Origin of the sequence: Streptomyces sp. NPDC093065, from assembly GCF_044754585.1 — a bacterium.
Taxonomy (GTDB): domain Bacteria; phylum Actinomycetota; class Actinomycetes; order Streptomycetales; family Streptomycetaceae; genus Streptomyces.
Map to the genome: position 1 here is coordinate 1 of NZ_JBIVPJ010000027.1, position 56,526 is coordinate 56,526.

Annotated in this window: 51 protein-coding genes; 29 read left to right on the plus strand and 22 right to left on the minus strand. The window is 71.5% G+C overall.

From position 1 onward, the window contains the following. From ACIQFU_RS33300 to glgB, 4 genes are all read left to right on the plus strand, one after another. On the plus strand, positions 1-431 hold a 431-nt coding region (locus ACIQFU_RS33300; RefSeq protein ID WP_402556611.1), incomplete at its 5' end, for a DUF3459 domain-containing protein. Further along, the gene (gene treS / locus ACIQFU_RS33305; protein WP_402556612.1) at positions 428-2,128 is read left to right on the plus strand and encodes a maltose alpha-D-glucosyltransferase; all 1,701 of its coding nucleotides are present in this window, start codon (positions 428-430) and stop codon (positions 2,126-2,128) included. The genes ACIQFU_RS33300 and treS, both read left to right, overlap by 4 nt. Positions 2,129-2,224: 96 nt before the next feature. Next, positions 2,225-3,619, plus strand: a complete 1,395-nt coding sequence (locus ACIQFU_RS33310; protein ID WP_402556614.1) for a phosphotransferase — start codon at positions 2,225-2,227, stop codon at positions 3,617-3,619. Between the two features lie 40 nt (positions 3,620-3,659). Continuing rightward, complete coding sequence (gene glgB / locus ACIQFU_RS33315; protein ID WP_402556616.1) at positions 3,660-6,086, plus strand: 1,4-alpha-glucan branching enzyme; 2,427 nt, start codon at positions 3,660-3,662, stop codon at positions 6,084-6,086. A gap of 3 nt (positions 6,087-6,089) precedes the next feature. On the opposite strand, the gene ACIQFU_RS33320 is transcribed toward glgB, so the two are convergent. From ACIQFU_RS33320 to ACIQFU_RS33335, 4 genes are all read right to left on the minus strand, one after another. Beyond that, entirely contained in the window at positions 6,090-8,357 is a 2,268-nt protein-coding gene (locus ACIQFU_RS33320) for a HelD family protein (protein WP_402556617.1), read from the minus strand. Between the two features lie 120 nt (positions 8,358-8,477). Continuing rightward, positions 8,478-8,792 (minus strand): thioredoxin, encoded by a 315-nt coding sequence (locus ACIQFU_RS33325; RefSeq protein ID WP_402556750.1) that lies wholly within the window; start codon positions 8,790-8,792, stop codon positions 8,478-8,480. 11 nt (positions 8,793-8,803) lie between these two features. Continuing rightward, positions 8,804-9,202 (minus strand): MerR family transcriptional regulator, encoded by a 399-nt coding sequence (locus tag ACIQFU_RS33330; RefSeq protein ID WP_402556618.1) that lies wholly within the window; start codon positions 9,200-9,202, stop codon positions 8,804-8,806. Positions 9,203-9,349: 147 nt separating this feature from the next. Beyond that, on the minus strand, positions 9,350-10,744 hold the full coding sequence (locus ACIQFU_RS33335) for a cation:dicarboxylate symporter family transporter (RefSeq protein ID WP_402556620.1): 1,395 nt from the start codon (positions 10,742-10,744) through the stop codon (positions 9,350-9,352). A gap of 154 nt (positions 10,745-10,898) precedes the next feature. Here ACIQFU_RS33335 and ACIQFU_RS33340 point away from each other — a divergent pair, with 154 nt between their 5' ends. Both ACIQFU_RS33340 and ACIQFU_RS33345 read left to right on the plus strand, forming a co-directional pair. Then, a complete protein-coding gene (locus ACIQFU_RS33340; protein WP_402556622.1) occupies positions 10,899-12,566 on the plus strand; it encodes an ATP-binding protein in 1,668 nt (555 codons plus the stop codon). A 121-nt stretch (positions 12,567-12,687) separates the two neighbouring features. Continuing rightward, positions 12,688-13,380 (plus strand): response regulator, encoded by a 693-nt coding sequence (locus ACIQFU_RS33345; RefSeq protein ID WP_402556624.1) that lies wholly within the window; start codon positions 12,688-12,690, stop codon positions 13,378-13,380. 180 nt (positions 13,381-13,560) lie between these two features. Here ACIQFU_RS33345 and ACIQFU_RS33350 read toward each other — a convergent pair whose 3' ends face one another. Next, positions 13,561-14,100, minus strand: coding sequence for a hypothetical protein (locus ACIQFU_RS33350; protein ID WP_402556625.1), 540 nt, complete (start codon positions 14,098-14,100; stop codon positions 13,561-13,563). A 27-nt stretch (positions 14,101-14,127) separates the two neighbouring features. Between ACIQFU_RS33350 and ACIQFU_RS33355 the strand changes: the two genes are divergently transcribed. The 5 genes from ACIQFU_RS33355 (at position 14,128) to ACIQFU_RS33375 (ending at position 19,076) form a co-directional block, all read left to right on the plus strand. Beyond that, the gene (locus tag ACIQFU_RS33355) at positions 14,128-15,000 is read left to right on the plus strand and encodes a nucleosidase (RefSeq protein WP_402556627.1); all 873 of its coding nucleotides are present in this window, start codon (positions 14,128-14,130) and stop codon (positions 14,998-15,000) included. A gap of 73 nt (positions 15,001-15,073) precedes the next feature. Next, complete coding sequence (locus ACIQFU_RS33360; protein ID WP_402556629.1) at positions 15,074-16,450, plus strand: extracellular solute-binding protein; 1,377 nt, start codon at positions 15,074-15,076, stop codon at positions 16,448-16,450. Continuing rightward, positions 16,447-17,388, plus strand: a complete 942-nt coding sequence (locus ACIQFU_RS33365) for a carbohydrate ABC transporter permease (RefSeq protein WP_402556630.1) — start codon at positions 16,447-16,449, stop codon at positions 17,386-17,388. The genes ACIQFU_RS33360 and ACIQFU_RS33365 overlap by 4 nt, the downstream gene beginning before the upstream one ends. Position 17,389: 1 nt before the next feature. Continuing rightward, positions 17,390-18,229 carry a carbohydrate ABC transporter permease gene (locus ACIQFU_RS33370; protein ID WP_402556632.1) on the plus strand — a complete coding sequence of 280 codons (840 nt, stop codon included), beginning with the start codon at positions 17,390-17,392 and terminating at the stop codon, positions 18,227-18,229. Positions 18,230-18,362: 133 nt separating this feature from the next. Beyond that, a complete protein-coding gene (locus tag ACIQFU_RS33375) occupies positions 18,363-19,076 on the plus strand; it encodes a helix-turn-helix domain-containing protein (RefSeq protein ID WP_402556634.1) in 714 nt (237 codons plus the stop codon). Between the two features lie 16 nt (positions 19,077-19,092). On the opposite strand, the gene ACIQFU_RS33380 is transcribed toward ACIQFU_RS33375, so the two are convergent. Next, positions 19,093-20,118 (minus strand): ATP-dependent 6-phosphofructokinase, encoded by a 1,026-nt coding sequence (locus ACIQFU_RS33380; RefSeq protein ID WP_373902351.1) that lies wholly within the window; start codon positions 20,116-20,118, stop codon positions 19,093-19,095. Between the two features lie 196 nt (positions 20,119-20,314). Between ACIQFU_RS33380 and pta the strand changes: the two genes are divergently transcribed. From pta to pyk, 3 genes are all read left to right on the plus strand, one after another. Beyond that, positions 20,315-22,408, plus strand: a complete 2,094-nt coding sequence (gene pta / locus ACIQFU_RS33385; RefSeq protein ID WP_402556636.1) for a phosphate acetyltransferase — start codon at positions 20,315-20,317, stop codon at positions 22,406-22,408. After that, positions 22,405-23,625, plus strand: a complete 1,221-nt coding sequence (locus tag ACIQFU_RS33390; protein ID WP_402556638.1) for an acetate kinase — start codon at positions 22,405-22,407, stop codon at positions 23,623-23,625. Before pta ends, ACIQFU_RS33390 begins: the two co-directional genes overlap by 4 nt. A 74-nt stretch (positions 23,626-23,699) precedes the next feature. Continuing rightward, positions 23,700-25,130, plus strand: coding sequence for a pyruvate kinase (gene pyk, locus ACIQFU_RS33395; protein WP_402556640.1), 1,431 nt, complete (start codon positions 23,700-23,702; stop codon positions 25,128-25,130). Positions 25,131-25,235: 105 nt separating this feature from the next. Here the strand turns inward: pyk and ACIQFU_RS33400 are convergent, their stop codons facing one another. The 4 genes from ACIQFU_RS33400 to ACIQFU_RS33415 all read right to left on the minus strand — a co-directional run bounded on the left by ACIQFU_RS33400 (position 25,236) and on the right by ACIQFU_RS33415 (position 29,619). Then, positions 25,236-26,624: a hypothetical protein gene (locus tag ACIQFU_RS33400; protein ID WP_402556642.1), complete on the minus strand. Its 1,389-nt coding sequence runs from the start codon at positions 26,622-26,624 to the stop codon at positions 25,236-25,238. Further along, a complete protein-coding gene (locus ACIQFU_RS33405; protein ID WP_402556644.1) occupies positions 26,614-27,261 on the minus strand; it encodes a DUF6114 domain-containing protein in 648 nt (215 codons plus the stop codon). Before ACIQFU_RS33405 ends, ACIQFU_RS33400 begins: the two co-directional genes overlap by 11 nt. A gap of 117 nt (positions 27,262-27,378) precedes the next feature. Then, on the minus strand, positions 27,379-28,011 hold the full coding sequence (locus tag ACIQFU_RS33410; RefSeq protein WP_402556646.1) for a DUF6230 family protein: 633 nt from the start codon (positions 28,009-28,011) through the stop codon (positions 27,379-27,381). A gap of 627 nt (positions 28,012-28,638) precedes the next feature. Beyond that, the gene (locus tag ACIQFU_RS33415) at positions 28,639-29,619 is read right to left on the minus strand and encodes a tetratricopeptide repeat protein (RefSeq protein WP_402556647.1); all 981 of its coding nucleotides are present in this window, start codon (positions 29,617-29,619) and stop codon (positions 28,639-28,641) included. A 266-nt stretch (positions 29,620-29,885) separates the two neighbouring features. On the opposite strand from ACIQFU_RS33415, the gene ACIQFU_RS33420 reads away from it, so the two are divergent. Continuing rightward, positions 29,886-30,521, plus strand: coding sequence for a TetR/AcrR family transcriptional regulator (locus ACIQFU_RS33420; protein ID WP_402556649.1), 636 nt, complete (start codon positions 29,886-29,888; stop codon positions 30,519-30,521). Positions 30,522-30,698: 177 nt separating this feature from the next. Here ACIQFU_RS33420 and ACIQFU_RS33425 read toward each other — a convergent pair whose 3' ends face one another. Continuing rightward, positions 30,699-32,399: a methylmalonyl-CoA mutase gene (locus tag ACIQFU_RS33425; protein ID WP_402556651.1), complete on the minus strand. Its 1,701-nt coding sequence runs from the start codon at positions 32,397-32,399 to the stop codon at positions 30,699-30,701. A gap of 95 nt (positions 32,400-32,494) precedes the next feature. Here ACIQFU_RS33425 and ACIQFU_RS33430 point away from each other — a divergent pair, with 95 nt between their 5' ends. Beyond that, positions 32,495-32,842, plus strand: coding sequence for a DUF3817 domain-containing protein (locus ACIQFU_RS33430; protein WP_402556652.1), 348 nt, complete (start codon positions 32,495-32,497; stop codon positions 32,840-32,842). A 30-nt stretch (positions 32,843-32,872) separates the two neighbouring features. On the opposite strand, the gene ACIQFU_RS33435 is transcribed toward ACIQFU_RS33430, so the two are convergent. The 4 genes from ACIQFU_RS33435 to ACIQFU_RS33450 all read right to left on the minus strand — a co-directional run bounded on the left by ACIQFU_RS33435 (position 32,873) and on the right by ACIQFU_RS33450 (position 34,728). Further along, positions 32,873-33,349 carry a hypothetical protein gene (locus ACIQFU_RS33435; protein WP_402556654.1) on the minus strand — a complete coding sequence of 159 codons (477 nt, stop codon included), beginning with the start codon at positions 33,347-33,349 and terminating at the stop codon, positions 32,873-32,875. A 157-nt stretch (positions 33,350-33,506) separates the two neighbouring features. Next, complete coding sequence (locus ACIQFU_RS33440; protein ID WP_402556656.1) at positions 33,507-34,016, minus strand: MarR family winged helix-turn-helix transcriptional regulator; 510 nt, start codon at positions 34,014-34,016, stop codon at positions 33,507-33,509. Between the two features lie 77 nt (positions 34,017-34,093). Further along, positions 34,094-34,387, minus strand: coding sequence for an MTH1187 family thiamine-binding protein (locus tag ACIQFU_RS33445; protein WP_052840632.1), 294 nt, complete (start codon positions 34,385-34,387; stop codon positions 34,094-34,096). Continuing rightward, the gene (locus tag ACIQFU_RS33450; protein ID WP_402556657.1) at positions 34,384-34,728 is read right to left on the minus strand and encodes a DUF3817 domain-containing protein; all 345 of its coding nucleotides are present in this window, start codon (positions 34,726-34,728) and stop codon (positions 34,384-34,386) included. Before ACIQFU_RS33450 ends, ACIQFU_RS33445 begins: the two co-directional genes overlap by 4 nt. Before the next feature lie 184 nt (positions 34,729-34,912). On the opposite strand from ACIQFU_RS33450, the gene ACIQFU_RS33455 reads away from it, so the two are divergent. The 4 genes from ACIQFU_RS33455 to ACIQFU_RS33470 all read left to right on the plus strand — a co-directional run bounded on the left by ACIQFU_RS33455 (position 34,913) and on the right by ACIQFU_RS33470 (position 37,548). Next, the gene (locus ACIQFU_RS33455) at positions 34,913-35,545 is read left to right on the plus strand and encodes an AIM24 family protein (RefSeq protein ID WP_402556752.1); all 633 of its coding nucleotides are present in this window, start codon (positions 34,913-34,915) and stop codon (positions 35,543-35,545) included. Between the two features lies 1 nt (position 35,546). Continuing rightward, positions 35,547-36,197, plus strand: a complete 651-nt coding sequence (locus ACIQFU_RS33460) for an AIM24 family protein (RefSeq protein ID WP_402556754.1) — start codon at positions 35,547-35,549, stop codon at positions 36,195-36,197. Then, positions 36,194-36,970: an AIM24 family protein gene (locus ACIQFU_RS33465; RefSeq protein WP_402556658.1), complete on the plus strand. Its 777-nt coding sequence runs from the start codon at positions 36,194-36,196 to the stop codon at positions 36,968-36,970. Before ACIQFU_RS33460 ends, ACIQFU_RS33465 begins: the two co-directional genes overlap by 4 nt. Positions 36,971-37,071: 101 nt before the next feature. Next, positions 37,072-37,548: a MarR family winged helix-turn-helix transcriptional regulator gene (locus ACIQFU_RS33470; protein WP_076976372.1), complete on the plus strand. Its 477-nt coding sequence runs from the start codon at positions 37,072-37,074 to the stop codon at positions 37,546-37,548. A 25-nt stretch (positions 37,549-37,573) separates the two neighbouring features. Here ACIQFU_RS33470 and ACIQFU_RS33475 read toward each other — a convergent pair whose 3' ends face one another. Together ACIQFU_RS33475 and ACIQFU_RS33480 are read right to left on the minus strand one after the other, a co-directional pair. Beyond that, positions 37,574-39,001 carry an ATP-binding protein gene (locus ACIQFU_RS33475; RefSeq protein ID WP_402556661.1) on the minus strand — a complete coding sequence of 476 codons (1,428 nt, stop codon included), beginning with the start codon at positions 38,999-39,001 and terminating at the stop codon, positions 37,574-37,576. After that, on the minus strand, positions 38,998-39,717 hold the full coding sequence (locus tag ACIQFU_RS33480; protein ID WP_402556662.1) for a response regulator transcription factor: 720 nt from the start codon (positions 39,715-39,717) through the stop codon (positions 38,998-39,000). The genes ACIQFU_RS33475 and ACIQFU_RS33480 overlap by 4 nt, the downstream gene beginning before the upstream one ends. 124 nt (positions 39,718-39,841) lie before the next feature. On the opposite strand from ACIQFU_RS33480, the gene ACIQFU_RS33485 reads away from it, so the two are divergent. Next, positions 39,842-40,564, plus strand: a complete 723-nt coding sequence (locus ACIQFU_RS33485) for a PepSY domain-containing protein (RefSeq protein ID WP_402556664.1) — start codon at positions 39,842-39,844, stop codon at positions 40,562-40,564. Here ACIQFU_RS33485 and ACIQFU_RS33490 read toward each other — a convergent pair. The 3 genes from ACIQFU_RS33490 to ACIQFU_RS33500 all read right to left on the minus strand — a co-directional run bounded on the left by ACIQFU_RS33490 (position 40,491) and on the right by ACIQFU_RS33500 (position 44,272). Continuing rightward, entirely contained in the window at positions 40,491-41,792 is a 1,302-nt protein-coding gene (locus tag ACIQFU_RS33490; RefSeq protein WP_402556666.1) for an MFS transporter, read from the minus strand. The genes ACIQFU_RS33485 and ACIQFU_RS33490 overlap by 74 nt on opposite strands. Positions 41,793-42,063: 271 nt before the next feature. Then, on the minus strand, positions 42,064-43,020 hold the full coding sequence (meaB, locus tag ACIQFU_RS33495; RefSeq protein WP_402556668.1) for a methylmalonyl Co-A mutase-associated GTPase MeaB: 957 nt from the start codon (positions 43,018-43,020) through the stop codon (positions 42,064-42,066). A gap of 37 nt (positions 43,021-43,057) precedes the next feature. Beyond that, a complete protein-coding gene (locus ACIQFU_RS33500; RefSeq protein ID WP_402556670.1) occupies positions 43,058-44,272 on the minus strand; it encodes an acetyl-CoA C-acetyltransferase in 1,215 nt (404 codons plus the stop codon). A gap of 149 nt (positions 44,273-44,421) precedes the next feature. On the opposite strand from ACIQFU_RS33500, the gene mce reads away from it, so the two are divergent. The 7 genes from mce to ACIQFU_RS33535 all read left to right on the plus strand — a co-directional run bounded on the left by mce (position 44,422) and on the right by ACIQFU_RS33535 (position 54,303). Next, complete coding sequence (gene mce / locus ACIQFU_RS33505; RefSeq protein WP_386631443.1) at positions 44,422-44,862, plus strand: methylmalonyl-CoA epimerase; 441 nt, start codon at positions 44,422-44,424, stop codon at positions 44,860-44,862. A gap of 234 nt (positions 44,863-45,096) precedes the next feature. Continuing rightward, positions 45,097-49,011 (plus strand): polarized growth protein Scy, encoded by a 3,915-nt coding sequence (gene scy, locus ACIQFU_RS33510; RefSeq protein WP_402556672.1) that lies wholly within the window; start codon positions 45,097-45,099, stop codon positions 49,009-49,011. 207 nt (positions 49,012-49,218) lie between these two features. Beyond that, positions 49,219-50,151, plus strand: coding sequence for a cellulose-binding protein (locus tag ACIQFU_RS33515; RefSeq protein ID WP_402556674.1), 933 nt, complete (start codon positions 49,219-49,221; stop codon positions 50,149-50,151). A gap of 96 nt (positions 50,152-50,247) precedes the next feature. Continuing rightward, positions 50,248-51,240 carry an ABC transporter ATP-binding protein gene (locus tag ACIQFU_RS33520; protein WP_402556676.1) on the plus strand — a complete coding sequence of 331 codons (993 nt, stop codon included), beginning with the start codon at positions 50,248-50,250 and terminating at the stop codon, positions 51,238-51,240. 2 nt (positions 51,241-51,242) lie between these two features. Further along, positions 51,243-52,013 (plus strand): ABC transporter permease, encoded by a 771-nt coding sequence (locus tag ACIQFU_RS33525; protein ID WP_402556677.1) that lies wholly within the window; start codon positions 51,243-51,245, stop codon positions 52,011-52,013. Between the two features lie 134 nt (positions 52,014-52,147). Further along, a complete protein-coding gene (locus ACIQFU_RS33530) occupies positions 52,148-53,437 on the plus strand; it encodes an ATP-binding cassette domain-containing protein (RefSeq protein ID WP_402556679.1) in 1,290 nt (429 codons plus the stop codon). Continuing rightward, on the plus strand, positions 53,434-54,303 hold the full coding sequence (locus ACIQFU_RS33535; protein WP_402556680.1) for an ABC transporter permease subunit: 870 nt from the start codon (positions 53,434-53,436) through the stop codon (positions 54,301-54,303). The genes ACIQFU_RS33530 and ACIQFU_RS33535 overlap by 4 nt, the downstream gene beginning before the upstream one ends. Positions 54,304-54,312: 9 nt before the next feature. Here ACIQFU_RS33535 and ACIQFU_RS33540 read toward each other — a convergent pair whose 3' ends face one another. Beyond that, positions 54,313-54,645: an ATP/GTP-binding protein gene (locus tag ACIQFU_RS33540; RefSeq protein WP_402556681.1), complete on the minus strand. Its 333-nt coding sequence runs from the start codon at positions 54,643-54,645 to the stop codon at positions 54,313-54,315. Positions 54,646-54,900: 255 nt separating this feature from the next. Here ACIQFU_RS33540 and ACIQFU_RS33545 point away from each other — a divergent pair, with 255 nt between their 5' ends. Next, entirely contained in the window at positions 54,901-55,929 is a 1,029-nt protein-coding gene (locus ACIQFU_RS33545; protein WP_402556683.1) for an LLM class flavin-dependent oxidoreductase, read from the plus strand. Between the two features lie 83 nt (positions 55,930-56,012). Here ACIQFU_RS33545 and ACIQFU_RS33550 read toward each other — a convergent pair whose 3' ends face one another. Continuing rightward, entirely contained in the window at positions 56,013-56,405 is a 393-nt protein-coding gene (locus ACIQFU_RS33550) for an SCO5389 family protein (protein WP_003973607.1), read from the minus strand. Positions 56,406-56,526 lie beyond the last annotated feature (121 nt).

Here is a 56,526-nt window from a genome sequence, read left to right on the forward strand (position 1 = left end):
AGAAGTACCAGCTCAAAACACGCGACTGGGCCCGCGCCGAACGCGAGGGCACCACCATCGCCCCCCTCGTCACCCGGCTCAACACCATCCGGCGCCAGAGCCCGGCTCTGCGCCAACTGCGCGATCTGCACTTCCACACCACGGACAAGGAGGAGGTGATCGCCTACTCGAAGCGGCAGGGGTCGAACACGGTTCTGGTGGTCGTGAACCTCGACCCCCGCCACACCCAGGAGGCGACGGTCTCGTTGGACATGCCGCAACTCGGCCTGGACTGGCACGAGTCGGTGCCGGTGCGCGACGAGCTGACCGGCGAGACCTACCACTGGGGCAGGGCCAACTATGTGCGCCTGGAGCCGGGCCGTTCGCCCGCGCACGTCTGCACGGTTCTGCGACCGCCCCACCCGCAGATCGGAGGGTCACCCACCACATGATCGTCAACGAGCCCGTGCCGGACACCTTCGAGGACACCCCCGCCAAGGACCGGGACCCGGACTGGTTCAAACGAGCCGTCTTCTACGAGGTCCTCGTCCGCTCCTTCCAGGACAGCAACGGCGACGGCGTCGGCGACCTCAAGGGCCTGACCGCCAAGCTGGACTACCTGCAATGGCTGGGCGTGGACTGCCTGTGGCTGCCGCCCTTCTTCAAGTCACCGCTGCGCGACGGCGGTTACGACGTCTCCGACTACACCGCCGTGCTCCCGGAGTTCGGCGACCTGGCGGACTTCGTGGAGTTCGTGGACGCGGCGCACCAGCGCGGCATGCGCGTGATCATCGACTTCGTCATGAACCACACCAGCGACCAGCACCCGTGGTTCCAGGAGTCGCGGAGAAACCCGGACGGCCCCTACGGCGACTACTACGTCTGGGCGGACGACGACAAGCAGTTCCAGGACGCGCGGATCATCTTCGTCGACACCGAGGCGTCCAACTGGACCTACGACCCGGTGCGGCGGCAGTACTACTGGCACCGCTTCTTCTCCCACCAGCCGGACCTCAACTACGAGAACCCGGCCGTGCAGGAGGAGATGATCTCCGCGCTGAAGTTCTGGCTGGACCTGGGCATCGACGGGTTCCGGCTGGACGCGGTGCCGTACCTCTACCAGGAGGAGGGGACCAACTGCGAGAACCTGCCGCGCACGCACGACTTCCTGAAGCGGGTGCGCAAGGAGATCGACGCCCAGTACCCGGACACGGTGGTGCTGGCGGAGGCCAACCAGTGGCCGGAGGACGTCGTCGACTACTTCGGCGACTACGCGGCGGGCGGCGACGAGTGCCACATGGCCTTCCACTTCCCCGTCATGCCCCGCATCTTCATGGCGGTCAGAAGGGAGTCGCGCTACCCGGTCTCCGAGATCCTCGCCAAGACCCCGGCCATCCCGTCCGGCTGCCAGTGGGGCATCTTCCTGCGCAACCACGACGAGCTGACCCTGGAGATGGTCACCGACGAGGAACGCGACTACATGTACGCGGAGTACGCCAAGGACCCGCGCATGCGCGCCAACATCGGCATCCGCAGGCGCCTGGCCCCGCTCCTCGACAACGACCGCAACCAGATCGAGCTGTTCACGGCCCTGCTGCTGTCCCTGCCCGGCTCGCCGATCCTCTACTACGGCGACGAGATCGGCATGGGCGACAACATCTGGCTCGGCGACCGCGACGCCGTGCGCACCCCCATGCAGTGGACGCCCGACCGCAACGCCGGCTTCTCCTCGTCCGACCCGGGGCGCCTGTTCCTGCCCACGATCATGGACCCGGTCCACGGCTTCCAGGTGACGAACGTCGAGGCGTCGATGGCCTCGCCGTCCTCGCTGCTGCACTGGACCCGCCGCATGATCGAGATCCGCAAGCAGAACGTGGCCTTCGGTCTCGGCACCTACACGGAGCTGCCCTCCTCGAACCCCGCGGTACTGGCCTTCCTGCGCGAGTACGGGGACGACCTGGTCCTGTGCGTGCACAACTTCTCCCGGTTCGCGCAGCCCACGGAACTCGACCTCAGCGCCTTCGGCGGACGCCACCCGGTGGAGCTGTTCGGCGGGGTCCGCTTCCCGGCCGTGGGCGACCTGCCGTACCTGCTGACCCTCGGGGGGCACGGCTTCTACTGGTTCCGGCTCCGCAAGGACGCCGTCTAGACACCGGCCCCGTCCCCGGGCGGGGCGGTTTCCACCGTTCCGCCCGGGGCACGCATCAGTAACCACCCCGACGCTCCGGGGAAAGGACGCGACGCCATGTCGGAAGCCGTCATACGCACCGTCACGAGCCCGCCGGGCCTCCTGGCGTCACTCGACCCACTGCTGCGGGAGTGGCTTCCGCGACAGCGCTGGTTCGCCGGCAAGGGGCGTCCGGTCACCGGCTTCTCGCTGGTCGCCGCGACCGAACTGCTCCCCGCCGACTCCCGCCTCGGCCTCCATCACGTCCTGGTCCGCGCCCACCAGCAGTACGCGCCGGCCGGGGGCGCGGCTCAGGAGCCCGGCGACTGCTACCAGCTCCTGATAGGCACGCGCGAGGCGCTGCCACCCCGGCTCGCGCCCGCGCTGATCGGCCATGTGAGCGAGGGCCCGGCGGCCGGACGCACCGCCTACGACGCCCTGTACGACACCCGTCCCGCCGAGGTGCTGCTGGAGGCGCTGCGCACCCGGGCCCGCATCGGGGCGCTGCGCTTCGAGCGGGCACCGGACGAGGACATCCGCGCCGGGCTGGTGCCGCGGCTGATGACGGCCGAGCAGTCGAACTCGTCCGTCGTGTACGGAGATACGTTCATCCTCAAGTTGCTGCGCCGCATCGTGCCCGGCGTCAACCCCGACCTGGAGCTGCCGCTGGCCCTGGCCCGCGAGGGCTGCCCCCGGGTGCCCGCGCCCGCGGGCTGGATGACGGCGGACCTGGCAGGCCGGTCCTGGGTACTGGGTGTGCTCCAGCCTTATCTGCAGGGCGCGACCGACGGCTGGGAGCTGGCGCTGCGCGAGCTGGCCAAGGGCGAGGACTTCGTCGCCGAGGCCCGGGCGCTCGGGCGGGCCACCGCCGAGGTGCACACCGCGCTGGCCCGCGCGCTGCCGACCGTCACCCTCGGCCAGGCTCAGACGCGGCACCTCGCCGAGGGCATGACCGAGCGGCTGGAGGAGACCGCACGGGCCGTGCCCCTGCTCCGGTCGTACGCGCCCGCGCTGCGGACGGCGTTCACGGCGCTGGCGGACCTGGCCGCCGAGGGCCGCGGCTGGACCGCGCAGCGCGTCCACGGCGACCTGCACCTCGGCCAGTGCCTGCGCTCGCCCGACGGGGCGTGGTCGCTGATCGACTTCGAGGGTGAGCCCGCGAAGTCCCTGACCGAGCGCCGGCTGCCGCAGCCGGCGGTGCGGGACGTCGCGGGCATGCTCCGGTCCTTCGACTACGCGGCGCACTCGGCCGACGTCCGCGTGCCGGGCTGGGCCGAGGCCTGCCGGGCCGCGTACTGCACCGGGTACGCGGAGGCCGGCGGCCACGACCCGCGCACCGACCCGGTGCTGCTGCGCGCCTTCGAGACGGACAAGGCGGTCTACGAGGTCCTGTACGAGGCCCGGCACCGTCCCGACTGGCTCGAGGTGCCCCTGGCGGCGGTGCGCCGCCTGTCCGTGCCCGAACCGGCATGACTCCCCCGCCCGCCCCCCTCTCGCCCAGGAGGCTCCTCCCGTGACCCCCCGCCCCTCGTCCAGCGGTCCCGACCCGAAGAAGACGACCGGGAAGAAGACGGCCAAGGCCGCGAAGAAGGCCGGCCCGAAGAAGAAGGTCACGAAGAAGGCCGGCACGAACAAGCCGGCCGCGAACAGTCCGGCCGTGAAGAAGACGGTCGCGAAGAAGCCGGCCGCGGAGAAGACCGGCACGCGGAAACCCGCCGCCCAGGCCCAGGCCCGGGTCAGGGAGGAGGTCGCCGTATCCCCCGCACTGGACGCCGGTGACCGGGAGCGGCTGCTCGCCGGCACGCACCACGACCCGCACGCGGTGCTCGGCGCCCACCGGGTCCCCGGCGGGGTCGCCTTCCGTGCGTTCCGGCCGTACGCCCTCGCGGTGACCGTGCTCTGCGGAGAGCTGCGGATCGAGCTGCACGACGACGGGGACGGCTTCTTCTCCGGCCTGGTACCGCTGAGCGAGGTCCCGCTCCACCGGCTCCTCGTGGCGTACGAGGGGACGGAACAGGAGGTCGAGGACCCGTACCGCTTCCTGCCCGCCTTGGGCGAGCTGGACCTGCACCTGATCGGCGAGGGCCGGCACGAGCAGCTGTGGCGGGCGCTCGGCGCGCACCCGACGACGCACGACGGGGTGGCGGGCACCCGGTTCGCGGTGTGGGCGCCGAACGCGCGCGGGGTCCGGGTGGCCGGCGGCTTCAACTTCTGGGACGGCACCGGTCACCCGATGCGCTCTCTCGGCTCGACCGGGGTGTGGGAGCTGTTCCTGCCGGGTGTCGGCGCGGGCGAGCTGTACAAGTTCGAGATCACCCGGCCCGACGGTTCGCGCACCTTCCGCGCCGACCCGCTGGCCCGCCGTACGGAGGTCCCGCCGGCCACCTCCTCCGTCGTGCACGCCTCGGACTACACCTGGGGCGACGGGGAGTGGCTGGCGCACCGCGCGGACGCGCCCGCGCACGAGGCGCCGATGTCGGTGTACGAGGTCCACCTGCCGTCCTGGCGCCCCGGACTGAACTACCGCGAGCTGGCGGAGCAGCTCCCGGCCTACGTCGCCGACCTGGGCTTCACGCACGTGGAGCTGATGCCGGTCGCCGAGCACCCCTTCGGCGGCTCCTGGGGCTACCAGGTCACCGGCTTCTACGCGCCCACGGCCCGGCTGGGCGACCCCGACGACTTCAAGTACCTGGTGGACCGGCTGCACCGGGCCGGGATCGGCGTCCTGATGGACTGGGTTCCGGCCCACTTCCCGCGCGACGACTGGGCGCTGGCCGAGTTCGACGGGCGCCCGCTGTACGAACACTCCGATCCGCTGCGGGCCGCGCATCCGGACTGGGGGACGCTGGAGTTCGACTTCGGACGCCGGGAGGTGCGCAACTTCCTGGTCGCCAACGCCGTGTACTGGTGCGAGGAGTTCCACATCGACGGGCTGCGCGTCGACGCGGTCGCCTCGATGCTCTACCTGGACTACTCGCGCGAGCCGGGCCAGTGGACGCCGAACGAGCACGGCGGCCGGGAGAACCTGGACGCCGTGGCGTTCCTCCAGGAGATGAACGCGACGGTCTACCGGCGGGTGCCCGGCGTCGTGACCGTGGCGGAGGAGTCGACGGCCTGGGACGGGGTCACCCGGGCCACGCACCACGGGGGCCCGAGCGGCTTCGGCGGGCTCGGCTTCGGGCTGAAGTGGAACATGGGCTGGATGCACGACTCGCTGGAGTACATGAGCCGCGAGCCGGTGCACCGCGGCCACCACCACGGGGAGCTGACCTTCTCCATGGTGTACGCGTACAGCGAGAACTACGTGCTGCCGATATCCCACGACGAGGTGGTGCACGGCAAGAGGTCCCTGGTGTCGAAGATGCCCGGCGACTGGTGGCAGCAGCGCGCCAACGAGCGGGCGTACCTGGGCTGGATGTGGGCCCATCCCGGCAAGCAACTGCTCTTCATGGGACAGGAGTTCGCGCAGGGCGCCGAGTGGTCGGAGGCGCACGGCCCCGACTGGTGGCTGCTCGACCCGGAGTACGGCGCGGCGGCGGACCACCGGGGCGTGCGCGACCTGGTGCGCGACCTGAACACCGTCTACCGGGCCACGCCGGCACTGTGGCGGCGCGACACCCATCCCGCCGGGTTCGCTTGGGTGGTCGGCGACGCGGCCGAGGACAACGTCCTGGCGTTCCTGCGCCTGGACGCCGACGGCACCCCGCTGCTCGCGGTGTCGAACTTCGCCCCGGTGGTCCGCCCCGACTACCGCCTCGGCGTCCCCGACGACGTCCCGGCCTGGCACGAAGTGCTCAACACCGACGCCGCCCGGTACGGCGGCGGCGACGTACGCAACCCGCACCCGGTCAAGCCGGAGGCACAGGGGTGGCACGGCCGGCCGGCGAGCATCCGCCTGACCCTGCCGCCCCTGGCGACGGTGTGGCTGCGCCCGGCCTGACCGTCAGTCCGCGTCCACCAGTCCCTTCGGCAGCGGCTCGCTGTGCAGGACGCCGAGGTGCTGGGTGGCGCGGGTGAGGGCGACGTACAGGTCGCTGGTGCCGTAGCGGCCGGGCTCGACGACCAGGACGGAGTCGAACTCCAGGCCCTTGGACTGGCGCGGGTCGAGCAGGACGACGCGGTGGGTGAGGTCGGGCTCGGCGCCCGCCGTCACGCCGTCCAGGCGGGCCGCGAGGACCCGGTGCAGTTCGCGCGGGGCGATGACGGCGAGGCGGCCCTCCTCGGGGGTCAGCTCCCGGGCGGCCTCGGCGACGGCGGCCGGGAGGTCGCCGGTGGCACGGATCCAGGGGCGCAGGCCCGTGGAGCGCACCGAACTCGGCGGAGTGAACTCCGGGTCGCCGGCACGGACGACGGCCGCCGCCAGGTCCATGACCTCCGCCGGGGTGCGGTAGTTGACGCCGAGGCGGGTGTGCTCCCAGCGGTCCTCGACGTACGGCGTGAGGATCTCCGACCAGGAGCCGACGCCGGCCGCCTCCGCGGTCTGGGCCGGGTCGCCGACCAGGGTCATCGAGCGGGTGGGGCAGCGGCGCATCAGCAGCCGCCAGGCCATCGGGGACAGTTCCTGCGCCTCGTCCACGATGATGTGCCCGAAGGCCCAGGTGCGGTCGGCCGCGGCGCGTTCGGCGGCGCTGCGGTGGTCCTCCTCCTCCTGGCGTTCGGCGAAGCGCTCGGCGTCGATGACGTCGTGCGCGAGCAGGACCTCCGCGTCCTCGTCGTCCTTGTCCTCGAACTCGTAGGTCCGCGACGCGTACGACACGTCGAGGACGCCCTGCGCATAGGCGATCTGCTCCTCCCGTTCGCGCTCGGCGCGGGAACGGGCCACCCGGTCGTCCACGCCGAGCAGCTCGGCGGCCTCGTCCAGCAGGGGGACGTCGGCGACGGTCCAGCGCCGGGTGACCGGGCGGCGGACGGCGGCGGCGTCCTCGGCGGGGAGGAAGGCCTCGGGGGCGGCGAGAAAGTCGGCGACCAGGCGGTGCGGGGTGAGCCGGGGCCACAGCTGGTCGATCGCGGACCAGACCTCGGGGTTCTCGGCGAGTTCGTCGCGGATCTGGGTGATGTCGCTGGGATCGAGGAGGTTGCCGCCGTCGTAGGGGTCGGTGCCGATGCGTTCGGCGACCATGTCGGTGAGGGTGTTGAGGATGTGGCCCTCGAAGTGCTCGCGGGCGGCGTTGTGCGGCAGCCCGGCGGCGCGGGTGCGCTCGCGGGCGACGCTCACGAGGCCGTCGTCCAGCATGAGGACGTCGCGGTCGTGCTCGATCGCCACGACCGGGTCGGGCAGCGCCTGCCGGTCGCGGACCGCCTCGGCGAGCACGTCGGCCATGCCGGCCCCGCCCTTGACCGCGGCCGCCTCGGGGGTGTCGGTGGCCGTGGCCTTCACGCCGGGGAACAGTTCGCCGACGGTGGCGAGCAGTACGCCGGTCTCGCCGAGCGAGGGCAGCACCTCGCCGATGTAGCCGAGGAAGGCCGGGTTGGGACCGACGATGAGGACGGCGCGCTTGGCGAGCAGTTCGCGGTGCTCGTAGAGCAGGTAGGCGGCGCGGTGCAGGGCGACGGCGGTCTTGCCGGTGCCGGGGCCGCCCTCGACGACCAGCACACCGCGGTGCGGGGCGCGGATGATGCGGTCCTGGTCGGCCTGGATGGTCTGCACGATGTCGCCCATGCGGCCGGTGCGCGCGGAGTTCAGCGCGGCCAGCAGCACGGCGTCGCCGGAGGGGTCCTCGTGGCCGGTCCGGGTCTCGTCGCCGAGGTCGAGGATCTCGTCGTGCAGCGCGGTGACCGTGCGGCCCTCGCTGGTGATGTGCCGGCGGCGGCGCAGCCCCATCGGGGTGTGGCCGGTGGCCAGGTAGAAGGGGCGGGCGACACCGGCCCGCCAGTCGACGAGGACGGGGGTGCGTTCGGCGTCGTCGGCGCGGAGTCCGATGCGGCCGATGTGGTGGCCCTCCCCGGAGGTGAGGTCGATCCGGCCGAAGCACAGGGAGCCGTCCACCGCGTTGAGCGCGGCGAGCAGCCCGGAGCGCTCGGCGACCAGGATGTCCCGCTCCAGACGGGCCTGCTGGGGGGTGTTGCCCTGCGCGAGCGCCTCGGTGACCGAGACCTCGGCGTCGCCGCGCAGGGCGTCCACGCGCGCGTACAGCCCGTCGATGAATTCCTGCTCGTGCCGCAATTCATCGTCCGGAAATTCGGTGTTTGACAATTCCACTCCCGGCCGCATATACTGTGCCTACTGAACTTCTTCGCGACCTCATTTCTGTGAAGTCACGAATCATCGAATATACGCAGCGAAATCCCCCGAGCGCAATTGCTCGGGGGATTTTTTCGTGCGCCGGGCCGGTCAGACGACGTCGGCCAGTTCCTGAAGGAGCCGCCGCTTGGGCCGGGCGCCGACCATCGACTTCACCGGCTCACCGCCGCGGAAGACCATGAACGTCGGCATCGACAGCACCTTGTACGCGTTCGTGGTCGCCGGGTTCCGGTCGACGTTCAGCTGCACCACCCGCAGCCGGTCGCCCTCCTCCTCGGCCAAGGCACTGAGCACGGGTGCCATCTGCCGGCAGGGCGGGCACCAGTCGGCGGTGAACTCCACCAGCACGGGCAGCTCGGAACCGATCACCTCGGCCGCGAAGTCCGTGTCCGTCACCTCGGGCACCCCGTTGGTCCTCATCCGTGTCCTCCCAGTTCGCACTTGGGCTCCGGACCCCCCGGAACCGCCGCCTCGGCCCGCGCCAGTTGCGCGGCGACCTGCCCGCGCACCGACGTGAGCTGCTCGATCAGCGTGTCCAGCTCCGCCAGCTTGCGCCGGTAGACCACCAGGGACGCCGGGCAGGAGTCGCCCTCGGGGTGCCCGGCGCGCAGGCACTCGACGAAGGGGCGGGTCTCCTCCAGGTCGAACCCGAAGTCCTGGAGGGTCCTGATCTGCCGCAGCAGCTTCAGGTCCTCCTCGTCGTAGGTCCGGTATCCGTTGTCGCCCCGCCGCGCGGGCAGCAGGCCCCGCGACTCGTAGTAGCGCAGCGTCCGCGTCGTGGTCCCGGCCCGTGCGGCCAGCTCGCCGATTCGCATGGGGACGAACGTATGCCTTGACGCGGGCGTCAAGGCAAGAAGCCCCGCGCCGGGGGGAGGCGCGGGGCTTCTTCGGGGGACCGGGTGGCTGAGCAACGGGGGGAGCACCTCAGCCGCCCGGCGTGTGCGGGCGTCGCGGCGGGGGTGTCAGGCCCTCGCCAGCTCCTTCTCGCCGCCCTGCTCGGGCAGGTCCGGCGTGTCCTCGCCGTCGGCGGGTCCGTGGGCGTCGTCCAGGAGGGTCTTCTCGTCGAACGGGATCCGGCCGGCGAGCACGTCGTTCACCCGGTCCTTGTCGATCTCCTTGGTCCAGGTGCCGATCAGGACGGTGGCCACCGCGTTGCCGCCGAAGTTGGTCAGGGCACGGGCCTCGCTCATGAAGCGGTCGATGCCGACGATCAGGCCGATGCCGTCCACCAGGGCGGGCTTGTGCGACTGCAGGCCGCCGGCCAGCGTGGCGAGACCGGCACCCGAGACACCGGCGGCGCCCTTGGAGGCCACCAGCAGGAAGAGCAGCAGCGGAATCTGCTCACCGATGGACATCGGCGTACCCATGGCGTCGGAGATGAACAGCGAGGCCATGGTCATGTAGATCATGGTGCCGTCGAGGTTGAACGAGTAGCCGGTCGGGACGGTGATGCCGACCACCGGCTTGCTGACACCCAGGTGCTCCATCTTCGCGATGAGACGCGGCAGCGCCGACTCCGAGGAGGAGGTGGAAAGGATCAGCAGGAATTCGCGGCCCAGGTACTTGAAGAGCGAGAAGACGTTGACCCCGGAGACGAGGCGCAGCACCGTGCCGAGCACCAGGATGAGGAAGAGGACGCAGGTCACGTAGAAGCCGAGCATCAGCACGGCCAGGCTCTTGAGGGCGTCGACGCCGGCCGAGCCGGTGACGGCGGCGATGGCGCCGAAGGCACCGATCGGGGCGGCCCACATGATCATCGCCAGGACGCGGAAGACCAGCCGCTGGATGTGCTCGATGCCGCGCAGGACGGGCTGACCGGCGCTGCCCATGGCCTGCAGGGCGAAGCCGCAGAGCAGGGCGATCAGCAGGGTCTGCAGGACCTCGCCCGCGGTGAACGCCGAGACGATCGTGGTCGGGATGATGCCGAGCAGGAACTCGGTGGTGCCCTTGGCCTCCGCGTCGACCTGCGCCTGGCCGGTCTCCTTGACCGCGTCGGTGACCGCGAGGCCCGTGCCCGGGTCGAGGATGTTGCCGACGATCAGACCGATGGCGAGCGCCACCAGGGACATCACGAAGAAGTAGACCAGGGCGATGCCGCCGACCGCGCCGACCTTGGCGGCCTTGCGGACCGAACCGATGCCCAGCACGATCGTGCAGAAGATGATGGGGGAGATCATCATCTTGATCAGGTTCACGAAGCCCGTGCCGAGCGGCTTCAGCTCGGTGGCGAAGTCCGGCGCGATCAGACCGACGGCGATACCGAGGGCGACCGCGATGATCACGGCGATGTAGAGATAGTGCGTGCGGTCGCGCTTGGCTTTGGGTGCGGCAGGTGCCGTAGCGGCTTTGCTGGTCACGGCGGCCCTCCTTGACGACGTCGTCGGCATCACCGGCGTGCGGCTCACGTCCGGGGGTGTGTATCGGGGACGGGGTGACTATCTCCCGGCGTGTGAGCGCGGTCACCCTTGCGTTCATTTAGTTCACAATCAAGCCACGCGAGAGACTGACTGCATGCACATCCGTGTCCCCCGACCCCGGAGCCTGGCCGGGCAGCTCTTCGCCATGCAGGCCGTACTGATAGCGGTCGTCGTGGTCGGGTACGCGCTGTTCACCTACATCAGCGACCGCGGGCAGGCCCAGGAGGCGGCCGGGCGCCAGGCCAGGGCGGTGTCGCTGGCGATCGCGGACTCGCCGTCCGTGGCGCAGGCGATCCGCACCCCGGACCCGACGGCGCGCCTGCAGCCGTACGCGGTGCGGGTCATGCAGGACACGGACGTGGACTTCGTGACGATCATGGATCCGGAGGGCATCCGCTGGACCCACCCCGAACCGACAGAAATCGGCCACCCCTTCCAGGGCCACATCGAGCGCGCTCAGCGGGGCGGGACCTTCACCGAGACCTACACGGGCACGCTCGGCCCCTCGGTCCGGGCGGTCACACCGATCGTGGACGACGGCCGGATCGTCGGTCTAGTCTCCGCCGGGATCAAGGTCGAGGAGATCAGCAAGCGGGCGCAGGAGCAGCTCACGGCCCTGTCGGGGGTGGCGGCCGGGGCCCTGCTGCTCGGAGCGGTCGGTACGTATGTGATCAACGCGCGGCTGCGCCGGCACACGCACGGCATGAACGCGGACGAGCTGAGCCGGATGCACGACTACCATCAGGCGGCGCTGCACGCGGTGCGGGAGGGGCTGCTGATGCTGGACGGGCAGTACCGTGTCGCGCTGATCAACGACGGCGGTCGGGAGCTGCTCGGCGTGCACGGTGACGTGGTCGGAGCCTCGGTGGCGGACCTCGGGCTGCCGTCGCAGCTGACGGGGGCGCTGCTGGCGTCGGAGCCGCGGATGGACGAGGTGCACCTGGCGGCGGAGCGGGTGCTGGTGGTGAACACCTCGCCGGTCTCCGGCGGCGAGCGGCGGGGCACGGTGGTGACGCTGCGGGACGTGACCGAGTTGCAGTCGCTGACGGGCGAGCTGAACTCGGAGCGCGGTTTCACCCAGGCGCTACGCTCGCAGGCGCACGAGGCGGCGAACCGGCTGCACACGGTCGTCTCGCTGATCGAGCTGGGGCGGGCGGAGGAGGCCGTGGAGTTCGCGACGGCGGAGCTGGAGCTGGCGCAGGCACTCACCGACCAGGTGGTGGCGGCGGTGAGCGAGCCGGTGCTGGCGGCGCTGCTGCTGGGCAAGACGGCGCAGGCCAACGAGCGGGGAGTGGAGCTGGTGGTGTCGCAGGACAGCCGACTGGACGACGGGCTGCTGCCGCCGTCGCTGCCCGCCCGGGACCTGGTGACGATCCTGGGCAACCTGGTGGACAACGCGGTGGACGCGGCGCAGGGCGCGGTGCCGTCGCGGGTGACGGTGGCGGCGTACACGGAGGCTTCCGGGGGCGGTTCCGAGCTGGTGCTCCGGGTGTCGGACACCGGCGCGGGGGTCGATCCCGCCCACGCCGACCTGGTCTTCCAGCGGGGCTACTCGACGAAGCCGGCCGGCGAGGGCGGACGCGGTCTGGGCCTCGCGCTGGTGCAGCAGGCGGTGCGGCGGCACGGCGGCTCCCTGGCCGTGGCGGACGCGGAGGGCGGCGGCGCCCGCTTCGAGGCCCGGCTGCCGCTGGGCCCTGCCGGGGGCGACGGAGCGGCACCGGCCACCGCGGCGGGCAGACCGGGCTCCGGGGGTGCGGTGTGAGACGGCGACAGATCACGGGGGCCGTCCCGGTCGGCGCGGGCCGCCCGATCGCCGCCGACGCGCGCCGTGCGGCTCACGGAAGCCGCCGTGCCGGCGCGGTGGCTCACCCCGGGGGTGCCGTATGAGCACCGCCGACGCGCAGCCCATCCGGGTCCTGGTCGTCGAGGACGACCCGGTCGCCGCCGACGCGCACGTGATGTACGTCGGCCGGGTCCCGGGGTTCGTCGCCGTCGGCAAGGCGCACACGGGTGCGGAGGCCCGCCGCATGCTGGACCGCACGCCGGTCGACCTGCTCCTGCTCGACCTGCACCTGCCGGACGTGCACGGACTCCAGCTGGCCCGCTCGCTGCGCGCGGCGGGGCATCACACCGACGTGATAGCGGTGACGTCGGCACGGGACCTGACGATGGTGCGCGAGGGGGTCTCGCTGGGCGTCGTCCAGTACGTCCTGAAGCCCTTCACCTTCGCCACCCTGCGCGACCGCCTGGTCCGCTACGCGGAGTTCCGGGGCACCGCCGGGGAGGCCAGCGGCCAGGACGAGGTCGACCGCGCCCTGGCCACCCTGCGCGCCCCGAGCCCGGCGGCCCTGCCCAAGGGCCTGAGCGGCCCGACCCTGGAGCGCGTCACGGGCGCGCTGCGCGGCGCGGAGGAGGGCCTCACGGCGGCCGGGGTCGCCGAGGCGGTGGGCATCTCCCGCATCACGGCGCGGCGCTACCTGGAGCACCTGGTGGACGCGGGGCGTGCGGGACGCAGCCCGCAGTACGGGCAGGTGGGGCGTCCGGAGCTGGTGTACCGGTGGGTGCGGGGCCGGTGAGCCGGGCCGCCCGGCGGGCGAGCTCGGCCTTACTGGACGAGCCCGCCCGCTCGAGCCCCACCGCCCGCGCCGGCTCCTCCGCCGCCCGGCGTCCACCGACCCCGCCCGCGCCCTCGGCCAGGGCCGTCAGCAGTGCCGGCGCCATGCGCGCCGCTCCCTCCCGCGGCAGCGGGGCGTCGCTCACGCCGCCTTCGCGTACCACACGACCTGCGAGGCGAGCCCCGCCACGGCCAGTGCCTCCAGCACCGAGAGCGCGACGAGCAGCCGGCCGGCGTCCCCGTTCGACCAGAAAACGATCAGCGCCGCCAGGGGTACCGCGCAGAACGCCGTCAGGTCGATGACTGTCTGGACCGTCTTGCGCGACCGGCGCCGGGAGTCGCTCCGGTGGTACGCCTCCCACCCGAAGGTCGCGAACCCGCTGCTGTGTGCGGCGAGTTCGGCCAGCTTCGGCCCCAGATCGTCCCGGACGTAGAGCCCGATCGCCGAGATCTTCTCGTCGTTGACGAGGTAGGTCCACCCGAGGACGAGACACACCGGCGGCAGCGCGAGCAGCATCGAGGGCCGCTCCGCCTGGGCCGTGGCGGCGACGACGGCGGCCACGACGGCGAGCGTCACGTAGAGCAGGTTGTCCCGGAAGCCGATCCTCGCCCTCTGCTCGCTCTTCACGCTCTCGTACTCGGCGAGCAGCAACTGCCCGACCGTGACGTCCTGTTCCGGCACTCGGATCCCCTCTCCCAGCGATAACTTATGACTATGCCGGACATCCAGCCCACCGTTCTGGTCCTCACCGCGCTCCCGCTCGAATACGCTGCGGTCCGCGCGCACGTCGAGGAGCGGGAGGAGCGGGTGCACCGGGACGGGACCCGGGTCGAGACCGGCCGGCTGCCGGGCACCTCCTGGCACGTCGCCCTCGCCGAACTGGGCATGGGCGCCGAGCGGGCGGGAGTTCTCACCACCCAGCTCATCGACTGGTTGCGTCCCGAGGCCGCGCTGTTCGTCGGCGTCGCGGGCAGCCTGAAGGCCGACGTCGGGATCGGCGACGTCGTCGTGGGCACGCAGGTGTACGGGATCCACGGCGGCAAGCAGACCCCGGAGGGCTTCCTGGTCCGGCCGAAGGCCCTGCCGGGGTCGCACGCGCTGGAGCAGGCGGCCCGTTCCGCCGTGCGGGACATGCCCGGCGTACGGGCGCACTTCATGCCGATCGCCACGGGAGAGGTCGTCCTGGCGGATGCCGGGTCCGGGATCGCGCGGTTCGTCCGCCGGAACTACAACGACGCGGGCGCGATCGAGATGGAGGGCTCGGGAGTGCTCCAGGCGGCCCATCTCAACGGCCGGTTGAACGCGCTGGTGATCCGCGGGATCAGCGACCGCGCCGACGCCGGGAAGCACGCTGCCGACGCCTCGGGTTCGCAGCGGCGCGCCGCCGAGCAGGCCGCGGCGGTCACGGTGGCGGTCCTGCACAGGCACCGGCCCCGGAAGGGTGCCGGCGACTCCGCCGAGGCGCCCCGAGGAGCGGCGTACGGCGGAGACCACATCGACTTCCGGGGCGGCACGTTCCACGGCCCCGTCACCGGCAAGAGCGGCGAGGCTCCCCCGAATCCCCACTCGCACACTCATTGACCTGACTAGACCACTCCTCTTACGTTCGCCACGCAGCCGTCCAGGCCACAGCGTCGTGCGCCCGTAGGAGGTCATGCCCGTGCGCCCCACCGTCCGGTTCACCGCCCTGTTCACCCTCACCGCGCTCGCCTCCACCACCCTCGCCGCCTGCGGAAGCGGCTCCGGCAGCGATCCGGACACGGTGAAGGTCTCCTTCAAGCAGTCGACGGACAACTCCATCAAGGTGATGGACACCTACCTCGGCGACATCAAGAGGCAGTTCGAGAAGGCCAACCCGGGGAAGAAGGTGGAACTCGTCCCCATCAAGGCACCGGACTCGGAGTACTACACCAAGCTCCAGCAGATGCTCCGCTCCCCCAAGACCGCGCCCGACCTGGTCTACGAGGACACCTTCCTCATCAACTCCGACATCACCAGCGGGTATCTGAAGCCGCTCGACGACTACCTCGCCGACTGGAAGGACTGGGGCCGGTTCATCGACACGGCGAAGGCCGCCGCCCAGGGCGAGGACGGCAAGACGTACGGTGTTCCGGACGGGACGGACACCCGGGGGCTGTGGTTCAGCAAGGACGTGTTCGCCAAGGCCGGGCTGCCCGCCGACTGGCAGCCGAAGACCTGGGACGAGGTGCTCGACGCCGCCCGCACCATCAAGGAGAAGGTCCCCGGCGTCACACCGCTCAACGTCTACACCGGCAAGCCCGCCGGTGAGATGGCCACCATGCAGGGCTTCGAGATGCTGCTGTACGGCACGGGGGACGGCGGCGCCGACCCGCTGTACGACAAGGGCGGCAAGAAGTGGATCACCGCGGGGCAGGGGTTCAAGGACTCCCTCGGCTTCGTCGAGACCGTGTACAAGGAGAAGCTCGGCCCGGAGGTCTCCGACGCGCTGGACCCCAACTTCTCCACGAAGATCCGCGGTGAGCTGCTGCCGCAGGGCAAGCTCGGGATCGCGCTCGACGGCTCCTGGCTGCCGCAGGACTGGCTGGAGGGCAGCGGGCACGAGTGGCCCGAGTGGTCGAAGGAGCTGGGTCTCGCCGCCATGCCCACGCAGAACGGACAGGCGCCCGGCAGGGTGAGCATGTCCGGCGGGTGGACCTGGTCCATTCCGGCCAAGGCCGGCAACCCCGACCTGGCCTTCGAGTTCATCAAGACGATGCAGACCAAGGCCAACGCCCAGAAGTGGTACATCGCCAACTCCGGCATCGCGGTCCGCGAGGACGTGGCGAAGGATCCCGGCTACGTCGCGGCCCAGCCCGGCATCAAGTTCTTCACCGACCTCGTCGCCGACACCCACTACCGGCCCGCCTACCCGGCGTACCCGAAGGTGTCCGTCGCCGTCCAGGAGGCCATGGAGGGCGTGACGACCGGTGACAAGTCGGTCGAGGAGGCGGCGCGCGGCTACGACGAGGCGCTCAAGGAGGCGACCGACAACCAGGTGGTCGCCAAGTGACGGCGGCCCCGCCGCGGCAGGCCGGTCCGGAGGTCCGGAAGGCGTCCGCCTCCCCGGCCTCCGACGCTCGGGCCGGCACCGTCCGCCGCTCCCTCTTCCGCGCTCTGCCCGTCTCCCCCGCCCTCGTCCTGCTCCTGCTCTTCCTCGCCGGCCCGATCGTCTACTGCGTGGTCATCGCCTTCACCGACCTCCAGCTCACCGGGCAGGCCGAGGAGTCCTTCGTCGGCTTCGACAACTTCACCCGCGCCTTCAGGGACGAGGCGTTCCTCAACGCCGTATGGCTGACCCTGGTGTTCACCGTGCTGTCGTCGCTGATCGGGCAGAACACCCTGGGGCTCGCGCTGGCCTCCCTGATGCAGCGGGCCTCGAAGCCGGTCCGTACGCTCACCGGTGGCATCGTTGTCACGGCCTGGGTGCTGCCGGAGGTGGTGGCGGGCTTCCTGCTCTACGCCTTCTTCCGGCGCGAGGGCACCCTCAACGCCATCCTGGACTGGCTCCATCTGCCCTCCCAGAACTGGCTGTTCACGCTGCCGATCCTGGCGGTGTCCTTCGCCAACGTGTGGCGTGGCACGGCGTTCTCGATGCTGGTGTACTCGGCCGCGCTGAACGAGATCCCCAAGGAGGTCACCGAGGCCGCGGAGGTGGACGGCGCGAGCGGCTGGCGCCGGATGTGGCACATCACGCTGCCGATGATCCGGCGCTCCATCGGCACCAACCTGATGCTCAACACGCTGCAGACGCTGTCGGTCTTCGGGCTGATCTGGGTGATGACGCGGGGCGGCCCGAGCGGCAAGAGCCAGACGCTGCCGCTGTTCATGTACGAGCAGGCCTTCCAGAACAGCCTGATCGGGTACGGCACGGCGGTGGCGCTGCTGCTGTTGCTGATCGGCTCGCTGTTCTCGGTCGTGTACCTGCGTCTGCTGCGGACGGAGGTCTGACATGGCGAACACGCCCGCCTCACGGCGCAACCGGCGGCGGACGGCCGCCGACGCCGGGCTGCTGGTGGCCGCAGCGGCCTTCGTGCTGCCGCTGGCCTGGGTGGTGCTGTCCGCGCTGGATCCGCACGCGAGTCTGAGGGTGAAGGTCCCCGACGGGGTGACGCTGGAGAACTTCGACGCGATCCTCACCCCGGAGATCACCTTCACCCCGCTGCTCAACAGCCTGATCCTGTGCGGCGGGGCCACCCTGCTGACGGTGGTGTGCGCGGCGCTCGCGGCCTATCCGCTCTCCCGTTTCCGGTCACGGCTGAACCGGCCGTTCCTGCTCACCGTCCTGTTCGCGACCAGTCTGCCGATCACGGCGATCATGGTGCCGGTCTACGCGTTGTTCGTGCGCGTCAACATGATCGACACCATGCAGGGGACCGTCTTCTTCTTCGCCGCCTCGCAGCTGCCCTTCGCGATCTGGCTCATGAAGAACTTCATGGACGGCGTGCCGAAGGAGCTGGAGGAGGCGGCGTGGACGGACGGCGCGTCGTCCTTCCAGTCACTGCTGCGGATCGTGCTGCCGCTGATGGGCCCCGGGGTGGCGGTGGTGACGGTGTTCTCGTTCGTGATGATGTGGGGGAACTTCTTCGTCCCCTTCATGCTGCTGCTCTCCCCGGACCAGATGCCCGCCTCGGTCAGCATCAACGACTTCTTCGGCAACCGGGGCATGGTGGCGTACGGGCAGCTGGCGGCGTTCTCGATCGTCTACTCCACGCCGGTCGTGCTGCTGTACGTGCTGATCTCCCGGCGCCTGGGCGGGGGGTTCGCGCTGGGCGGGGCGGTGAAGGGATAGGGCGCGGGGACCGGGGAGGGGGCGCGTACGGGTCCGCTCGCGCCCGCAGGTTCCTCGTACGTCCCCCGTACGTTCCTACAATCCGTATCGCTGGCCGAACAGCCCGTAGTCAGCGTCGCCCCGGACCCCTACGGTGTGGCGCGTGCGCCGACCCTCACCCCGCCCGAGCCATTCGGGCCCCCCGTTCAACGCCCTCGCCGCCCGCCGGCTGCGTGCCGCCCTCAACATGGGGCCCGAGCACGTCGCCCACGGCATACGGGTCTCGTACGGCCTGCCGTACGTCGGCCCCGACCTCGTGATCGCCTGGGAGCGGGGGACCGCCGCCCCCGAAGGCCCCGAGCTGACCGCGCTCGCGGGGGTGCTGTGGTGCTCGCCCGGCGAGCTGATCGGGCGGCCGCAGTCCCTGCGCGAGCACCGCGTCGCCCGCGGTCTGGCGCCGGAGGACGTGGCCCGCGCGGTCGGGCTCGGGCTCTCGGCCTACCTGCGGATGGAGGAGGCGGACGACTGGCGCGGCACCGACCGGCAGTCGGCCGAGCTCGCCGACGTGCTCGGCCTCACGCTGCCCGACTTCGTGACCGTCACCGGGCGCGAGGAGAAGCTGGCCGACCTGCTGACGAGCGCGGTGACCACCCGCTGGCAGGGGTGTGTGCGCCCGATCGCCAAGCTGGCCCCACTGGACCGGCGCGTCCTGGAGAACGTCCTCCAGGTGCTGCACCAGGACTACCAGGGGCGGATGACCGCCACCCTCACCTGGGGCGGCGGCGCGGCCGACTCCAGCGCCGGGGGCCGGGACTTCCTCGACCGGATCGTGGACCACTTCTGGACGGCGGTCGAGAGGCACCCGTGAGCCGAGTGCCCGGCGCCTAGAAGACCGACTCCGCCTCGTCCATCCGGTCCTTCGGCACCGTCTTCAGCTCGGTGACCGCCTCCGCGAGCGGCACCATCACGACGTCCGTGCCGCGCAGCGCCGTCATCCGGCCGAAGTCGCCCCGGTGCGCGGCCTCCACCGCGTGCCAGCCGAAGCGGGTGGCGAGGACCCGGTCGTACGCGGTCGGTACGCCGCCGCGCTGGACGTGGCCGAGGATGACCGGCTTGGCCTCCTTGCCGAGCCGGCGCTCCAGCTCGAAGGCGAGTGCGGTGCCGATGCCCTGGAAGCGCTCGTGGCCGAACTTGTCGATGGCACCCTTGCCGTAGTCCATGCTGCCCTCGGCGGGGTGGGCGCCCTCGGCGACGCAGACGACGGCGAACTTCTTGCCGCGGGAGAAGCGCTCCTCGACCATCTTGACCAGGTCGGCGGGGTCGAAGGGGCGCTCGGGCAGGCAGATGCCGTGGGCACCGGCGGCCATGCCGGACTCCAGGGCGATCCAGCCGGCGTGCCGGCCCATGACCTCGACGACCATCACGCGCTGGTGGGACTCGGCGGTGGTCTTGAGGCGGTCCATCGCCTCGGTCGCCACGCCGACCGCCGTGTCGAAGCCGAAGGTGCGGTCGGTGGAGGAGATGTCGTTGTCGATGGTCTTCGGCACGCCGACGACCGGGAGGCCCGCGTCGGACAGCATCCGGGCCGCGGTGAGCGTGCCCTCGCCGCCGATCGGGATCAGGGCGTCGATGCCGAAGTTCTGGATCATGTCGCCGGCGTTCTCGCAGGCCTCGCGGAGCCGGTCGCGCTCCAGCCGGGAGGAGCCGAGGATGGTGCCGCCGCGGGCGAGGATGCCGCTGACCGCGTTGAGGTCGAGGGTGCGGTAACGGCCGTCAAGCAGCCCCGCGTAGCCGTCCTCGAAGCCGATGACCTCGTCGCCGTAGTTGTCGACCGCTCGGTGCACGACCGACCGGATCACTGCGTTCAGGCCGGGGCAGTCGCCGCCTGCGGTGAGAACTCCGATACGCATCGTGCTGTGTCTCCTGCTCGCTGTTGACACCGGTGAGCCGATCCAATTGTTCCACGGCCCGGACGGCGGCGGACGACCGGCGGACGGCGGCGGACGGCGGCGGACACTGACGGGCGCCCTAACCGTGGCCGGAGGTACTGTCAAGAGGGTTCCGCACCCCGACGAAACGCTCACCCCGACGAAACGGAGAGCACGCGTGACGCGCAGCGTGTACGTGACCGGTATCGACCGCGGCGACGGCCGCCAGGTCGTCGAGCTGGGGGTGATGGAGCTGCTCACCCGGCAGGTCGACCGGGTCGGCGTGTTCCGCCCCCTGGTGCACGACGGGCCCGACCGGCTCTTCGGGCTGCTGCGCGCCCGCTACCGGCTCTCGCAGGACCCGGCGACGGTCTACGGCATGGACTACCAGGAGGCCTCCCTCCTCCAGGCCGAGCAGGGCGTGGACGAGCTGGTGTCGGCGCTGGTCGACCGGTTCCACCTGGTGGCGCGGGACTACGACGTCGTCCTCGTCCTCGGCACCGACTACGCCGACACCCAGTTCCCGGACGAGCTGTCGCTGAACGCGCGGCTCGCCAACGAGTTCGGCGCCTCGGTGCTTCCCGTCGTCGGGGGCCGCAAGCAGACCGCCGAGTCGGTGCTGGCCGAGACCCACAACGCCTTCCGCGCCTACGACGGTCTCGGCTGCGACGTGCTCGCCATGGTGACCAACCGGGTCGCGCGCGAGGACCGGGACGAGATCGCCGAGCGGCTCGCGCACCGGCTGCCGGTGCCGTGCTGGGTGGTGCCGGACGAGCCCGCCCTGTCCGCGCCGACGGTCTCCCAGATCGCGCACGCCCTGGGCGCCCGGGTGGTGCTCGGGGACGACTCCGGGCTCGCCCGCGACGCGCTGGACTTCGTCTTCGGCGGGGCCATGCTGCCCAACCTGCTGGCTGCGCTGACCCCGGGCTGTCTGGTGATCACGCCGGGCGACCGCGCCGACCTGGTGATCGGCACGCTGGCCGCGCACAGCGCCGGGACCCCGCCGATAGCCGGCGTGCTGCTCACCCTGAACGAGGTGCCCGGCGAGGGCATCCTCACCCTCGCCGACCGGCTGGCCCCGGGCACCCCGGTGCTCTCGGTGACCGGCAACAGCTTCCCCACCGCCGAGCAGCTGTTCTCCCTGGAGGGCAAGCTGGGCGCGGCCACTCCGCGCAAGGCGGAGACCGCCCTCGGCCTCTTCGAGCGCTACGTCGACACCGCCGAGCTGGACAAGCGGGTCTCCGCGCCCAGCAGCGACCGCGTCACGCCGATGATGTTCGAGCACAAGCTCCTCGAACAGGCCCGCTCCGACCTGCGCCGGGTGGTTCTGCCGGAGGGCACCGAGGTGCGGGTGCTGCACGCGGCGGAGGTGCTGCTGCGCCGGGGCGTGTGCGAGCTGACGCTGCTCGGCCCGGCCGAGCAGATCCGCAAGAAGGCCGCCGACCTCGGCATCGACCTGGCCGGCGCCGAGCTGATCGACCCGGCCGCCAGCGAGCTGCGGGACTCCTTCGCCGAGAAGTACGCCGCCCTGCGCGCCCACAAGGGCGTGACCGTGGAGCTGGCGTACGACGTGGTCTCCGACGTGAACTACTTCGGCACGCTGATGGTGCAGGAGGGGTTCGCCGACGGGATGGTGTCGGGGTCGGTGCACTCGACGGCGGCGACCATCCGCCCGGCCTTCGAGATCATCAAGACCAAGCCGGACGCGGCGATCGTCTCCTCGGTCTTCTTCATGTGCCTGGCCGACAAGGTCCTGGTCTACGGCGACTGCGCGGTCAACCCGGACCCGGACGCGGAGCAGCTCGCCGACATCGCCGCGCAGTCGGCGTCGACGGCGGCGCAGTTCGGGGTGGAGCCGCGGATCGCGATGCTGTCGTACTCGACGGGCACGTCCGGCTCCGGCGCGGACGTCGACAAGGTGCGCGAGGCGACCGAGCTGGTCCGCTCGCGCCGCCCGGACCTCAGCATCGAGGGGCCGATCCAGTACGACGCCGCGGTCGAGCCCTCGGTGGCCGCGACCAAGCTGCCCGGCTCGGCGGTCGCCGGGCAGGCCAGCGTGCTGATCTTCCCCGACCTGAACACCGGCAACAACACGTACAAGGCGGTGCAGCGCTCGGCCGGTGCCATCGCGGTCGGCCCGGTGCTCCAGGGTCTACGCAAGCCGGTCAACGACCTGTCGCGGGGCGCGCTCGTGCAGGACATCGTCAACACCGTCGCCATCACGGCGATCCAGGCCCAGCAGTCCCCCAGCGAGAAGGCTTCCGACCAGTGAGCGGCTCCCGTGTCCTCGTCCTCAACTCCGGCTCCTCGTCGGTGAAGTACCAGCTGCTCGACATGCGCGACGGCAGCCGGCTGGCGGTGGGACTCGTCGAGCGGATCGGCGAGAACGGCTCCTGCGTCAAGCACTCCCCGGTGGGCGGGGAGAGCCGCGAGTGGAGCGGGTCGGTGCCCGACCACGACGCCGCGCTGAAGGCCATGGCCGCCGAGCTGGACCGGGACGGTCTGGGCCTCGACTCCCCAGAGCTGGCCGCGATCGGGCACCGGGTGGTCCACGGCGGTCTGCGCTTCACCGAGCCGACGGTGATCGACGACGCCGTGCTCGCCGAGATCGAGCGGCTCATCCCGGTCGCCCCGCTGCACAACCCGGCCAACCTCACCGGCATCCGCACCGCGCAGGCGCTGCGCCCGGACCTGCCGCAGGTCGCCGTGTTCGACACCGCCTTCCACACCACGATGCCGGAGTCCGCGGCCCGCTACGCGATCGACGTGGAGACCGCCGACGCGCACCGGGTGCGGCGCTACGGCTTCCACGGCACCTCGCACGCGTACGTCTCCCGGGAGACCGCGCGGCTCCTCGGCCGGGCACCCGGGGACGTGAACGTGATCGTGCTGCACCTGGGCAACGGGGCGTCCGCCTCGGCGGTGCGGGGCGGACGGTGCGTGGACACCTCCATGGGGCTGACGCCTTTGGAGGGGCTCGTGATGGGTACGCGCTCGGGAGACATGGACCCTGCCGTCATCTTCCATTTGATGCGCGTCGGGGGAATGTCCGCCGACGAGATCGACACTCTTCTCAACAAGAGGAGCGGTCTGATCGGGCTGTGCGGCGACAACGACATGCGGGAGATCCGCCGCCGTGTCGACGCCGGCGACGAGCGGGCGGAGCTGGCCTTCGACATCTACATTCACCGGCTCAAGAAGTACATCGGCGCCTATTACGCCGTTCTCGGACGCGTGGACGCCGTGGCGTTCACGGCCGGGGTCGGGGAGAACTCGGCGCCGGTGCGCGAGGCGGCGCTGACCGGGCTCGAAGGGCTGGGCCTGGAGGTCGACGGGGAGCTGAACGCCGTACGGAGCGACGAGGCGCGGCTGATCTCGCCCGCGGACGCGCGGGTGGCGGTGGCGGTGGTACCGACGGACGAGGAAATGGAGATCGCGGCACAGACCTACGCGCTGGTAAATGATTCGGGGAATCAGAATCTCACCTGAGCGGCATCCCGCCCTTTTGTATTTTCCGCCAGACGGAATATTCCGCGCCGAAACAAACCGATAGGATGGCACCCATGCGCCGTTCGAAAATCGTCTGTACTCTCGGCCCCGCGGTCGACTCCCACGAGCAGCTGGTCACGCTGATCGAAGCCGGCATGAACGTGGCCCGCTTCAACTTCAGCCACGGCACCCACGCCGAGCACCAGGGCCGTTACGACCGGGTGCGGGCCGCCGCCAAGGAGACCGGCCGGGCCATCGGTGTCCTCGCCGACCTGCAGGGCCCGAAGATCCGCCTGGAGACCTTCGCGGAGGGTCCCGTCGAGCTGGTGCGCGGTGACGAGTTCACCATCACCACCGAGGACGTACCGGGCGACAGGACGATCTGCGGCACGACGTACAAGGGCCTGCCCGGTGACGTCACCAAGGGCGACCAGGTCCTCATCAACGACGGCAACGTCGAGCTGAAGGTCACCGAGGTCGAGGGCCCCCGGGTGAAGACGATCGTCATCGAGGGCGGCGTCATCTCCGACCACAAGGGCATCAATCTGCCCGGCGCCGCGGTCAACGTGCCCGCGCTGTCCGAGAAGGACGTCGAGGACCTGCGGTTCGCGCTGCGCATGGGCTGCGACCTGGTCGCCCTGTCCTTCGTCCGGAACGCCAAGGACGTCGCCGACGTGCACCGCGTCATGGACGAGGAGGGCCGCCGCGTCCCGGTGATCGCCAAGGTGGAGAAGCCGCAGGCGGTCGAGAACATGGAGGACGTCGTGATGGCGTTCGACGGCGTGATGGTCGCCCGTGGCGACCTGGCCGTCGAGTACCCGCTCGAAAAGGTCCCCATGGTGCAGAAGCGCCTGATCGAGCTGTGCCGGCGCAACGCCAAGCCGGTGATCGTGGCGACCCAGATGATGGAGTCGATGATCACCAACTCCCGTCCGACCCGCGCCGAGGCCTCCGACGTGGCCAACGCGATCCTGGACGGCGCCGACGCGGTCATGCTGTCCGCCGAGTCGAGCGTGGGCGCGTACCCGATCGAGACCGTCAAGACGATGTCGAAGATCGTCACCGCCGCCGAGGGGGAGCTGCTCTCCAAGGGGCTGCAGCCGCTGGTGCCGGGCAAGAAGCCGCGCACGCAGGGCGGTTCGGTGGCCCGTGCCGCGGCCGAGATCGCCGACTTCCTGGGCGGCAAGGGCCTGGTGGCCTTCACCCAGTCCGGTGACACCGCCCGCCGGCTCTCCCGCTACCGCGCCTGCCAGCCGATCCTGGCCTTCACCACCGACGAGTCCACCCGCAACCAGCTGTCGCTCAGCTGGGGCGTGGAGCCGCACGTGGTGCCGTTCGTGAACAGCACCGACGAGATGGTCGACCTGGTGGACCAGGAGACGGTCCGCCTGGGCCGCTTCAACGACGGCGACGTCGTCGTGATCACCGCCGGTTCGCCCCCCGGCGTGCCCGGCACCACCAACATGGTCCGCGTGCACCACCTGGGCGAGACCCGGCGCGGCTGACGGCCCGTCCGCCCGCCAGGGCTCCCGTACGGCGCTGAGGGCGCCCCCTGCGACCAGGGGGCGCCCTCAGGCGTTGTGCGGCTCCCTACGGGGCGTGCGGGGCGCTCAGTCGGTCGTGTACTGGTGCAGTCCCGGGATGTGCAGCGTGCCGCCGAACTGGCCGGCCTGGACGACCGTCACCTTGGTGAAGTAGATGAGGGGGATGTCCAGCGGCGGCGGGTTCTCCGGGTCGAAGGTGATCGGGATCAGCCCGAGCAGGTTGCCCGAGATGCTCTCGGTGTACATCACCGTCTCGCCGTCGCGGATCGTGGACGTGGAGCCCTGGGCCGCCTGCACGTGGTAGGTCTTGCCGGCCTGCTCGTCCTTCACCGTCTGGTGCAGGTCGCCGATGTCGGTGCCGTTGGAGATGACGTACTTCAGCACCTTCTTGGTGGTGCCGTTGGCCGTCTTCACCTCGACGACGCCCTTGTAGGAGGCGCCCTTCAGCAGCAGCGAGCTGGCGTTGAGGTACCACGGGTCGTCGGGCAGCGGCAGCTTGTTGTCGACGCCGCCCTCGTCGTCGGTGGCGACCGGACAGTCGTCGACGTCGGTACCGGGGCTCGCGGAGGCGCTGGGGGTGGGCGTGGCGGTGGCGTCCTCCGTGGCCTTCGCCGCGTCCTCCTTCGCCTTCTCTGCCGCCTCCTCGGCCGCCTTGTCCACCGACTTCCCGGTGTCCTCGGCCGCCTTCGACGCCGTGTCGGTCGCGCCCTCGACGGTGTCCTTCGCGGCGTCGGTGACCTTCCCGGTCGTGTCCTTCAGCGCGCCGGACGTGCCGGACGCGCTCTCGGACGCCGAGGGGGTCGGCGTGGGGCTCGGGCTCTCCTCGGCCTTCTTGCCGCCGGTGAAGATGTCCTCAAGGGTGTTGCCGAGCCCCTCCAGCAGACCGCCCCTGGTCTCCGACTCGGAGGGGGACGGCGTGGCGGCCGAGCCGGACGCCTCCTCGCTCTGCGACGCGGAGGGACTCGGGTCGGGGGCGGCCTGCTCGTCCTTGGCGCCCTTGTCGTCGGAACCTGAATCCGACGAAGAGGTGTCGCCCTTGTCCGTGCCGGCGTCCGCGCCCGCGTCCTTGCCGGACTCCCCGGTGGAGGCCGAGGGGTCGGGCTCCTTCACGTCGTCCTTGCCCTCGTCGGCCCCGTCGCTCGCCGAGGGCGAGGGCGTGGGCGACTCGGACGGGTCCTTCTCGGCGTCCTCCAGGGCCGCCACGCAGTCCTTGTACTCGTCGGCCGTCAGGCTGTTGGAGGGCGGCGCCGCGTCGTTGCCGTCGGCGATGGCGAGCGTCGGCGTGAACCCCATCCCCATGAGCACGGCCGTCGGCATCGCCGCGATGGCTATCGCCTTGCCGGCCGGCATGTGGAACCTGGTGAACAACGGCTTCTTGGGTGCCGCGTGGCGCGGCCCGGTTCTCACACGGGACGACTCCACGTCAGTCCCGCGGGTCACCTCGTCAGCCGGCACTGTGCCTCCCGTTCGCCCCGTTGGCCGGGCTTGTTCCTGACAGATCGTGCGCCCCCGGTACCGCGAAGGCCTGGGAGGGCTCCCCGTCGTCCAGCCCGCCCCGCGGACCCGGCACCGCGGGGCCGGGCGCCCGCGTCCCGGGCTCCGGGAAGCCGGGGAAGGCGGTGTCGTCGGCCGCGGGGACCGCGCCCTCGGGCGTGTCGTCCGTGCCCTTGCCCTCCAGCGGCGGCTCGGCCTGCGGCGGCTCGCCCGGCACCCACGACACGGCCATGGCTCCGCCGATGAGCGCGAGCAGGAAGCCGATGAGGAAGCCGCCGAGGTTCGACACGGGGATGGACACCAGCGCCAGCAGGATCGCCGCGACGCCCGCGAAGACCCGGACGTGCTTCTGGAACCACAGGCTGACGCCCAGGACGACCAGCAGCACGCCGATGATCAGGGACCCGGCGCCCGCGGTGGTGGACATCGCCAGCGTCAGGTGACCGATCTGGAGGTTCGCGTACGGGAAGTAGGCGATGGGGAGTCCGCCGAGCGCGACGAACAGGCCGGCCCAGAACGGCCGCGCGCCTCGCCAGGCACGGAACTGCAGCCTGCGGCGGGTGAACTGGCCGGCGGCGGCAGGAGTCTCGGCGCTCATGGAAAACAGCTCCCTGGTACGGCTTTGCTGTGGTGGAGATGTGGTCCGCGCGTGAAGGCGCGGCCGGAGAGTGGACGGGCGGGGGCGCCACCGGCTCCCCCGCCCGTCAGCGAGTGCTTAGTAGCACTCCTTGACACCCTTGGACAGCGACATCTTCAGACCGCTGAGCTTGAAGGTTCCGGCGGTGGTCGCCCACGCCGTCTGCTTCACACCGGTCAGCGTGGCCGAGTCGGCCTGCTGCGAGAACCCGTACGGGTTCGTGGTGTCGCCCTTCTTGATGCCGGGACCCTTGTTGGCGTCCTTGGCGGCCACACCGATGTCGATGCCGCGGAACGTGGCATCGGCCTCGAGGTCCTCGACGTCGATGTACAGGTTCTCGGCCTCGACCGCCTTGTCACCGCCGCCCGCCTTCAGCATGAGGCTGACGGAGCCGATCAGCGGGATGTCCGGGGTGACCACGGACTGGCACATGTTCGTGATCTGCGCGGACTTGAACGCCGAGACCGCGACGGGGTGAGCCGCCTTCTCGCCCTTCAGCGTGTAGCCCGAGTCGACCGCGCCGTACTGCATAAAGCCCGTGCCGTCGAGCCGGTCCGCCGTCACCTTGAACGACTGACCCGACACGCTGAACGACGCGGCGAGAGCGCCCTGCGCGAGCGCGACGCCTATCGCAGCCGTGGCGGCCACGCTGGGCACCATCACCACGGCGAACCGCTTCCATCTGGTCCCGCCACGCACCTGGGACTCCATATTTCCTCCTTCTCGGACGTACATCTCCTGGCCTCGGCCGGCCGCCGGTTCGGCGGCGCGGTCTGGCAGGGATGGGAGAAGTGCTACGTCCTCGGGAAGGAGAGCGCCCGCACTCGGCGGCACGTACAACGCGCCCGAATAACCGGCGATCACCCCCGAGCGACAACCACTGGTCGCGCCTGACACGCATCACGCACAACCCTGCTGGACAGGCTTCGCCGGATGAGCGAAGACCCCCCTGCCCAAGGGCCGGCATCACTGCCGCCGACCCTGCTCGGTGGGGACCCAGGAACCCCCGCGACCCGACCGGCTGTCGGGGTACGGGAATGGACCGAGCGTCGCCGATCGTGGTGCATTCTCGCCGTCGGCACAAGGGGGTTCGTTACTGGCTAGTAGCGGGCGTGTGACAGCGGGACGACGCAACGGGCCCGAACGGCGACGCTGGGTGCGTCATAAGGGCGGAACAAAACCATTGATCGACGGACAGAGTCCGACAGATCGACGCCATCGACTTACTGGCAGTAACAGCGGCCGCGATTACCAAGTTTTGGTAAAGCGCGGCCGCAGTGACGCCTCTTCGACAGCTCCTTCACATACGCAACACGCCGACGGCGTTTAGAACGCCGATCAGAACAGGGCGCGTGCGAGCGCCCGGCGCGCCGCGGTCACCCGCGGGTCGTCGGCACCGACCACCTCGAACAGTTCGAGCAGCCGCCGCCGTACGGCGTCCCGGTCGTCGCCCGCCGTGACGCGCACCGTGTCGACGAGGCGCCCGAAGGCGTCCTCCACGTGACCGCCCACCAGGTCCAGGTCGGCGGCGGCGATCTGCGCCTGGGCGTCGCCCGGCCTGTCGGCCGCGTCCCGGCGGACGCTCTGCGGGTCGGCGTTCTGCACCCGCTGGAGCAACTCGGCCTGCGCCAGGCCCAGTTTGGCCTCCGTGTTGGCCGGCTCCTCGGCCAGCACGTTCTTGTACGCCTGGACGGCACCGCCCAGGTCGCCCGCGTCCATCGCCTGCACGGCGGCGTCGAGGGCCGCGTCGTGCGGCCCGGCCGGACGCTCGGGGGCGGCGGACCGCTCGGCGCCCGGCTCCGCCTCGGGGTCGACGACCAGACCGGTCAGGCCGAAGCGCTCCTCGCCGACCTGCACCAGCTGGTCCAGGGTCTGGCGGATCTGCGTCTCGCCGGCGGCCCCCTGGAAGAGCGGCAGCGCCTGGCCGGCGACGACCGCGAACACGGCCGGGATGCCCTGGACGCCGAACTGCTGCATCAGCGTCTGGTTGGCGTCGACGTCGATCCTGGCGAGGAGAAAGCGTCCGTTGTACTCGACGGCCAGCCGCTCCAGGACCGGGCTCAACTGCTTGCAGGGCTCGCACCACTCGGCCCAGAAGTCGATGACGACCGGGACCTCGGTGGACCGCTGCAGGACGTCGCTCTCGAAGCCGGCCTCGTCGACGTCGATCACGAGGTCGGCCGGGGAGACGGCGCCCGCGCCGCCGCCAGTCCTGGCCGCCTCGGCGCGCGCCTGCTCCGCCTTCGCCTTGGCCTCCTGGGCCTGCTTCACCGCGGCGAGGTCGACGACCCCGCTCATGGACATGTTCCGTGGCTGCATGGGTCTATCCTCCCCCGTACGGCGTGCGCGTGTGAAAAGCGGGTCGAAAGCCCGCCCGGATGTGTGCTGTTCGGCGTGTGTACTGCTCGGCGCCGGGTCCCCACCCCACGCCCGTGGTCGTCGCTGGGGCGCGGGCGGACCCACGCTTTCGCTACGCGTCGTAGCGTAATGCCAGGACTGCCCTTCGGAACACCCCACCGCCAGACCTCGTCGCGGTGATCTGTCTCACCACCGGCCGCGTGTTACCCGCCGGTTAAGGTCGGGGGATGCAGAGCAGCAGCCCCGCCGGCCGTGCCGGACGCCCGCGCAGCGCCACGGCGGACACCGCGATCCTGGCCGCGACGCGGGCCGCCCTGGTCGACCTCGGCTGGTCGAAGCTCACCCTGGGAGACGTCGCGGCCCGGGCCGGGGTTGCCAAGACGACGCTCTACCGCCGCTGGGCGGGCAAGAACGAGCTGGTCGTGGACGCGGTGGCGGAGCTCTTCGACGAGCTCGAACTGCCCGACCGCGGCTCGCTCGCCGCGGACATCGAGGGCGTGGTGCTCCAGTTCGCGGCGATCCTGGCCCGTCCGGAGGCCCGGAGCGGCCTGATGGCGGTGGTCGCGGAGTCCACGCGCGACGACGCACTGCGCGAGCGCATCCGTACGTCGATCGTCGAGCGGCAGAAGCGCCTGGTCCTGGAGGGCAGGGCCCGGGCGCAGGCCCGGGGGGAGCTGCCGCCGGAGCCGGACGCCGCGGAGGCGGCCCGCACGGCGGACCTGATCTTCGACATGGTCGCGGGAGCGGTGGTGCACCGCACCCTGGTCAGCGCGGAGGCCGCGAACGAGGAGTGGGTACGCGGCCTGACGCAGGTCCTCCTGTGGGGCCTGGCCGCACAGCCGACCGAGCCGGGCGACGGCTGACGGGCGACCTCTCGACCGACCGAGCCGGCCGACGGGCAACGGTGACCTCTCGGCCGAGCGAGCGGCCGACGGGCAACGGGTGACCTCTTGACCGACCGAGTCGGGTGGTGGGTGGGCACAGGCCCGGGGGTCCAGGGGGCGGAGCCCCCTGGTGGCGCCCACCGGGACACGCGGCGCCTAGAACCCCGCAGGCTCCGTGTACACCCCCCACTCGTCCCGCAGCACCCCGCAGATCTCGCCCAGCGTCGCCTCCGCCCGCACCGCGTCCAGCATCGGCTCGATCATGTTGCCGCCCGAGCGGGCCGCCGCCAGCATCGCGTCCAGCGCGCCTCTCACCGCCGCATCGTCGCGGGCGACCTTGCGCTCGCCCAGCACCCGCACCTGCTCGCGCTCGACCTCGTGGCTGACCCGCAGGATCTCCAGGTCGCCGGTGACGGAGCCGGTGTGCACGTTGACGCCGACCACCTTCTTGTCGTCCTTCTCCAGGGACTGCTGGTAGCGGAAGGCGGACTCGGCGATCTCCCCGGTGAACCAGCCATCCTCGATGCCGCGCAGCAGGCCGGAGGTGACCGGTCCGACCGGGTGCTGCCCGTCGGGGTGGGCCCGCAGCCCCCGCTCCTTGATCTGCTCGAAGATCTTCTCGGCGTCGGCCTCGATGCGGTCGGTCAGCTGCTCGATGAACCAGGAACCGCCCAGCGGGTCGGCGACGTTGGCGACGCCGGTCTCCTCCATCAGCACCTGCTGGGTGCGCAGGGCGATCTCGGCGGCCTGCTCGCTGGGCAGGGCGAGGGTCTCGTCGAGCGCGTTGGTGTGCAGGGAGTTGGTGCCGCCGAGCACGGCCGCCAGCGCCTCGACGGCGGTGCGCACGACGTTGTTGTACGGCTGCTGCGCGGTCAGCGAGACACCGGCGGTCTGGGTGTGGAACCGCAGCCACTGCGCCTTGTCGGTCTGCGCCCCGTACACGTCGCGCATCCAGCGGGCCCAGATCCTGCGGGCCGCGCGGAACTTGGCGATCTCCTCGAAGAAGTCGAGGTGTGCGTCGAAGAAGAAGGAGAGGCCGGGCGCGAAGACGTCGACGTCCAGACCGCGGCTGAGCCCCAGCTCCACGTACCCGAAGCCGTCCGCCAGGGTGTACGCCAGCTCCTGCGCGGCCGTCGCCCCGGCCTCGCGGATGTGGTACCCGGAGACGGAGAGCGGCTTGTAGGCGGGGATGCCGGCCGCGCAGTACTCCATGAGGTCGCCGATGAGCCTGAGGTGCGGCTCGGGCTGGAAGAGCCACTCCTTCTGGGCGATGTACTCCTTGAAGATGTCGGTCTGCAGCGTGCCGTTGAGCACGGACGCGTCGACACCCTGCCGCTCGGCGGCGACCAGGTACATGCAGAACACGGGCACGGCCGGCCCGCTGATCGTCATGGAGGTCGTCACGTCCCCCAGCGGGATGTCCTTGAACAGCACCTCCATGTCGGCGGCCGAGTCGATGGCCACCCCGCAGTGCCCGACCTCACCGAGCGAGCGGGGGTCGTCGGAATCGCGGCCCATCAGCGTCGGCATGTCGAACGCGACGGACAGACCGCCTCCGCCGTTGCGGAGGATCATCTTGTAGCGCTCGTTGGTCTGCTCGGCGTTGCCGAACCCGGCGAACTGCCGGATGGTCCACGTACGCCCCCGGTATCCGGTCGGATACAGGCCGCGGGTGAAGGGGTACTCGCCCGGCCAGCCGATCCGCTCGAAGCCCTCGTACTCGTCCCCCGGCCGGGGCCCGTACACCGGCTCCACGGGGTCCCCGGAGAGCGTGGTGAAGTCCGCGCCGCGCTTACGCGCCGCATCGTACCGGGCCTGCCACCGAAGGCGGCCCTCATGAATGGCGTCAGCGTCCATGCTCTCGAATTTACTAGGACGTCCTAATAAATGACAGTGGGGCTGGTCAGGACGTGCGCGTCGGTGGCCGCAGCCCACCGGCTACGCTGACAGCCATGAAGAAGAGCGTTCTGACCCGCTACCGGGTGATGGCCTACGTCACGGCCGTGCTGCTGGTCGTCCTGACCGTGGGTGTCATCGGCAAGCGCCTGCTGGACCTGGACGGGTTCGACAGCCTGGTCACGGTGGTCGGCATCGCACACGGCTGGCTGTACGTGCTCTACCTGGTCTTCGCCTTCGACCTGGGCAACAAGGCGAAGATGCCGGTGGTGCGCCTTCTGTGGGTGCTCCTGGCCGGCACCATCCCGACAGCCGCCTTCTTCGTCGAGCGCCGCGTGACCCGCGAGGTCCAGCCGCTCATCACGGCCGACCGGCAGCCCAGCCCCGCCGCCGCGAGCTCGTGATCCCGTGACCGCGAGCCGGGTGGTTCGCGGTCACTTGGTGATGTAGTGACACTGCACGGCACGCAACTTTCCGTTGACATGGAACTTCGCGCACGCCTTGCCGTACGCGGGCAGCGTCTGCGGAGCCACGTGACGCATCGGGCTCCCGTCGCACTCCGCATGCGTCGCCCCTCGCGAGGTCCTGTAGGTCCTGTTGTCCGTGTCCGCGCAGGAGAAGTCGATCCTCCAGTTGCAGAACTTGGAGAAGGTGGCCGCGAGACCGGCACAGTCGACGCCCGCGAACTGTGACGTGATCCGCTTTCCCGACCCCTCGACGGTGTGGGTCAGAAAGCAGCCGACGGGAACCCTGATGCCCGCACCGCGCAGGTCGTAGTCGAAGGTGCCGAGGGCGGTACTCCCCGTGGCACTGGCGTGCACCGGGCCTGGCGCGCCGAGCACGAGGACGACGCCCGCCACGGCGGCCGTCCCGGCCGTCACCATGCGACGCACGAACTTCTGAACACTCATCGGCAGACTTCCCATCGCGAACGGCCTTGGAAGAGCGGCCGACCCGATCGGCGACCGCTGCAAGGATCGCAGCGACGACGGCAGGCGTAAGCGTTTCTGCAGCTCAGCGGCGACTTTCTCACCACTACGAGGGAGCGTCGCCCGTGCGCTGACGCGCTCAGTCCCCCTTGAAGTCCCCCGCGGCGACCCGTAGTGGTCTGAGCATTGCAAAGATCTCGCCGCACTCCTCGGCGTCGTACGCGCTCAGGCCGAAGTCCATCGCCATCAGTTCGCGGGTGGCCGCCTCGACGACCTCGCGGCCCTTGTCGGTGATGGTGGCCAGCGTCCCGCGGCCGTCGTTGGGGTTGGGGCGCTTGTCCACCAGGCCGGAGCGCACCAGCCGGTCGACGGTGTTCGTCACGGAGGTGGGGTGCACCATGAGGCGCTCGCCGATCTTGGACATCGGCAGCTCGCCCGACTTGGAGAAGGTGAGCAGCACCAGCGCCTCGTACCGCGCGAACGTCAGGCCGTACGGCTTGACCACGGCGTCGACCTCGGCCAGCAGGATCTGCTGGGCCCGCATGATCGAGGTGATCGCGGCCATGGACGGCACGCCGCCCCAGCGCTGGGCCCAGAGTTCGTCGGCTCGGGCGATGGGATCGAAGGAGAGACTGAGGGGCTTCGGCACGCCAACAGACCATACCGGCCGGTCACATGTCGGTCAGCCCCGTCTCGCCCTTCGATATCACCAAACCGCCGGGGCGCTCACCCCGCGAGGTGGCGCTCGACCGTCTCGACCTTCGAGGTCAGGCCGTCCGTCACACCGGGACGGATGTCCGCCTTGAGGACCAGGGAGACCCGCGGTGCCCGCGCCTCGACGGCGGCGACGGCCCGCCGGACGACGTCCATGACCTCGTCCCACTCGCCCTCGATCGACGTGAACATGGCGTCGGTGCGGTTCGGCAGCCCGGACTCGCGGACCACTCGGACGGCGTCGGCGACGTACTCCCCCACGTCCTCGCCGACGCCGAGCGGCGTCACGGAGAAGGCGACGATCATGCGTTGACGACTCCTTCCTGGCGGGCGCGGGAGGCGATGACCGCGCTCTCGGCCTCGTGCTTGAGCTTGCGCTCGGCGAAGAAGCCGCCGGTCGGCAGGACCGAGAGGACGAAGTAGAGGGCGGCGGTCTTCAGCGGCCACTTGGCGCGGTTCCAGGCGTCCGCCCAGAAGATCACGTACAGCACGAAGAGGACACCGTGGATCATGCCCATCGCCGGCACCGCGTTGAAGTCGGTGGTCCGCTTCAGGACGGAGCAGACGAGCAGGAGGAGGAAGGAGATCGCCTCGGGGGCCGAGACCAGGCGGAGGCGGCGGAGGGCGGTGGCGGTCTTGAGGTCCACGGGTCACCTTCGGAAGGGAGGGATGCGCCGGTGGCGCGGGCGGTGTGCGGTCCGCCTTGTGAACGGAAGCACAATCGTTCGCCCATTGTGGCAAACAATGCCCCAAGGGATGGACTCAGGGTCGTTCTCCACCCGTGGGCCCTGTTCCGTCCACCCTTGACGGGGCTACTTTCGCAGCGTGGCGATGTTCCGACTTCAAGGCAGCAAGGTCCTCGCCGTCGACATGACCCAAGACGCCGTGAAGGCGAAGAACGGCTCGATGGTCGCGTACGACGGGGAGATGACCTTCAAGAAGCTGAGCGGCGGCGGTGAGGGCATCCGGGGGATGGTGACCCGGCGGATCACCGGCGAGCAGATGACGGTGATGGAGGTGAAGGGGCAGGGCACCTGCTGGTTCGCGGACCGGGCCTCGGAGATCAGCCTCGTGGCCCTCCAGGGCGACAAGCTGTACGTCGAGTCGAGCAACTTCCTGGCGGCCGACGCGGGGCTGCGGACCGGCACGAGCTTCACGGGCACCCGCGGCGCCTCCCAGGGCAACGGGCTGTTCACCACGACGATCGAGGGACACGGGCAGGCGGCGATCATGTCCGACGGTCCCGCGGTGGTGCTGCGGGTCAGCGCGCAGTACCCGCTGACCGTCGACCCGGGTGCCTACGTCGCGCACCAGGGGAACCTGCGGCAGTCCTTCCAGTCGGGTGTGAGCTTCCGCACGCTGTTCGGGGAGGGCGGCGGCGAGGCCTTCCAGATCCGCTTCGAGGGCGACGGACTGGTGTACGTGCAGCCGAGCGAGCGGAACACGATCGCGGGGGATGTGTGAGATGGCCTTCGAGGAGATCAATTCCAAGATGGTCCGGGCGACCGTCGCTCCCGGGCAGCGGCTGTTCAGTCAGCGCGGGGCGATGCTCGCCTACCGGGGCGAGGTGTCCTTCACCCCCAATCTGCGCGGCGGGCAGGGCGGGGTCATGTCGATGATCGGCCGCCGGGTGGCGAACGAGGACACGCCGCTGATGACCGTCGAGGGCAGCGGCACCGTGTTCTTCGGGCACGGCGGCCACCACGTCCAGGTGATCAACCTGTCGGGCGACACCCTGTACGTGGAGGCGGACCGCCTCCTCGCCTTCGAGGGCACCCTGGAGCAGAGCACCGTGTTCCTCGGCTCGCAGGGCGGGGTCATGGGCATGGTGCGGGGCCAGGTGAGCGGGCAGGGGCTGTTCACCACGTCCCTCAAGGGCCACGGCTCGGTGGCGGTGATGGCCCACGGGGGCGTTTTCGAGGTGCCCATCACCCCGCAGCGCCCGGTGCGCGTGGACCCGCAGGCCTACGTCGCCCACCACGGCGACGTGCGCAACAAGCTGTCCACGGCGCTGGGCTGGCGGGAGATGGTGGGGCGCGGCTCCGGCGAGGCGTTCCAGCTGGAGCTGAGCGGCAGCGGCACGGTGTTCGTCCAGGCCTCGGAGGAGAAGCTGTGAGCACGGTCCACCACGACCCGGCGACGCTGCCGGCCGACGACAACGTCAACGCGTACACCTTCTGCGTGGAGCTCAAGGGCAGCCAGTGGTTCCTGCAGAAGGGGAAGATGATCGCCTACTACGGGACGATCGACTTCAACGGGATCGGGCACGGCCGGCTGGACCGTCTGGTGCGCACGTCCTTCCATTCGCCTCTGCACGCGAGCGACTGGGTCGTGGCGGAGGGCTCGGGCAAGATGCTCCTCGCCGACCGGGCCTTCGACGTGAATTCGTATGACCTGGAAGACGGCAACCTGACCATTCGCTCGGGCAACTTGCTCGCTTTTCAGCCAAGCCTCGCACTCAAGCAGTCGATCGTGCCGGGCTTCCTGACGCTGATCGGAACCGGGAAGTTCGTGGCCGCGTCCAACGGTCCGGTGGTGTTCATGGAACCGCCGATCCGGGTCGACCCGCAGGCCCTGGTCGGCTGGGCCGACTGCCCGTCTCCGTGCCACCACTACGACCACGGGTACATGACCGGCCTGCTGGGCGGTCTACGTGCGATGACAGGGCTCGGCGGGGCCTCCGGGGAGGAGCACCAGTTCGAGTTCGTGGGCGCGGGGACGGTGCTGCTGCAGTCGAGCGAGGCGCTGATGGCGGAGCAGGCCGTGGGGACTCCTCCGCAGCAGGCGGGCGTGCCCGGCGGCGGGGCCTCGGGAGCGCCGGGAGGCCGGTCGGGGGTACCGGGACTTCCCGGACAGCTGGGGGACCTCCAGCGCCGCTTCGGGCTGTGAGCGGTAATCTGCGGAGTGTGACATCGAACGCGTGCGCACCGTCACCGTCACGGGAAACCCCTCACTAGTTCGCCTTTCAACATTTTAGGTAGACTTCATTCATGGAGACCGAGACGGCCACTCGCTGGCTGACCGATACGGAGCAGTGTGCTTGGCGCACCCACCTGGAGGTCAACAGGCTGTTGACGCACCAGCTCGAGAAGGACCTGCAGCCGTTCGGCCTGACAATGAACGACTACGAGATTCTGGTGAACCTCTCCGAGTCGGAGGGCGACAGAATGCGGATGAGCGACCTGGCCACCGCCACGATGCAGTCCAAGAGCCGCCTCTCCCACCAGATCACCCGCATGGAGAACGCGAACCTGGTCCGGCGGGAGAACTGCGAGTCCGACCGCCGCGGACTCTTCGCCGTCCTCACCGAGCACGGCCTGGAGACGATGCGGAAGGTCGCACCGCACCACGTGGCCTCCGTCCGCAGGCACTTCATCGACCTGCTGGCCCCGGAGGACCTGACGGAGCTGGACAAGGCGCTCAAGCCCATCGCGGAGCACCTGCGCGGGCAGCGGGGCCGGTCCTGATCACCTCGTCGCGGGCCGTGCGGCCCTAGACACCCGGCAGGCGGAGCTCGAACAGGGCGCCGCCTGCCGGTGCGTCGTGCACCGTGAGCGTGCCGCCGTGCCGCACCGCGACGTCGCGGGCGATGGCCAGCCCCAGACCGGCCCCGCCGTCGTCACGGCTGCGGGCGGCGTCGAGCCGTACGAACCGCTCGAAGATCCGCTCCCGGTCGGCCGCCGGCACGCCCTCGCCGTCGTCGGCCACGGCGACCACCGCCGCCTCCCCCTCCCGCCGCACGGACACCTCCACCGCCGAGCGGGCGTGCCGCTGGGCGTTGTCCAGGAGATTGGCCAGCACCCGCCCCAGCTGCCCCCGCGATCCGGCCACGTTCACCGCCACGTCGCCCCGCACGCTCACGCCCCTGCGGCCCTCGGCCTCCTCCCGGGCCAGCGACGCCAGGTCGACCCGGGCGTCGGCGGGCCGCTCCCCCGCGTCCAGCCTGGCCAGCAGCAGCAGGTCGGCGGCGAGCCGCTGGAGCCGGACGGTGTCCTCCACGGCGCCGTCCAGATCCAGCAGCTCGGGGTGGGCGGCGGCCACCTCCAGCTGGGTGCGCAGCGAGGCGATCGGGCTGCGCAGCTCGTGCGAGGCGTCGGCGACGAACCGGCGCTGCCGCTCCACCGAGTCCTCCAGCGCGGCCAGCGTCTCGTTGGTGGTCGAGGCGAGCCTGGCCACCTCGTCGTGGGTGCCCGGCACCGGGACCCGGCGGGCCAGGTCCTCGCTGGCGGTGATCGCGGCCATCTCCCGCCTGATGCCCTCCACCGGGCGCAGCGCACGCCGGGTGACCAGCCAGGTCACCCACGCGACGACCGCGAGCAGCAGCGGGAAGCCGATCAGCATGACGGTCAGCGCGGTGTTCACGGCGCCGTGTTCGGCGGACAGCGGGGCGCCGGCGTAGACGGTGAGGTGGTCTCCGCCCCTCGTCTCCACGGGGACGGCGACGAAGCGGTAGTCCGCCGTGTCGCCGTCGACGGTCGCGGTGCCGTCGCCGACGGTGGACGGCTCGCCGATCTCACCGGCTTCGAGCGACTCGTCGAAGTCGTCATCGTCATCGTCGTCGTCCGAGTCCCGGTCCCGCGCGTCGTCGCCCGTGGCGGCCGGCTGCGGCTTCACCGCGCCGACGCCGGTGCCGGTGATCCGCTCCAGGTCCTCGCTGGCCGCGACGAGCGTCCCCTCCTCGTCGACGACCTGCACCGGGCGGTCGTCGTCGTCCAGGCTCAGTTCGGTGTACCGCGTTCCGACGGCCAGTGCGGTCGCCACGTCCCGCGCCGAGCGCTCCGCCCGGGTGCCCGCCTCGCCGAGCAGGTTGGAGCGCAGGGACAGCAGGACCGCGGTGCCGGCCGCGACGAGGGCGACGGCGACCACGAGGGTCGCGGCCAGCGTGGCACGGGCGCGTACCGAGCCGAAGAGGCGGCTCATCGTCCGGTCTCCAGCCGGTAGCCGGCGCCGCGCACGGTCCGGATGAGCTCGGCGCGCAGCTTGCGCCTGAGCGCGCTGACGTACACCTCGACGATGTTGGGGTCGCCGTCGTAGGCGAAGTCCCAGACGTGCTCCAGGATCTCCGCCTTGGACACCACCTGTCCGGCCCGCACCACGAGCTCCTCAAGGACGGCGAACTCCTTGGCCGTGAGGGTGACCTCGTCCTCGCCGAGGAACACCCGGCGGGCGGCGGTGTCGACCCTGAGGTCGCCGTGGACGTGCACGGGCGAGGCCCCGGCGCCCTGCGCCCGCCGCCGCAGCAGGGCCTTCACGCGGGCGACGAGGACGACGTACGAGAAGGGCTTGGTCAGGTAGTCGTCCGCGCCCGTGTCCAGGCCCTCGGCCTCGTCGTACTCGCCGTCCTTGGCGGTGAGCATCAGGATCGGCACGTCGTGCCCGGCGGCGCGCAGGGCGGCGCAGACCCGGTATCCGTTGAGGCCGGGCAGCATGATGTCGAGGATGACGAGGTCGTACGCTCCCTCGCCGGCCCGGTGCAGTCCCTCCAGGCCGTCGTGGACGACGTCCACGGCGTATCCCTCCGCGGTGAGGCCCTTGGCGAGCGACACGGCGAGGCGCTTCTCGTCCTCCACGATCAAGAATCGAGAGGGGCGGCGCGAGGCGCCTCGGGCAGGGTGGTGGGCGACGGGTGGGCACATGGGTAAAGAGTGGCAAAGCGGAGCTGAAGATATCTTCAGGCGGCTTCAGCCTGGCCTCAGCGTCGGTCCACGACAGTGGAGTCACCGGAAACCACTGGACTCTGGACGACTCGGAGGAAACCGCATGAAGCGCAACATCGTGATCGCCGCCGTCACCGCCGCCGCACTGGTCGGAGGCGGTACGGCGACGGCCCTGGCGACGACGGGGAACGACGACCGGGGCGCCGCACCCCGCACGGACGTGAGCGCGTCGGACGTCACCGTCCCGGACGACGGCGGCGTACGGGAGGACGCCGACGACCGCGACGAGGACGCGGCCCGCGCCGCCTCCGCGAAGGTGACGGCGGCCGAAGCCATCGCCGCCGCGCTCGCGGACACCCCGGGCACCGCCGTCTCCGCCGAACTGGACGACGAGGACGACGACGCGGACGACGACGACGCGGACGACCGCCGCGAGCGTACGGCCTGGGAGGTCGACGTCCTCTCCGGCGCGGGCACCTGGCACACCGTCCGGGTCGACCCGGCCACCGGCAAGGTCCTCGGCACGGAGCGGGACGACGAGGACGACACCGCCGAGGTGCGGGCGGCGCTGAAGGGCACCTCCGTCGACGCCGCCGAGGCCGCGGGGGCGACGGCCGGGCACGGCACCGTCACCTCCGTCGAACTGGACGAGGACGGCCTCCACGGCGACGGCAGGCCCGCCTGGGAGGTCGAGACGCACGCCTCCGGCAAGGGCGAGCAGGACTGGCGGGTCGACCCGAGGACCGGCAAGGTCACGGCCGACCGCCCGCACGGCTCGGACGACTCGGAAGACTCCGACGACTCGCACGACTCCGACGACGACTGATCGGCCCCGCCCGCCGGGCGGAACCACCGCGGCGGTGACCGGGCACCAGCGCCGCCGCCGCGGCGACCGCGCCGGACACCGCGAAGCACACCGGCAGGGGCAGCCGTTCCACCAGCAGCCCCACGGCGGCGGCCCCGGCGGAACTGCCGGCGTTCACGGCCGTGTTGCACCAGGCGCCCGCCCGGACCCGGAAACCGGCCGCCGCGCTCTCGTCGGCGATCAGGTAGGCCGTGGTCAGGGCCGGGGCCACGAACAGGCCCGCGCACACGACGGCCGGCACCAGCGTGCCGAGGCCGGGCGCGAGGCCCGCGGCGGCGAGGCAGAGGCCGAGACCCGCCGCGAAGAACGGGAGCCGGGCGCGGGTGGGCGAGCTCCAGGCGACGGCGCCGTTGACGAGACCGCCGACCGCGCTACCCGCGGACAGCGCCGCGAGCACCCAGGCGACCGCGCCGTCGCCGAGGCCGCGCTCCCCGGCGTAGGCGACGACGAGGAGGTCGACGGCGCTCACCGAGACGCCGACTCCCGCCGCGACGACGACGGGCTGCAACAGGGCCCGGACCTGTCCGCCGGCGCCGCCCCCGGGCACGGGGCCGTCGCTCTTCGCCCGCCCCGCCGGACGCACCGCGGCGGTCGTCGGCGAGGAGACGAACGCGAACGTGCCGACCGCCACCAGCACCGCGCTGAGCACGACGCCTACGGCCGGCGGGGCGACGGCGACGACACCGCCGACCAGGAGCGGGCCGGAGACGAAGAGCAGTTCCTCGGCGACGCCGTCCAGGCCGTAGGCGCGCTGCAGCAGGGCCCGGTCGGGCAGCAGTTGGGCCCACACCGCGCGCATCGTCGGACCGAGCGGAGGCGTGCAGGCGCCCGCGACCGCGGCGGTCACCGCGAGGACGGCCTCGGGTGTGCCCGGGCGCCGGCAGGCCGCCGCCAGCGCGCAGAGCAGGACGGCGTACAGCAGGGCCATGGGCGGCAGGGCCCGGCGCGGACCGTGCCGGTCGACGAGCGAGGCGCGGTAGGGGGACAGGAAGACGCTCGTGGCGCCGAAGAGCGCCATGACCAGGCCGGCCACGGCGTACGACCCGGTGGACCGGGTCAGGGAGAGCATCAGGGCGAGGGAGACCGTGCCGTACGACAGCCGCCCGACGAGGGCGGCCGCGAAGGTGCGGCGGGCATGGGGGACACGGAGCACGGCGGCGTACGAGGGCCGTGGAGAGGGCGTGGACACGCGGAAGTTCCTCAGCGGAAGGCAACGAGGGGACGCCGAGGCACGCGACGGCCGAATGCGGCGGTCGCGTGCGGGGCGGGCCCTAGGCCAAGAGGAGGAACATGCGGGTCAATGTACAGCCCGGCCCGGTCGAGGGCCCGGCGTTTTCTTCCAGCCCGTCCGGCGTTCGAGGACGAGGCCGTCCAGGCCGAAAGGGGGTCTGGGGGCAAGGCCCCCAGGGACGGGAAGGGGAGGGGCGACGGGGGCGAAGAGAAGCCGGAAAGCCGCCCGCTCAGCCCTCCGTCAGCCCCGCCACCAGCTCGTCCGCCGCCCGGTACGGGTCCAGCTCACCGGCGACGATCCGCTCCGCCAGCGCCCCCAGCCGACGGTCACCGTGCAGGTCGCCGATGCGCTCCCGCAGCGTGGTCACGGCGATCGTCTCGACCTCGCGGGCAGCACGCGCACGCCGGCGCTCGGCGAGGACGTCCCGCTCCTCCATCCACGCGCGGTGCTTCTCCAGCGCCTCGACGACCTCGTCGACGCCCTCGCCGCGCGCGGCGACCGTCCTGACGATGGGCGGACGCCAGTCCCCGGCGGCGCGGGCCTCGCCGAGGCCCAGCATGTGGTTCAGCTCGCGGGCGGTGGCGTCGGCTCCGTCCCGGTCGGCCTTGTTGACGACGTAGACGTCGCCGATCTCCAGGATTCCGGCCTTGGCGGCCTGGATGCCGTCGCCCATGCCGGGGGCGAGGAGGACGACGGAGGTGTCGGCCTGCGAGGCGATCTCCACCTCCGACTGGCCCACTCCCACCGTCTCGACGAGGATCACGTCGCAGCCGGCCGCGTCCAGGACGCGGATCGCCTGCGGCGCGGCCCAGGCGAGGCCGCCGAGGTGGCCGCGGGTCGCCATCGAGCGGATGTAGACGCCCGGGTCGGAGGCGTGCTCCGACATCCGCACGCGGTCGCCGAGCAGCGCGCCGCCGGAGAAGGGGGAGGACGGGTCGACGGCGAGGACGCCGACCCGCTTGCCCTGCTTGCGGTACGCCGTCACCAGCGCCGAGGTGGACGTCGACTTGCCGACGCCCGGTGAGCCGGTCAGACCGACGACGTACGCGTTGCCGGTCAGCGGCGCGAGGGCCTCCATGACCTCCCTGAGCTGCGGGGACGCCCCCTCCACCAGGGAGATCAGCCGGGCCACGGCCCGCGGCCGGCCTTCTCGGGCCTGGGCCACTAGTGAGGAGACGTCCTGCATCACAGCTCCGTTCCGTGAGAAGTCTTGACTCCGGGGGTCAGGCCCCGGGTACCCGCACGATCAGCGCGTCGCCCTGGCCGCCGCCCCCGCACAGCGCCGCCGCCCCGACCCCGCCGCCGCGCCGCTTCAGCTCCAGCGCCAGGTGCAGGACCAGCCGGGCGCCGGACATGCCGATCGGGTGACCCAGGGCGATGGCGCCGCCGTTGACGTTCACCTTTTCGGTGGAGACGCCGAGGTCCTTCATTGACTGGACGGCGACGGCCGCGAACGCCTCGTTGATCTCGATGAGGTCGAGGTCGCCGACCTCCAGGCCCTCCTTCTTCAGGGCGTGCTGGATGGCGTTCGACGGCTGCGACTGCAAAGAGTTGTCCGGGCCCGCGACGTTGCCGTGCGCACCGATCTCCGCGATCCACCGAAGGCCCAGTTCCTCGGCCTTGGCCCGGCTCATGACGACCACGGCCGCGGCGCCGTCGGAGATCTGCGAGGAGGAGCCCGCGGTGATCGTGCCGTCCTTGGCGAAGGCCGGGCGGAGCCTGCCGAGCGACTCGGCGGTGGTGTCGCCGCGGATGCCCTCGTCCTTGCTGAAGAGCACCGGGTCGCCCTTGCGCTGCGGGATCTCGACCGGGGTGATCTCGGCCTCGAAGACGCCGTTCTTCTGGGCGGCGGCGGCGCGCTGGTGGGACAGGGCGGCGATCTCGTCCTGGGCGGCGCGCTCGATGCCGAGCCGGGTGTTGTGCTTCTCCGTGGACTCGCCCATGGCGATGTTCTCGAAGGAGTCGGTCAGACCGTCGTGCGCCATGGCGTCGATCATCTCGACAGCGCCGTACTTGTAGCCCTCGCGGGACTTGGGCAGCAGGTGCGGGGCGTTGGTCATGGACTCCTGGCCGCCGGCGACGACCACGTCGAATTCACCCGCGCGAATGAGCTGGTCGGCGAGTGCGATGGCGTCGAGGCCCGAGAGGCAGACCTTGTTGATCGTGAGCGCCGGGACGCTCATCGGGATGCCGGCCCTGGCGGCGGCCTGGCGGGCGGGGATCTGCCCGGCGCCGGCCTGGAGCACCTGCCCCATGATCACGTACTGGACCTGGTCGCCGCCGATGCCCGCACGGTCGAGGGCGGCCTTGATCGCGAAGCCGCCGAGGTCGGCCCCGGAGAAGGACTTCAGGGAGCCGAGCAGCCGTCCCATCGGGGTGCGGGCACCCGCGACGATGACGGACGTGGTGCCGTTCGTACCAGAAGCTGCAGAAGACATGGACTGCGATCCCCTTTTCCGGCCCGCACAGGCCGCGGAGTGAACGAGGGTTTACTCGAATGTACTGAGCGGTATGCCGCCCGTCACCCGGCGGTCGGTGTGATCGCGCGCACGTTGCGTAACCACCTCCGGAGCGCTGCACTGAATCCATGCTGACGCGAATCGACCACATCGGAATCGCCTGCCACGACCTCGACACGACCGTCGAGTTCTACCGTGCCACTTACGGCTTCGAGGTGTTCCACACCGAGGTCAACGAGGAACAGGGTGTCCGGGAGGCCATGCTCAAGATCAACGAGACCTCGGACGGCGGTGCCTCCTACCTCCAGCTCCTGGAGCCGACCCGTGAGGACTCCGCGGTCGGCAAGTGGCTCGCGAAGAACGGCGAGGGCGTCCACCACATCGCGTTCGGTACGGCGGACGTGGACGCGGACGCCGCGGACGTCCGTGAGAAGGGCGTACGCGTTCTGTACGACGAGCCCCGGCGCGGTTCGATGGGATCGCGGATCACCTTCCTGCACCCCAAGGACTGCCATGGCGTACTGACAGAACTGGTCACTTCGGCGGCCGTTGAGTCACCTGAGCACTGACCCTCGTACATATGGGCCGGTAGGGTTGGGTGCGGTCGCCGCTCAGTCCAGGGTGACCCGGGCCCGTCATCGTGCGACGACGGGACCGCCGGGGTCGTGTTTCGGGGGGTCGGCGACGGGGCAGCAGCACATGCTCCGCCGTTGATCTGACACCATTCCCCGGGGGCACCGTCCGGCGGACGGACGGAGCTCGTTCGGGAAGATTTGCGACCAGGGGACGGATGGGACCGCGCAGTGCGGGGCTACGAGAGCCAGGAGCGAGAGCCGGCGGCTGACGTCGACCACCTCTCTCGGTTCGAGGCCGAGATGAAGCGGCTGAAGACCGAGCGGGAAAAGGCGATCCAGCACGCCGAGGACCTCGGCTACCAGGTCGAGGTGCTGCGCGCCAAGCTGCACGAGGCGCGGCGCACCATCATGTCCCGGCCCGCCTTCGACGGCGGCGACATCGGGTACCAGGCCGAGCAGTTGCTGCGCAACGCGCAGACGCAGGCCGACCAGCTGCGCGCCGACGCGGAGCGGGAGCTGAGCCAGGCCCGGGCGCAGACCCAGCGGATCCTCCAGGAGCACGCCGAGCAGGCCGCCCGGCTCCAGGCGGAGCTGCACCAGGAGGCGGTGACCCGCCGCCAGCAGCTGGACCAGGAGCTGGCCGAGCGCCGGCAGACCGTCGAGTCGCACGTCAACGAGAACGTGGCGTGGGCGGAGCAACTGCGGGCCCGCACCGAGCAGCAGGCCCGCCGCCTGCTCGACGAGTCCCGTGCCGAGGCCGAGCAGGCCATGAGCGCGGCGCGCGCGGAGGCCGAGCGGCTGACGTCCGAGGCCCGCCAGCGGCTGCGGAGCGACGCGGAGAGCGCGCGCGCCGAGGCCGAGCAGATCCTGCGCCGGGCCCGCACCGACGCGGAGCGGCTGCTGAACGCCGCCTCCACGCAGGCGCAGGAGGCCACCGACCACGCGGAGCAGCTGCGCAGCTCCACCGCCACCGAGTCGGAGTCCGCCCGCCGCGAGGCCCAGGAGCTGAGCCGCGCCGCCGAGCAGCGGATGTCCGAGGCCGAGGAGGCGCTGCGCAAGGCGCAGGCCGAGGCCGAGAAGGTGGTCTCGGAGGCCGAGGAGGCCGCGTCCAAGGCGCTGTCGAGCGCCGAGGCGACCAACGAGCAGCGCACCCGGACCGCCAAGGAGCAGGTCGCCCGGCTGGTCGGCGAGGCCACCAAGGACGCCGAGAACACCCGGTCCGAGGCCGAGCAGGTGGTCGCGGACGCCCGCACCGAGGCCGAGCGGATCGTCGCCGAGGCCGCCGAGAAGGCCCGCACGATCACGGCCGAGGAGTCGGCCACCCAGCTGTCCAAGGCGGCCAAGACCGCCGAGGACGTGCTGAACAAGGCGTCACAGGACGCCAAGCGCACCACGAAGGCCGCCACCGAGGAGGCCGAGCGGATCCGCACCGAGGCCGAGGCCGAGGCGGACCGGCTGCGCGGCGAGGCGCACGACATCGCCGAGCAGCTCAAGGGCGCGGCGAAGGACGACACCAAGGAGTACCGCGCCAAGACGGTCGAGCTGCAGGAGGAGGCACGCCGGCTGCGCGGCGAGGCCGAGCAGCTGCGGGCCGACGCGGTCGAGGAGGGCGAGAAGATCCGCGCCGGGGCCCGCAAGGAGGCCGTGGCGCAGATCGAGGAGGCGGCGAAGACCGCCGAGGAGCTGCTCGCCAAGGCCAAGGCCGACGCGGACGAGCTGCGGCAGACCGCGACGGCGGACAGCGAGAAGGTCCGCACCGAGGCCATCGAGCGGGCGACGACCCTGCGCCGGCAGGCCGAGGAGACCCTGGAGCGCACCCGCGCGGAGGCCGAGCGGCACCGCGCGGAGGCCGCCGAGCGCGTGGAGGAGCTCCAGGCGGAGGCCGAGCGGGCCGCCCGCGAGCTGCGCGAGGAGACCGAGCGCGCCGTCGAGGCCCGCAAGGCGGAGGCCGCCGATGAGCTGACGCGGCTGCACACCGAGGCCGAGGAGCGCCGCACGGCCGCCGAGGAGGCCCTGAGCGAGGCCCGCGAGGAGGGCGAGCGGATCCGCCGCGAGGCCGCCGAGGAGAGCGAGCGGCTGCGCACGGAGGCCGCCGAGCGGATCCGTACGCTCCAGCAGCAGGCCGAGACGGAGGCCGAGCGGCTGCGCACCGAGGCCGCCGCGGACGCGTCCGCCTCCCGCGCGGAGGGCGAGGCCGTCGCCGTACGGCTGCGGTCCGAGGCCGCGAGCGAGGCGGAGCGGCTGAAGTCGGAGGCGCAGGAGAGCTCCGACCGGGTGCGTGCGGAGGCGCAGAGTGCCGCCGAGCGCATCGCCTCGGAGGCGTCCGAGGCGCTGGCCGCCGCCCAGGAGGAGGCCGCCCGGCGCCGCCGCGAGGCGGAGGAACTGCTCGGTTCCGCCCGGCAGGAGGCCGACCAGGAGCGCAAGCAGGCCCGCGAGCAGAGCGAGGAGCTGCTGGCCTCGGCACGCAACCGGGTGGAGGAGGCGCAGGCCGAGGCGGTCCGGCTGGTCGAGGAGGCCGACCGGCGCGCCACCGAGATGGTGTCGGCCGCCGAGCAGCACGCGCAGCAGGTCCGCGAGTCGGTCGCCGGGCTGCACGAGCAGGCCCAGGAGGAGATCACCGGGCTGCGCAGCGCCGCGGAGCACGCCGCGGAGCGCACCCGGCACGAGGCCGAGGAGGAGGCGGACCGGGTCCGCGCCGACGCCTACGCGGAGCGGGAGCGGGCCAGCGAGGACGCCGGACGCCTCAGGCGCGAGGCGCAGGAGGAGACCGAGGCCGCCAAGACGATGGCCGAGCGGACGGTGTCCGAGGCCATCACGGAGGCCGACCGGATCCGCGAGGACGTCTCCGAGCACGCCCAGCGGGTGCGCACCGAGGCCTCCGACGCCATCGCCGAGGCCGAGCAGTCGGCGTCGCGCACCCGGGCCGAGGCCCGCGAGGACGCCAACCGCATCCGGTCCGACGCGGCGACGCAGGCGGACACCCTGATCACCGAGGCGCGTTCCGAGGCGGAGCGGCTGACCGCGCAGACGGCGGCCGAGACCGACCGGCTGCGGACGGAGACCCTCGCCGAGGCGGAGCGCGTCACCACCGAGGCGGCGAGCGAGGCCGAGCGGGTACGGACCGAGGCGGGCGCCCGGGCCGAGCAGTTGGTCTCGGACGCCACCGGTGAGGCGGAGCGGCTGCGCGCCGAGGCCGCCGACACGGTCGGCTCCGCCCAGCAGCACGCGGAGCGGATCCGCACCGAGGCCGAGCGGGTGCGGACCGAGGCGGCGGCGGAGGCCGAGCGGGTCACCACGGCCGCCCGCGAGGAGGCCGAGCGCACCCTCGACGAGGCCCGCAAGGACGCCAACAAGCGGCGCTCGGAGGCTGCCGAGCAGGTCGACACGCTCATCACGGAGACCACGGCGGAGGCCGACAAGCTGCTCACCGAGGCGCAGCAGCAGGCCCAGAAGACCACCGCGGACGCCGAGTCGCAGGCCGACACGATGGTCGGCGCGGCCCGCACGGAGGCCGACCGGATCGTCTCGGAGGCGACCGTCGAGGGCAACACCCGTGTGGAGAAGGCCCGTACGGACGCGGACGAGCTGCTGGTCGGTGCCCGGCGGGACGCGACGGCCATAAGGGAGCGCGCGGAGGAGCTGCGCGAGCGGCTCACCTCCGAGATCGAGGAACTGCACGAGCGGGCCCGCCGCGAGGCCGCCGAGACGATGAAGTCGGCCGGCGACCGCTGCGACGCGCTCATCAAGGCGGCCGAGGAGCAGCTGGCCAAGGCGGAGGCGAAGGCGAAGGAGCTGGTGTCGGAGGCCAACTCCGAGGCCGGCAAGGTGCGCATCGCCGCCGTCAAGAAGGCCGAGGGACTGCTCAAGGAGGCCGAGCAGAAGAAGGCCACGCTGGTCCGCGAGGCCGAGGAGCTGAAGGCCGAGGCGGTCCGGGAGGCCCGGCGCACGGTCGACGAGGGCAAGCGCGAACTGGAAGTCCTGGTACGCCGCCGCGAGGACATCAACGCGGAGATCTCCCGTGTGCAGGATGTGCTGGAGGCGCTGGAGTCCTTCGAGGCGCCCGGGGGTGCGAAGGACAACGGGGTGAAGGCCGGAGCCACGGTGGGCGCCCCACGTTCGGGTGGCAAGTCGTCAGACGGCTAGCGTTCGGGGCGGATTCGGTGTCTCCTGGACGTCTTTGGCCGAGTCCCGCCCGGACCGTTGACCCGAACTTTGGCAAGCCGTCCTCGGGTCAGCCACTCAAAAGAGGTGTCATTCTCCGTATCAAACGTGCATCCGCTCGATGACACACCGCATTGGCGCCTAGGATTCCCTCTATCACCTCACCCGGTCTCTTTCGACAGGAACCCCATGAGCGACACTTCCCCCTACGGCTTCGAGCATGTGCGGCGTGGGTACGACCGCGCTCAGGTGGACGACTACATCGCCAAGCTCGTCTCCGACCGTGACAGCGCTCACTCCCGCATCACCGCTCTGGAAAAGCGCATCGAGGAGCTCCACCTCGAGACCCAGAACGCCCAGGCCCAGGTCAACGACGCCGAGCCGTCGTACGCCGGTCTCGGTGCCCGGGTCGAGAAGATCCTGCGGCTCGCCGAGGAAGAGGCGAAGGACCTGCGCGAGGAGGCCCGGCGCGCGGCCGAGCAGCACCGCGAGCTGGCCGAGTCGGCGGCCCAGCAGGTGCGCAACGACGCGGAGTCGTACGCCTCCGAGCGCAAGGCCAAGGCCGAGGACGAGGGCGTCCGGATCGTCGAGAAGGCCAAGGGCGACGCGTCCCAGCTGCGTTCCGAGGCGCAGAAGGACGCGCAGTCCAAGCGCGACGAGGCCGACGCCCTCTTCGAGGAGACCCGCGCCAAGGCCGCGCAGGCCGCCGCGGACTTCGAGACCAACCTCGCCAAGCGCCGCGAGCAGTCCGAGCGCGACCTGGCCTCCCGTCAGGCCAAGGCCGAGAAGCGGCTCGCGGAGATCGAGCACCGCGCGGAGCAGCTGCGCCTGGAGGCGGAGAAGCTGCGCACGGACGCCGAGCGCCGGGCCCGCCAGACCGTGGAGACGGCACAGCGCCAGTCCGAGGACATCGTGGCCGACGCCAACGCCAAGGCCGACCGGATCCGTTCGGAGTCGGAGCGCGAGCTGGCCGCCCTCACCAACCGCCGCGACTCCATCAACGCGCAGCTGACCAACGTGCGCGAGATGCTGGCGTCGCTCACGGGCGCCGCGGTGGCCGCCGCTCCGGCGGTCGAGGACGAGTCGGTCTCCCGCGGGGTTCCGGCCCAGCAGTCCCGCTGACGCGGGGGCGAACGCCTGCTGAATACGTACGGAGAAGGACGAGGCCTTCTGTCACTGGGGTGGCAGCGGGCCTCGTCCCGTTCTAGCGTGGGCGCCATGATCGAGCTCGAGGGGCTGACCAAGCGGTACGGCGAGAAGGTGGCGGTCAACAATCTCTCCTTCACCGTCAGACCCGGCATCATCACGGGCTTTCTCGGCCCCAACGGCGCGGGCAAGTCGACGACGATGCGGATGGTTCTCGGCCTGGACCGGCCGACCGCCGGGGACGTGCGGATCGACGGCAAGCACTACGAGCAGCTCAAGGACCCGCTGACCTACATCGGCGCGCTCCTGGAGGCCAAGGCGTGGCACGGCGGGCGCAGCGCCCACAACCACCTGCTGTGCCTCGCGCAGAGCAACGGCATCCCGGCGAAACGAGTGCGCGAGGTCCTGGACACGGTCGGGCTCTCGGCGGTCGCCCGGAAGAAGACCAAGGGCTTCTCCCTCGGCATGGGCCAGCGGCTCGGCATCGCCGCCGCGCTCCTCGGGGACCCGCGGATCCTGATGTTCGACGAGCCGGTCAACGGGCTCGACCCCGAGGGCATCCACTGGATCCGCAACCTGATGAAGACCCTGGCCTCCCAGGGCCGTACGGTCTTCGTCTCCTCGCACCTGATGAGCGAGATGGCGCTGACCGCCGACCATCTGGTGGTCATCGGCCAGGGCAGGCTGCTGGCGGACACCTCGATGGCCGAGTTCATCGCGGAGAACTCGCGCAGCTACGTCCGGATCCGCACCCCGCAGCGCGAGCAGCTGCTCGACGCGCTGCACGGCGCCGGGCTCACGGTCGTCGAGGCGGGCGACGGGGTCCTGGAGGTGGACGGCGACAAGTCCGAGGCCGTCGGTGAGCTGGCGGCGCGGCAGCAGATCGTGCTGCACGAGCTGAGCCCGCAGCGCGCCTCGCTGGAGGAGGCGTTCATGCAGCTGACCGCGGAGTCCGTGGAGTACCACGCGCACGACGGGCAGCCGCCCGGCGCGGTGCCGCCACAGCAACAGCCCCCGGGGCAGCCGCCGCGGCAGCAGTGGGGCAGCGACTGGAAGAGGGGTTGAGCATGGCGGCGACACAGGTCGTCCGGTCCGAGTGGACCAAGATCCGGTCGGTCGCGTCCACGGTGTGGACGCTGGGCCTCGCCGTGGTCGTCACCATCGCCCTCGGCATGCTGATCTCGGCCCTGTCGAAGAACGAGTTCGGCGACATGAGCCGGCGGGACCAGCTCTCCTTCGACCCGACCTTCATCAGCTTCGCCGGCACCAGCCTCGGCCAGCTGGCCATGATCGTGTTCGGGGTGCTGGTCGTGGGCAACGAGTACAGCTCCGGCATGATCCGCACCTCGCTGGCCGCCGTGCCGAAGCGCGGCACCTTCCTGTTCAGCAAGGTCGCGGTGGCCACCGCCCTCGCCCTGGTGGTGGCCATGGTCACCAGTTTCGCCACGTTCTTCCTCGGTCAGGCGATGCTCGGCGACCTCAAGGCGTCGATCGGCGACCCCGGCGTACTCCGCGCGGTGTTCGGCGGCGGCCTCTACATGACCCTCATCGCGATGTTCTCGATGGGCGTCGCCGCGATGCTGCGCTCCCCGATGCTGTCGCTGGGCATCCTGATGCCGTTCTTCTTCCTGATCTCCAACATCCTGGGCAACGTCCCGGCGACGGAGAAGGTCGGCCGGTTCCTGCCCGACCAGGCCGGCAGCAAGATCATGCAGGTGGTCACGCCGATCGACGACGACGTGCCGTACGGGCCGTGGGGCGGTCTCGGGATCATGGCACTGTGGGTGATCGCGGCGCTGGCCGGCGGCTACGCGGTACTGAAGCGGCGGGACGCCTGACCGGCTCCGTACGGCCTCCGTGCGGCGCCGGATTTTGCCCGGGCTTGAACGGAACCGTCAGCGCGTGGATATCCTCCTAACCCTTACGGGGGCGTGTGCCCTGCTGTCCCTGAACCTTCCGATGGGTGCGGAGCATGATCGAGGCTGTCGGCCTGACCAAGCGATACGGCGACAAGACCGCCGTGTACAACCTCTCCTTCCAGGTGCGGCCCGGTGCCGTCACCGGCTTCCTCGGGCCCAACGGCTCGGGCAAGTCGACGACGATGCGGATGATCCTGGGCCTGGACAACCCCACGGCGGGGCACGTGACGATCGGCGGCCACCCGTACCGCAAGCTGCCGAACGCCGCGCGCCACGTCGGGGCGCTGCTCGACGCCAAGGCCGTGCACGGCGGCCGGGCCGCCCGCAACCACCTGCTGAGCCTCGCCCAGCTGTCCGGCATCCCGGCCCGGCGGGTGGACGAGGTGCTCGGCGTGGTGGGCCTCCAGGACGTGGCCAAGCGGCGTTCCAAGGGCTTCTCCCTCGGCATGGGCCAGCGGCTCGGCATCGCCGCCGCGCTGCTCGGCGACCCCCAGGTGCTGCTCTTCGACGAACCGGTCAACGGGCTCGACCCGGAGGGCATCCACTGGGTGCGCAACCTCATGAAGGCGCTCGCCGCGGAGGGCCGCACCGTCTTCGTCTCCTCGCACCTGATGAGCGAGATGGCGCTGACCGCCGACCACCTGATCGTCATCGGGCGCGGTCAGCTGCTCGCCGACATGAGCGTGACGGACTTCATCTCGGCCAACTCCGCCGACTTCGCGCGCGTACGCACGCCGGACACCGAGCCGCAGCTGCGCGAGAAGCTGTCCTCCGCGCTGACCGAGGCGGGCGGCCACGTGCTGCCCGAGCAGGACGGCGCGCTGCGCGTGACCGGGCTCGCCCTCCCCCGGATCAGCGACATCGCGCACGAGAGCGACGTACGGCTGTGGGAGCTGTCGCCGCACCAGGCCTCGCTGGAGGAGGCGTACATGCGGATGACGCAGGGCGCCGTGGACTACCGGTCGACCGCCGACCAGAAGGCCGGCCTCCAGCAGCCCCTGCCGCCGGGCGCGCAGCCGCCGATGCCGCTGCCCGGACAGGGCCAGCCCGGCTGGTACGCCCCGCCGCCGCCCCAGCAGGGCGGTCAGCCCTTCGCCCCGCCGCAGGGCGCACCGGGCCAGGCCCCGGCGGGCCCGTACGGCGCCCCGGTGGCGCCCGGCGCGGTGCCGGGCGGTCAGCCGGCCAACCCGTACGCGGCCGGGCAGACGCCGCCGGCGCCCCAGACCCCGCCGGCCCCGCAGACGCCCCGGCCGCCCGCCGCCGCTCCCGCGCCCCCCGCCGCCGCCCCGGCGCCCGCCTCCGCGCCCGTCACCGACCCGACCAAGCCCGAGGACGCCCGATGAGCACCCCCCAGCCCCCGACACAGCAGGCCGCGCCCGACTGGAACGCGGCGCCCGGTTCGGCGTACCCGACCTACACGTCGCCGATCCCGGTGGTGCGGACGACGCTCGTGCACGCGCTGGCCTCCGAGTGGACGAAGATCAAGTCGGTGCGCTCGACGATGTGGACGCTGGGCGTGTTCGTCCTGCTGGTCCTCGGCATCGGGCTGCTGACCGGCGCGATCGTGGCGAACTCGTCCTCGGACCTGGCCGGTGAGAGCGCGCTGAGCCTCGGCTTCTTCGGCCTGCTGCTCGGCAGCATGTGCGTGATCACGCTCGGCGTGCTGACCACCGCGTCCGAGTACGGCACGGGCATGATCCGCACGACGATGACCGCCTGCCCCAGCCGCGGCCGGGTGCTGGCGGCGAAGGCGATCGTGTTCTTCCTGGTCGCCTTCGTGGTGACCCTGGTGTCCGCGACGCTGGTCGGGCTGGCCCACGTGGCCATGCTGGAGGGCAACGGCGCCAAGGACCCCACCGGCGCGGAGTGGCTGAAGGGCACCGTCGGCGTCTCGCTCTACATCGCGCTGATCGGGCTGCTCTCGCTGGCCGTGGGTTCGATCATCCGGCACTCGGCGGGCGCCATCACCATCATGATCGGCGTCCTGCTCGCGCCGCTGGTGATCGCGCTGTTCATGTTCTCCCAGTCGCTGGAGGACGTGCAGCAGGCGCTGTTCGAGTACTCGATCCCGAACCAGATGAGCATCTTCTACGCCAACTCGCTCTCCGAGTCCGGGCCCTCGGGCTGGGACCCGCTGTGGATCGTGCTCGGCGTGACTGCGGCCGCGTTCGCAGCCGCCTTCGCACTGCTGGAGAAGCGGGACGTGTAGGACCGGCCTTCAGAACCTCGGCGCGTTACGGGACCGCTGCACCCGCGTGGTGCGGCGGTCCTTCGCGTTCCAGCACGCCTTGTGCCAGTGCCTGCGGTCGTCGACGCCGGCGTGCGCGGGCCAGGCCACCACGTGCGGCACTCCGTCCGGAATGAGCTGGTCGCACCCCGGGCAGCGGTACGACTTGCCCTGCGCGCTCGCGCCCGCCACGTGCCGTACGCTCCACTCCTCGCCCCGCCAGCTCTCCGAGGACTGCAGGCCGCCGTAGCGGCCGGAGCCGTCCTCCTCGGCGCTCCGGCCGGGCGAACCGGCTCCCTTGGGTCGGTTGCGACGCGGGGACACAGGACACCTCACGGAGCTATACAGGAAGCAGGGCGGCATCAAGCCTACGCGGCACGGACACGGGTACGCGTACGCCGCCGAAACACCGCAACTCCCCCGCGCGGGGTTCCGTCCGGACCCGACACGACGCCCCACAACGGCCGATTCTGCAGACAATCCGCAAATCCCTCCGTCCGGCCGTGTCCTCGGCACGTGTCAGGCGGTTATGCCCTGTGGGGGAGCTCCGTGTCGGGGCCGAGGAAGCAGGAAAAGGCAATGCGCGTAGGAAGTTTCGTGTTGGGGGCCCAGTTCCCGGGCCAGGGTCAGGGCGAGGCGCTGCACCGCGCGGTCCGCTCGGCCGAGGTCGCCGAGGAGGCCGGGCTCGACACGGCCTGGCTGGCCGAACACCACTTCGTGCCGTACGGCACGTGTCCGTCGGCCGTGACCCTGGCCGCGCTGCTGCTGGGCCGCACCCGGCGTCTGAGGGTCGGCACCGCGGTCAGTGTGCTGCCCACCGTCCACCCGGTGGCGCTCGGCGAGCAGGCCGCACTGCTGCACGTCGCGAGCGGAGGCCGCTTCTCGCTGGGCGTGGGCCGCGGCGGGCCGTGGGTGGACCTGGAGGTGTTCGGCTCGGGTCTGGAGGCGTACGAGAAGGGGTTTCCGGAGTCGCTCGACCTGCTGCTGCGCTGGCTGCGCGAACCGGCCGTCGGTGCCTCGGGGGACCGCTTCCGGTTCCGCGAGGTGCCCGTCGTGCCGCGGCCGTCGGAGTCCCTCTCGGAGGAGCCGGGCCCGGAGGTCGTCGTGGCCTGCACGTCGCCGTCGAGCGTGCGAATGGCGGCCGAGCGGGGGCTGCCGATGCTCCTCGGGATGCACGTCGGCGACGAGGAGAAGGCGGAGATGGTCGCCCTGTGGCGCCGTCACGCCCGCGCCGCCGGGCGGACGGCCGCGGAGATCCACGGCGCGGCCCATGTCTCGGCCGGCGTCTGCCAGATCGCGGACCGACGCACGGACGCGGCGGAGACCCTGCTCAAGGCGATGCCGGGCTGGCTGCGGCAGGGTCTCGGCGCCCATGTCACGGTGGACGGCCGGGAGCGGCGGATGCGCGACCCGCACGCGTACACCGAACTGCTCTGCGGGCTGCACCCGGTGGGCACGCCCCGGCTGTGCGCGGACCGGCTCGCGGCGACCGGCGAGCGGACCGGCATCTCCCGCTTCGCCCTGCTCGTCGAGGGCTCGGGGGACCTGGCGGCGACCGAGGAGAACGTACGGCGGCTCGGGGCCGAGGTGCTCCCCCAGCTCCGCTGAGCCCGCGGGCGGGGAGCTTGCCGCTCCGGTACAAGTACCGCACCTCCCACGTACGGAGCGGCAAGCGGGCGCTCTGGGGTGCCTCAGCAGTCGCGCAGTTCGGGCGACTGGTTCAGCAACTGGCTGCGCACCGAGGTGAACTTGGTCAGCGTCTCGTCGACGGAGGAGTCCAACGGGAACACCGCCACCCGGTGGCAGTTCTGGAAGGCCAGCCGCACCCCGAAGTGCCGCTGAAGTGCACCGCGTATGGCGTCACTCGCGAGCGCACGCAGGAGCTGACCGCGCGCCTGCTCGTCCGGCGGGGGCGTCTGGTTGTCGGCGAAGGCTCCGCCGTCGACCTTCAGCTGTGCCACCAGGGAGCTGACCATCTCCCATGCGTAGGGCAGGGAGGTCCGGACGCAGTCGACGAAGTCTGCTTCGTCGACCTCGCCTCGCTCGGCCTGTTCGAGTAGGGCCGGTGAGACGTCGAGCGACATGGGTTCTCCTCTCGCACCCCCGACCAGCAGGGGTTGCCGGACAGTTAAGGGAGTACGCGATTACGAACACGCTGCGTACACAGTTCGCGACCTCCCGTTCAATACCGTAAGCAACCGATCG

What these genes read in the sequence shown, in the direction of transcription:
- treS (WP_402556612.1), top strand. Translation starts at nt 428, where the DNA reads ATGATCGTCAACGAGCCCGTGCCGGACACCTTCGAGGACACCCCCGCC.
- ACIQFU_RS33310 (WP_402556614.1), top strand. Translation starts at nt 2,225, where the DNA reads ATGTCGGAAGCCGTCATACGCACCGTCACGAGCCCGCCGGGCCTCCTG.
- ACIQFU_RS33320 (WP_402556617.1), bottom strand. Translation starts at nt 8,357, where the DNA reads ATGCGGCCGGGAGTGGAATTGTCAAACACCGAATTTCCGGACGATGAA.
- ACIQFU_RS33330 (WP_402556618.1), bottom strand. Translation starts at nt 9,202, where the DNA reads ATGCGAATCGGCGAGCTGGCCGCACGGGCCGGGACCACGACGCGGACG.
- ACIQFU_RS33340 (WP_402556622.1), top strand. Translation starts at nt 10,899, where the DNA reads ATGCACATCCGTGTCCCCCGACCCCGGAGCCTGGCCGGGCAGCTCTTC.
- ACIQFU_RS33345 (WP_402556624.1), top strand. Translation starts at nt 12,688, where the DNA reads ATGAGCACCGCCGACGCGCAGCCCATCCGGGTCCTGGTCGTCGAGGAC.
- ACIQFU_RS33355 (WP_402556627.1), top strand. Translation starts at nt 14,128, where the DNA reads ATGACTATGCCGGACATCCAGCCCACCGTTCTGGTCCTCACCGCGCTC.
- ACIQFU_RS33360 (WP_402556629.1), top strand. Translation starts at nt 15,074, where the DNA reads ATGCCCGTGCGCCCCACCGTCCGGTTCACCGCCCTGTTCACCCTCACC.
- ACIQFU_RS33370 (WP_402556632.1), top strand. Translation starts at nt 17,390, where the DNA reads ATGGCGAACACGCCCGCCTCACGGCGCAACCGGCGGCGGACGGCCGCC.
- ACIQFU_RS33380 (WP_373902351.1), bottom strand. Translation starts at nt 20,118, where the DNA reads ATGCGTATCGGAGTTCTCACCGCAGGCGGCGACTGCCCCGGCCTGAAC.
- pyk (WP_402556640.1), top strand. Translation starts at nt 23,700, where the DNA reads ATGCGCCGTTCGAAAATCGTCTGTACTCTCGGCCCCGCGGTCGACTCC.
- ACIQFU_RS33405 (WP_402556644.1), bottom strand. Translation starts at nt 27,261, where the DNA reads ATGAGCGCCGAGACTCCTGCCGCCGCCGGCCAGTTCACCCGCCGCAGG.
- ACIQFU_RS33410 (WP_402556646.1), bottom strand. Translation starts at nt 28,011, where the DNA reads ATGGAGTCCCAGGTGCGTGGCGGGACCAGATGGAAGCGGTTCGCCGTG.
- ACIQFU_RS33415 (WP_402556647.1), bottom strand. Translation starts at nt 29,619, where the DNA reads ATGCAGCCACGGAACATGTCCATGAGCGGGGTCGTCGACCTCGCCGCG.
- ACIQFU_RS33420 (WP_402556649.1), top strand. Translation starts at nt 29,886, where the DNA reads ATGCAGAGCAGCAGCCCCGCCGGCCGTGCCGGACGCCCGCGCAGCGCC.
- ACIQFU_RS33425 (WP_402556651.1), bottom strand. Translation starts at nt 32,399, where the DNA reads ATGGACGCTGACGCCATTCATGAGGGCCGCCTTCGGTGGCAGGCCCGG.
- ACIQFU_RS33430 (WP_402556652.1), top strand. Translation starts at nt 32,495, where the DNA reads ATGAAGAAGAGCGTTCTGACCCGCTACCGGGTGATGGCCTACGTCACG.
- ACIQFU_RS33435 (WP_402556654.1), bottom strand. Translation starts at nt 33,349, where the DNA reads ATGAGTGTTCAGAAGTTCGTGCGTCGCATGGTGACGGCCGGGACGGCC.
- ACIQFU_RS33445 (WP_052840632.1), bottom strand. Translation starts at nt 34,387, where the DNA reads ATGATCGTCGCCTTCTCCGTGACGCCGCTCGGCGTCGGCGAGGACGTG.
- ACIQFU_RS33455 (WP_402556752.1), top strand. Translation starts at nt 34,913, where the DNA reads ATGTTCCGACTTCAAGGCAGCAAGGTCCTCGCCGTCGACATGACCCAA.
- ACIQFU_RS33460 (WP_402556754.1), top strand. Translation starts at nt 35,547, where the DNA reads ATGGCCTTCGAGGAGATCAATTCCAAGATGGTCCGGGCGACCGTCGCT.
- ACIQFU_RS33470 (WP_076976372.1), top strand. Translation starts at nt 37,072, where the DNA reads ATGGAGACCGAGACGGCCACTCGCTGGCTGACCGATACGGAGCAGTGT.
- ACIQFU_RS33475 (WP_402556661.1), bottom strand. Translation starts at nt 39,001, where the DNA reads ATGAGCCGCCTCTTCGGCTCGGTACGCGCCCGTGCCACGCTGGCCGCG.
- ACIQFU_RS33480 (WP_402556662.1), bottom strand. Translation starts at nt 39,717, where the DNA reads ATGTGCCCACCCGTCGCCCACCACCCTGCCCGAGGCGCCTCGCGCCGC.
- ACIQFU_RS33485 (WP_402556664.1), top strand. Translation starts at nt 39,842, where the DNA reads ATGAAGCGCAACATCGTGATCGCCGCCGTCACCGCCGCCGCACTGGTC.
- meaB (WP_402556668.1), bottom strand. Translation starts at nt 43,020, where the DNA reads ATGCAGGACGTCTCCTCACTAGTGGCCCAGGCCCGAGAAGGCCGGCCG.
- ACIQFU_RS33500 (WP_402556670.1), bottom strand. Translation starts at nt 44,272, where the DNA reads ATGTCTTCTGCAGCTTCTGGTACGAACGGCACCACGTCCGTCATCGTC.
- mce (WP_386631443.1), top strand. Translation starts at nt 44,422, where the DNA reads ATGCTGACGCGAATCGACCACATCGGAATCGCCTGCCACGACCTCGAC.
- ACIQFU_RS33515 (WP_402556674.1), top strand. Translation starts at nt 49,219, where the DNA reads ATGAGCGACACTTCCCCCTACGGCTTCGAGCATGTGCGGCGTGGGTAC.
- ACIQFU_RS33520 (WP_402556676.1), top strand. Translation starts at nt 50,248, where the DNA reads ATGATCGAGCTCGAGGGGCTGACCAAGCGGTACGGCGAGAAGGTGGCG.
- ACIQFU_RS33525 (WP_402556677.1), top strand. Translation starts at nt 51,243, where the DNA reads ATGGCGGCGACACAGGTCGTCCGGTCCGAGTGGACCAAGATCCGGTCG.
- ACIQFU_RS33530 (WP_402556679.1), top strand. Translation starts at nt 52,148, where the DNA reads ATGATCGAGGCTGTCGGCCTGACCAAGCGATACGGCGACAAGACCGCC.
- ACIQFU_RS33535 (WP_402556680.1), top strand. Translation starts at nt 53,434, where the DNA reads ATGAGCACCCCCCAGCCCCCGACACAGCAGGCCGCGCCCGACTGGAAC.
- ACIQFU_RS33545 (WP_402556683.1), top strand. Translation starts at nt 54,901, where the DNA reads ATGCGCGTAGGAAGTTTCGTGTTGGGGGCCCAGTTCCCGGGCCAGGGT.
- ACIQFU_RS33550 (WP_003973607.1), bottom strand. Translation starts at nt 56,405, where the DNA reads ATGTCGCTCGACGTCTCACCGGCCCTACTCGAACAGGCCGAGCGAGGC.